Origin of the sequence: Domibacillus enclensis, from assembly GCF_900156125.1 — a bacterium.
Classification (GTDB): Bacteria; Bacillota; Bacilli; order Bacillales; family Domibacillaceae; genus Domibacillus; species Domibacillus enclensis.
This window is the reverse complement of sequence record NZ_FTLX01000002.1, coordinates 228943-286613: the sequence shown is the minus strand read 5'-3', so window position 1 is coordinate 286613 and position 57671 is coordinate 228943. Positions and strand designations below refer to the sequence as shown.

The window sequence follows — 57671 nt, the reverse complement described above, 5'->3', positions numbered from 1 at the left end:
AAAACCGGTTAAACGGTCGGCTTCCTCTTGAATAATGGCCGCGTATTTTTCTTTGTCCTGCTCTGATAAGCCAGGACGGTTTAAAATGTCCGAATAGCCTTTGATATACGTGAGCGGTGTGCGCAGTTCATGGGATATGCTGCTGAGAAATTCATTTCGTGCCCGTTTCAGCCGGTCAAGATCATCAGATAGCTTTGTAATTGAAGCCGCCAGCTCCCCGAGTTCATCGTTCCGGTCAACGACCAGGTCCACTTGATGATGCCCAAGGCTGAGCTTCTCCGTCGCTTCCTTCATTCGAATAAGCGGCATCGTAATGAACCGCGACAAGCTCATGATGGTAGCCACTGTTAAAAGAGCCGCTATCACTCCCGCCCAGACAAACTGCCGCTGAATATGGCTGACCATGCGTTCAATAGCTTCTGTATCCGAAAACATAAAAACGTGGCCGAGATGCTCGCCGTCGTTCATGACCGGGCTGTCTGATGCGATATACTCCTTTTCATCCCACTTCGTCTCCACCACCTGCCCGCCGGCCGGCATCGACTGAAAATCGGTGTTTTGAATGACCGCCGCCATTTCCGGCTGGATCGGGTCCGAATGAATCAGCACGCCGCCCGTTTCATCCGTCACAATCACACTGAAGCTCGACGCTCCCTCCATCATGCTGACGTGATTCATCGTTTCTTCTTGAAAGCTTTCTGCCAGCACCGCACTGTGCGTTTCTCCCCGCGCAAGCAAATTATCCATCACTTCATCCACCCGGTCATCGACGAGCGTCACGTAAAGCGTGTAAAACAGCAGCGCTTCAATGAGCAGGATGGAAATAAAAAATAAAAGCCCTATTTTAAATGATAATTTCGTAAACATAGAACACCTCTTTTTTCTCCGATCACGTTGACCCTTATTATAGATGGGAAAAACGGATTTTTCGTGCAGAAAATGAAAAAGTGCACGGTTTCTGCAAAAAAGCCGGGTATTATAAGAGCAACAACATCAACAAGAAAGGATGATTTTGAATGAAAAAGAAGATGGGAGCCGCTTTATTTGCCTCCTTGCTGCTTGCAGGGTGCGGGGCTGCAGAGGAAGAACCGGCTGTTGAAACGGAACAGGAAGAGAGCGCTCATTCCGGCCATGACATGGATCATTCCGGCAGCGGCGACGTTCCAGAAGGGCTGGAGGAAGCAGCGAATCCAGCATTCCCGGTTGGCTCCACTGCGATCATCCAGGAAGGGCATATGGACGGCATGAAAGGCGCTGAAGCCACAATCGCCGGCGCGTATGACACAACCGTTTACACCGTTTCCTACACACCGACAACCGGCGGAGATCCTGTTGAAGACCATAAATGGGTGATTCACGAAGAAATCGGGGGATCAGGCGAAGAACCGTTTGTCGCAGGCGATGCCGTTACGCTGAGTGCCGACCACATGGAAGGCATGGACGGCGCTGAAGCAATGATCGATTCCGCTGTGGACACAACCGTTTACATGATCGACTTCACAACGACGGATGGACAGGAAGTCACCAACCATAAGTGGGTAACAGAAGAAGAGCTTTCCACGCCATAAAAAAAGCTTCCCGGCTGACCGGGAAGCTTTTTTGGAACGCAGAAACACAAATGCGCCCCCTTTTTATGAGCAAAATAAAGGCTATTGTGTTTTCTAGAAAAGAGTTGAATAAAAGAAACCCGGTGCAGATAGTGGTGGAAGTGACCGGTAACCGTCAACATCTGACCGATAAAATGCTTTATCCGGTCAGACTGGCGTGTTTATCAGTCACTTCTTTTATTTTATCAGTCAAAATGGAAAAACGATTGTTCAACTTACTTTTCGGATCAGATCCATTCCACTTTTAACTTTCGGAAGATGCTTTCCTCCCACCAGGGCGGCTGGCGCAGGACGGAGACACGGGAGGGATCAGCGGGGCAGGTGAGATCCACTTTTGAAGCGTCAGCGACAAAAGTTAGCTCACCGCCCGCCCCTCCGAACGCGAAGTCCTGCAGAAGCCGCCCCTACTATGTTGGCGCAAGCACGATGGTTTTGAAAAAGCGGATAACATCACCTGCTGTTCATTGATAAAATCTTTTTCAACAAGCTAACGCTGATACCGCCGTTAGCCGCAACCACCTACACCGACACCTTGTCCACTGCAGAATGATGCCGGTACAATGGGAAGAAGTCCTCCGGGGCGTGAATGCCTTTTGTCAGCTGCTCATACTGTTCCGGTAAATGCACCTTTTTCCCGATATAAAAATCAAGCAGCGGATTTTTGGTGAAATTCCGCTTGAACCGGAGCAGGTCATCATCCTGCCGGTAGCCGCCGCCGAGGTGCATCGATTTATAGCCGAGCTTGCCGAACCAGACCGCTGCATGCCAGACGAGCAAATTGGATGGAGCCAGGTGGAGAAACTCTTTTTTCGAGCCGGTTAAATGGTAGGAAACGTAGTCGTTGTAATGCATAAACATACACGATGCGATCACTTCTCCCTCATACCGGACAGCAAAGGTGGTCATATTCTCTTCCAGCAGCTCCATCGTATCGCGGAAAAATCCATCCTTAAAGAAATAGTACGAATCCGCCTGGTTTTTTTCCATCGTTTTCGCGTAGTTTTCCGCAAACCAGTCCAGGTGGCAAAGTCCTTCCTGCGTCACGGTCAGCCCCTGCTTCATCGCATACTTCACCCGGTTTCGCCCTTTATTCCGCAGGCTGTCCATAAAAGCTGCCTCGTCCTCCTGAAGCGTGAGGCTCACTGTATTTCGATTAAAGCTGGATGACACGCCTGTGTAGTCCCGGTCATTGCGGATCAGCGGATGAAACCGGACAAATTCGGTGACAATGTTTTGAGCTTGGCAATATTCAGTAAACAGCTGCTGAAAAAGGGCGAACTGTTTTTTCCGTTCCTGTTCATCGGCAATGTTGCAGAGCGGCCCCCCGTAACCGTAAGGCGTGATAATATCATACAGCGGGTCCTGTGCGCTTATTCCCAGGCGGGAGCTGTTAATTTCCCGAAGCAAATACGGGTAAATGATGCAGGCTTCTCCATTTTCATACACAAAAAGCTGTGCCTTGCCTTCCCCATTGTTTTCATAAATATGACAATAATCAGCTGTAAAATAAATATCTGCTTGAGGGAATTTCTCCATATACGCCCGCCACTCATCTTTTTCCGCGATGCTCAGTACTTTAAAAACCATTCCTTCACCTCATTGTCATGAATTTAATGAATCCGCTTTTCCATCCTGACGCTGTCACTTGCCTTTTTCCATCCATCCGGTGCCGCCTCCTGGCCTGGCCAAATCATAAAAAGGGCACGCTTCGAGTCAATCTGTGCAAGAATGTTATCGTAAGCCGGATGGTGATCCTTTGCTGCGACGCGAAAATAAGTTTCTTTTAACCGATTGACTGATAACGGTCCTTGGGCTGTTTCCACGAAAAATTGAGAAAACCCGAATGCGTGATGATGAGCATCTGCTTTTTGTTTTTCTTTTATAAAAAAGGGCTCTGCCTCGCTCCCGTTTCCCCTATTCGGACTGGTCAGCCACCCAATGCGTCCTGTTTCCCGGTAGCCGGACAACTTGTATTTTTGCAAGGCACGTTCGTTCCATAAAAAGCAGTCCAGCCCAACCGTTGCTGCTCCTAATGCTTTTGCCAGCTGTTCTGTATGGGCAAGAAGCGCTTCTCCCACTTTCCGGCCCCGCGCTTCGCTTTTTACGCAAAAATTGTTAATAAACAGCTCGTCCGGCAGCCGCCGCAATTCAATGAAACCGAGCAGCTCGGGTCCATCATATGCCCCAATCAGCTTCACCGGCCCCCCTGTTTCCAACTGATTCCGTACAAAACCAGTGTAGCCGGGGCTTGAAAAAATGGTTAACGAATACGCCAGCGGATGAGCTGCGCCGAGCCACTCCTTTGTCCATTCTGAAACGAAAGAAATATCCTTTTTTTTCACAGGCATCATCACCACACCCGTTTTCTGCATGTCTCTCACCCCATTTCATGTCAGTCGCGGTTCACGGCTTCATTGAAACAACTTCCTTAGCCGCCACAGGACGTAATTCTGGTGGTCGAAGCGGTGTCCATCCACCGTCACCAGCCAGCTGCCGTCACTCAGCTTCAAGTGATCAATATGGTGCATGCCATCCTCCCGCCAGTCCCCTTCCACGCCGCTTCCTTCTAAAATCACGCCAAGTTCTTTTTCAAGATAAGATGTGTCCGTTAAAGACAGAATCTCAAATACCTTGACGGAATGGCCATAATACGGTCCATCATCCTGTACATACCGGTAAAGCCGGCCGTCATCTGCTACCACACCGCCTGCTGGCCTCGAATTGCTCCTGTCGTTTGTGATCAGCGGACTTTTCACGTGCGGGACCCATTCGCCGTCCAGCGCCTCTGCGTGAAACAAATGAAGCGTTTCATTATCAAGCCCTGCCGCAAACATCCACCACTTGTTTTGGTGCTTAAAAAGAGTCGCATCTGTATAAGGACCGCTTACCAGCTTTTTCACACGCTCCCACTTATGCGGGAAGGAAGTCGCTTTATACAAATAAACGCCGCCTGCTTCGACCGACTCAGGAATCATGTAATACTCATTGCCTTCTTTTATAATGTGCGGATACGAAAGGTGAAAGTCTTCATCAAGCACAATTTGCTCGTAGGTCCACTTCTCGCCGTCCTTGCTTGTCGCAAGGCCAATATCTCCCTGGCCTGACTCTTCATTCAGCACTTCAAAAAACAAATAATAGTTCTCCGCATCATTGAATAAAAAAGGGTCAGCTACAAATGAGGCCTTTACATCCGTTACATCCTCCGGCTTCAGCGCTGGAACCGCCAGATCCAGCGCTTTTCCCGATAGGGTGACAGGCTCGTCTGTTTTCAAAACGTGAATCGACCAGATCGCCGGCGAGTACTTTTTGTTATAAGCAAAACCCGCCATCAGACTGGACACCATCAGCACACTGCTGGCGACAATAATTGTTTTTTTCCTCAGCATAAAGGCACATCAGCTCCATCCTTCACGGTCAATTCTTCAAAAACAATCCGCTTTTTCAGCTCCGTTAAAAAGGCTTCACATTTTACTTCAGCTTCTCTCGCATCTGCACCGGTAATCGTGACGTGGCCGTAATGATTCCGCCCGGATGTCAGCTTCGAGATTTTTTCGCCCGGCTGAATGTGCAGATCGAAATCCACAGGGGCGTATGCCTGGATAAGATCTTCATACGATTCGATATGATCCACAATGCAATCCTCTGAGAAGTTCAGCATTTCCGCTGCGACCGGCTGCTTCCAATCCGGCTTCGGACAAACGACCGCTTCGCCAGCTGCCAGCTGAACAGTCAGTTTAACAAGGTCAATGCCGGCATAGGCCTCCACAAGCTCTGGTACCCGGGTAGCAGGTATTCTCGCGCCAATTTCAATTAAATAAGGAACGCCCTTTTCATCAATAATAAAGTCGATGTTGCTCGGTCCATTATCGAGGCCCAGGCTTTTAAACGCTTTTGCTGTTTCTGTTTGAATAATGGCGACCTGCTCATCTGTTAAAAAAGAAGGAAACGAATGGCCCACAGGAATCATGTTCGTCACTTTATCATTATGGACAAAACAGTATTCCATCCGGCCATTCACACAAAACCCAACAGCGCCGACTTCTAATCCTTCGATAAACGCTTCGACTATTACCCGTCCGCTCCGGCTGCTGTCCAGCGCCTTTAAAACCGCCTCCCGCAGCTGCCTGCTGGCGGTTATTTTTGTAATCCCCCGGCTGCCGGACCCGTCAGACGGCTTGACAATATAAGCGCACGGACCGTCCCCCCAAAGACGAGTGGCAAGAGCAGTCAGGCTCGTTTCCTTCGTCACTTCGTAAAAACCCGGCGAAGAAACGTGATGCGCTGCGTACCGTTTTCGCATCTGGTATTTATCGGTCATCAGCTCCGTCAGCCCTTTTCCCTGCATCGGCAGCCCGAGCTTTTCATTCACATAACAGCTTGTGGGAACCGCCACATCATTCGACATCGTCATCGAGCCGACGACATTGTAATGGCGTGCCACCTGCTCAACAGCGGCGAAATCAACGGTATCCACCTGTTCAAAAAAGTCCGCATACAACGCGCCGACGCAAGCAGGGTCCCGGTCAACAACCACTACGTTCATCCCGAGCTCCTTTGCCTTGATAATTCCTGCCAGCTGACCAGCGCCGCCTCCAAGAACCATGAAATTCTTTTTCATGCTTATCCTCTCCCCTGATGTATGATGGCCGTTCTATGACCCTATTTTGCGGTATTCTGGGAAAAAATCGGCTTGCTCTCCTTGCATCTGTCCGGGAAGCCCGGAAGCAAGCTGCTCGTAAATCGTTTCCAGATGAACTTTTTTGCCAACCTTGTACTGTCGAATGCTTTTGGAAAACTGCTGCTTGTAGGCAAACAATGAATCTCCTTTTTCCTTGCCGCCGCCATGATCCATTACGAGAAATCCCTCTTCCTTTGCCCAGAGGATCGACTCATAGCGCAAATTGCAGTTCGGGCAAAGCGGCAGGTGCTCTTTTAACGAGGCACTTAAATGAATCGTCGCAAACCCGGCTGTTTTCAGGACGAGATTGGTCGAGATCACCTTGCCGTTGTGCCGGGCAAAGGCGAGCATGACGTAAGGCGCCAGCTGCTGAACATACTCCTGAAAAAAAGAAAGCGGGAAGTAATAAAACGAGGACGCCTGCTTTTTGTCCATCGTTTCGGTGTAGATGCTGTAAAACGTGAAGATATCGTCCTTTGTGATGTTTTCTCCGTTTATAAACTGCACCTGCACACCATTTTTTTTGCTTTTTTTAATTCTTCTTTTTTTGCTGGAAGCCGTGTTTGCCCAAATGTCTTCCTCCGACAGCAGCAAATCGTTGTACACGATATCTCCGGCAACCGTAACGGGCATATGAGCATCGAGTGCACCGTCATTGTCCTGATACGGATGAAACCGGATAAACTCGCTGACTATCCCTTCTGACCGGCAGTAGCGGCCGAACGCTTCACGAAACCGGCCGACAAAATCCGCATCATCCGAGAGCCATTGAACGGAATACAGCGGTCCGCCGTAGCCATACGGCGTGACAATATCAAAATACGTATCTCCTTCTACCTTTTCCGGAATCGTCCGAAGCAAGTAAGGATACACAACATACTGCTCCGGGCTCTCTCTGTACACAAACAGCCGGGCGCTTCCTTCTCCGCGCTGCTCATATAACGCCAGATAATCTGCTAAAAAAAACACATCGAACACTTCACATGCCTTCACAAGCTCGTCCCACTTTTCCTTGTGCCTGCTGTCCAATAGCTGATAGGCCGTTGTTTCACCGATCATGGCAATGCCTCCCTCCCCGTGCTGTTATGCTTTTTTATTCAGCGGGGTTTCTGCTGCTTCAGGGTGGTGCACATGCTCCCGCTGCATAATCTTATAGATCGTCAGAATGAATATTTTCATATCAAGTCCGAGGCTGTAATTGTCTACATAATCGACATCGTAGTGAATTTTTTCTTCCCAGCTTAACGAATTGCGGCCCATCACCTGCGCGTATCCTGTCATGCCTGGCAAAAACTGAAAGCGGACCTTTTGTTCATCTGTATACTCGTCTGCTGGATACGGATAGTAGGTCAGCGGCGGGCGCGGTCCGATAAAGCTCATCTCACCCTTTAAAATGTTAAACAGCTGTGGCAGCTCGTCCAGGCTGGTCATGCGTAAAAGCTTGCCCACTTTTGTGATACGGTCGTCGTTCTCATCCTGAAAAATGCCGCGTCCTTTCGTTTCCGCCCCGACGATCATCGTTCTGAATTTGTAAATGTGAAAAGCTTTTCCGTTTTTGCCGAGCCGTTCCTGTTTGAATAAAACCGGTCCTTTTGAATCCAGCTTGATCGCCAGGCTAATCGATAACAGTACCCCAGACAGTACGACTAATGCCAGCAGTGCAAACAGCACATCCATTACACGTTTGATCCCGAGCTGCAACATCATCCGATCTCCTCCTGTTTGTATACATAGGGTACGTGCTGTGTCGCCCGTTTATAAACCCGCTCCATCTCCTTTAAGATGAAAAACGTATCGTACTGGCGGGACAACTCCCGGCTCTGGCCGCCCATTTCCTTCAGCATATGAGGCCGGTTAATCATCCGGTCAAATGCCCAAACCGTTTCTTCCACGTGACCGAGCCCGACCACATATCCATTTTGTCCATGGACCACTAAATCCCGATTTCCCCTCACATCGGTTGTGACGATCGGCTTTCCGGCAGCGAGACCCTCCATTAACGCTCGCGGCAGCCCTTCCTGCCTGGACAGCAGCGTGACGACATCCGAGGCTTCAATCAGCTCCGGCACATCTTTTCGGAAGCCGAGAAATCGGATCACATCTGACAGTCCGTAAGCAGCTGTCATCTGTCTCAGTTTTTCTTCTCCTTCTCCATTGCCGACGAGTAAACACCTCACCGGCCGGTTCGTTTTCAGCTGGTGCAGCGCTTCGATCAGCTGCACCTGGTTTTTCCGGTCGCTCAGCTCCGCTACACAAACGATGACAAACTCCTTTTCGCCAATGCCGAGCCGGGCTCTCGTTTCCTTTTTCCGCTGGTCATTTTCACCGAGAAATCCGCTTCGGTCGACGCCAACCCCTTTCACAAACAGCACCTCCTGCTTAACCGGAAACCGCCTGGCCCGCTTGAAATCCTCTTCATTCATCGTCAGCAGGTAATCGGTGTACTTCGCCATGATTCGCTCCACCGGGTAAAAGGTGAGCCAGTTGATCAGCGGGGCCCCTTCGAAAAAGTGAAAGCCGTGCGCTGTGTATAAAACAGCCGGTACGTTGCTTCGTTTAGCAGCAATGCGGCCGAGTACACTGGCGACTGGTGTATGAACATGAACGACCTGAAAGCCTTCCTGCTGAAAGCTTGCGGTCAGCTGCTTAAGCGCCCGGATGTTATCAAGCTGGAAGGGCGAGCGCTGAAACGTAACATCGTGACAGAGGACGCCGATTCGTTCCACCTCTTCTTTTCCGTTATCCGGGAGACCATAAGCGTGAACGTCAAAGCCTTGCAGCTGAAACCATTTCATATAGGGAAGATGAAACGCCGCCAGATGCCGGTAAACAGATGCAACAAACGCCACTTTCGGCCGAGCTCCTGATTGATCCACCTTGTTTTCCTCCTTATACCGCTTGAATTTGCCGCTCGAGCACTTTTCTGTAGAGCGAATCCCATTTTTCCGCGATCCGGTCCATTTCAAAAGCCGCCTGTACATACTCTTTTCCGGCCTGTCCCATCTGCTTCCGGCTTTCCGGTTCCATCCGGATCAGGCAAAGCATGCCTTCTGCCAGCGCATAATGGCTTTTCGGCTGGACGATAAAGCCCGTCTTGCCGGTGACCACCACTTCCTTGTTGCCGCCTACATTCGTGCAAACAATCGGCAAACCGACGGAGGAGGCTTCCTGCAGCACAAGGGGCATTCCTTCCCAGTCTGACGACATGACGTACGCATCAGCCGCGCTCATCAAGTCCGGAATGTCCGTCCGGTAGCCGAGAAAACGGGTTCGGTGCGCAATACCGAGATCAGCAGCCATTTCCTTTGTTTCCTCCAGAAGCGGTCCGGTTCCAGCCAGCAGCAGCACCGTATCCGGGTGATGACGAAGAACATTCCCGAATGATTTCAACAGATTCGGATAATTTTTCTGTTCATCGAACCGGCCAACGGCAAGCCAGGCAAACGTAGAATCCGCGAGTCCGAGCTCGCTGCGAATCGTTTCGCGTGCACCTGTCGTTTCCTTATACAGCTTTGTATTCACTCCATTGGGCAGGAACAGCAGCTGATCCGGCCGGGCGGTTCCCGTTTGCAGAAAGTGCTCGCGGGCGGTTTCACTAATAATCGTCATGGAATCGGTCAGCCGGTTTGTCATCTGAAGCATCCGCTCCCGGTTCCGCCCGCCAATGTTAATGTTATGAATCGTATTCACCAGCTTGATCTCAGGGTGCAGCACCTTCATGAGCCGCCCGAGCAAATTGGCATGATACATGTGCGAATGAATCAGCTCGATCTTTTCCTTTTTCACAATCTGGTTCAGTCTGGCGATCGCCGCCACACTCGGCCGTCCGCGCTTCATGTCCAGCGAATAAACCGGAATCTCGTCTGCTTTCAGCTTTTCTCCCACCTGTCCGGGCGGCAGCAGCGACACGACCACCGGATGGTAGATTGATTGTTTATGACGGAGCGCTTTGATCATCTGGTAGACTTGCATTTCCGCTCCGCCCGTATTTAACCCTGTGATTAAAAATAAAATCGGGACCACAATGAATCACTCCTTTACAAGATGGATGGGCCTGATTGTTGATAGAACCGGGCGCACCTGCCACTTGGCCGATTCAAGCGCAATTAATCCGAAAAGCAGCCAGGTCGGCTTGCGCATTTCCCACGTTAAAAACATCGTCGCGAGCAGCCAGACAGCCAGTAAGCTGATAAACAGAGCAGCCTCCAAATACGTTGTTTTCGAGGCAGTATAAAGAAATAACACGATCATGCCGAGAAACAGCAGCAGCCCGATCACACCCGTTTCCGCCAAAACAGCAAGCAACGTATTATGGCTTAAATCACGCGTATCAATCATCACTTCCATGGCTCTCGGGTAAGCGCCGGCCCCAATGCCGAGCAGCGGCTGTTCTTCAATCATGTCAAGACCGGCCATCCAGAACTCTCTGCGTCCGTTTAAATCTCCGGCTCCAACATCCTCCCCGATCGTCGCAATCCGCTCCAGTGAATCCGCCGGCACCGACTGAATACCATATGTAACACCTACAGCTAACATGCAGACAAGAAGAATTTTCATTTTGTTCGTTAAATGGCCAAAGGTGGCAGCGACGTATAACAAGCCCACCATGCCAACAACAAAGGCCGTCCGGGAAGCCGTTAAGCTGATCGTCCACATCGCCATCGCCAGGTAGGCGGCATTGAACAAGCGGAACAGCCAGTTTTTCTGCTTCATAAACAAATACCAGGCAATCGGAATGCCGAGCGCCAGCATGACGCCAAGGTCGTTCGGGTCAAACCCTTCCGCTGAATACCGTCCGTAGGTCACTTGATCGGACGATAAAAAATTGGAAACCGTGCTTCCAACAGCCACCCAGGCACCAAGTACGTACGCCTGCAGCACGATGTTCATTTGTGCATTTGTCCGGACCAGCTCCCAGATCAGCCAGACCATGACAAACAGCTGGGCATAGGTTTTAATTCGGATCAGCGTCAATTCAGCATCGACCGTCCAGATCATGCTCAGCCCGCTCCAGACAATAAACGCAAGCAGTGCGTAATGAATCGGTGCAAGCTCGCGGAACGTGCCGTTTCTGATCACGAGAACCGCCGTCAGCAAAAAGGCGAGAATGCCAATCGGCCGGACGATCGTGCCAAGCCCTGGCAGCACCACGGCGTTCTCCCATGGAATCGCAAAGATGGTTAATAATAAGAATAAAAACGGAATATGCTTCACCGATCTCACCACCACTCTATAAAATATCTAAATACTGGCGGGACACGTTCGTTTTCCAGAAGGGCTCGTACGCTTCGCTGCTGCTTCCGGCCTCCGGAATATCAAGCCGTTCCTTCATGGCCTGAAACAGCGCCTCACTGTCTTCAATGGCGACAAGCGATCCATGGCGGCCGTTGTCGAGAATTTCCCGCGGACCGCTCGGACAGTCAGTGGAGACTACTTCTGTTCCACACGCCAGTGCTTCGATTAAAACAGTCGGCAGCCCTTCACAGGAGGAGGACAGGACAAACAAGCGGGCCCTTTTCATGTAGGCGTACGGGTTGTCCACAAAGCCGGGCAGCTGGACATGTTCCGTCAGACCGAGCTTTTTAATAAGCACCTCCAGCTCTTCCCGCTTTTCTCCTTCACCTAAAATCATCAGCCGCGCTTCATGATGTTCTTTCAAACGGGCAAATGCCTGGATCAAATTCGGGAAGTCCTTCTCAGATGTCAGCCGTCCGACTGCGAGCAAAACAGGCGGCTCTCCGCTTACGAACCACGGATGATCGACCGGCTCATTGGCTCGCTGAATAAGCGAATCATCGACGACCGGGTTGTAAATTACCTGCACCTGCTCCTCTGGAAGCTGCAAATGCTCGATCACGTCATCCGCGACCCCCTGTGACACGGCCACTACTTTATCCGCCCGTTTAAAGCTCCATTTCATCAACGGCGGAATCCAGCGCATGACCATCCGTGTTTTCGTCACCTTCGAGAACTGAGTCAGGTTGCTGTGAATGCTGACAACCGTTTTCGCTTTTACATTCGCGAGCGCAACAGCCGCAATCGCCATAATGTTCGTATGATTCAGCGCCGACAGCACCGAGTTTGGCTGATGCTCCTTTAAATACCGAATAAGCGGAAACAGGCTGTACAGCACCCTTGATGCGTTTAAATCAACAATGTGCACATTGGCCGGCACCTGATCCAGATACTCCCCTTTTGCTTTTGCCAGAACAAGATCCACGCTATGGCCCTGATCGGCAAATTCAGAAGCAAGACTCAGCATGACCCGCTCGGCTCCCCCTCCGACTAATGATGGAAGAAATAACGCCACTTTTTTGGTCTCCATCCCCTTCACCCCTTTACTTTTAGCTTTAGCTGATTAATGTTTACAGTGTCCCGAATCCCTTGAACGTTTAAGCCCCATGAGCACGCGGCATAAACAGCCGTACCGATCAGCACCTGCAGCACGAGAGCCGCGATTCCGTGAAAGTGATGGACAGGGTACAGAGACGCGATCATCAGGGCGGTCGCTGCCATCACCTTCAGCACTTCTTTTCCTGGCAGCGGCAGCGCGAAGCAGGCTTTGCCCAGCTGCCAGCTCAGTACAGATGAAACGAGGTAAGCAGCGCCTGTCGCAGCCAGCGCCCCCTGTATGCCATAAAGAGGAATCCACCAGAGATTCAGCACAATATTCAAGAGAGCGCCTGATGCCACCGGTACGATCTGCTTGCTCGTCTGCTTGCTCAGCTGAAAAGCCAGATCCAGATAAAACACCTTCATCCCTTGTATAAATGAGACGAGGGCAATCCAGGGAATCACGAGTGCTGCAGCATCGCGGTAGGCTTCTCCGAAAAACAAGCGGGCGATGTTTTCACTGAGCAGGATCATTCCCCCGGCAGCCGGGAGTGCAATCGCGATCAAAAACACGACGTTTTGCTCCATCCGGCTTTTTACTTCAGCCATACGCCCTTTTTCCATCGCATGAATAATGAGCGGGTACGCCGCTAAATTCACAATGGTCATCATTAAAATCATCGTCTGCTGAGCAAAGTCATACGTCACTGCGTACAGCCCGGCAGCTTCGGTTCCGTTCAGCCAGCCGAGAAGCAGCCGGTCCGAGCTGTCGACAATAAAGCCCATCGTAAGCGTTAATGTCAGCGGCAGCCCGTAAGCAAGCAGCTGGCGCAAAATGCTCCAATCCACCAGCCGAAAATGAAGACCGCGCCACACCTTAGGCATCACAATGGCCAGCGGAATGACCGATGCTGTGATCGATCCGATGATCAATGCTTCTTCCCCCGCATGGAAGCCGGTGATTACAGCAAGCGAAACGACAAGCGTCAGGGCCGCCTTGCTGAAGTAAAACCAGCCGTAGCTTTTCGGTGATAAATCCGCCCGGAAAATCTCCAGGTTTAAATCGAAAAACCCATTCACCCATAGCAGGCAGAGACCAAGCAGCCAAATACCGGCATAGCCGCTGTCGAACAGTCCGGCAAGTGCGGCACCAGTGACGAGAAGCCCCGACCCGGCTGTGTAAACGATAAACGCTGCCAGCACCGTGCTCAAAAACGCGTTCCGCTCTCCTTCACTGTAGGATGGATAATAGCGGAGCACACCGAGCCGAAGCCAGCTTAACAGCAAGGAATTCACGAGTGCGGCCGCCGCGAGAATCATCGCGTATTTCCCATATTCCTCCGGTGTCAGCAGCCGGCTGTAAAGAAAAATCGCTAGAAAATTGATGATGCCCGGCAGGCCTCTAGCGATAAAATACGTTAAAAAGTGACCAACCACACGGCACCACCTGTTTCTTTGATGATAAGGAGCAGGCTGTTACGCCATTCGTTCCTGCCAGCGGCTTTTTTTCGCTTCTGTTTCTACAAGAGCCGTCAAGTAGTGGAGCAGCGGCTCTCTCAACTCTGGCTTTTGAAGTGCAAATTCGATGGTCGTCTGCACAAAGCCCATCTTTTCCCCAACATCGTAGCGGTTTCCGTCAAATTCGTAAGCAAACACCTGCTCAAAGGCTTGCAGACTGGCAATGGCATCCGTCAGCTGAACCTCGCCGCCAACCCCGCGCTCCTGTCCTTCCAGCAAATCGAATATTTTCGGCGTTAAAATGTAGCGTCCCATAATCGCCAGGTCAGAAGGCGCTTCTTCCACAGCCGGCTTTTCCACAAGCTCCGTTACTTCGTGAAGGCGCGGACCGCACGATTCAGCTGCCGCAATCCCGTACCGGCTTACTTCCTCCATCGGCACCTTTTTCACGCCGATCACCGACGACTGAGTTTGCTCGTATACATCCATCATTTGCTTCATGCACGGTACATCCGCCTGCACAATGTCATCGCCGAGCAGCACCGCAAACGGCTCGTTTCCAATAAAGTGACGGGCGCACCAGACCGCGTGGCCGAGGCCTTTCGGTTCCTTCTGGCGAATGTAGTGGATATCGACCATCTTGGAGATATGGCGGATTTCCTCCAGCAGCGCGAACTTTTCCTTTTCCAGCAAATGCTCTTCAAGCTCCCCGTGCCGGTCAAAGTGATCTTCAATCGCCCGCTTGCCCTTGCCGGTCACAATAATGATTTCATCAATGCCGGATGCAATGGCTTCTTCTACGATGTATTGAATGGTCGGCTTATCCACAATCGGCAGCATTTCTTTCGGCATGGCCTTTGTTGCCGGCAAAAACCGTGTCCCAAGACCGGCCGCTGGAATAATCGCTTTTCTGATGTTAGACATCCAATCCCTCTTCTCTTTTTTAGTGGACTGCTCGTTACTTGCTGAAAAGTTTGCTGTTGAATACCGGTCCCTTTTGCGCTTGCGGCTGTGCCGGCTGGATTTGCGGCTTTTTAAACCATTCCAGCAGTGAAGCCACCACAACGGAAATGACGAGTCCAGCCAGGAAGGCAGCGATCATATTGAGCATCGGCTTTGGATTCACCGGCGTCACCACGTCTCCTTCACCGCCCGTTTTCAACACCGACAGCTGATTTTCGCCGTAAATTTTGCTGATTTCCTGATTCAGCACCTTTGAAATCTCATTCACGATGTTGACGGCCTCATTCGGATTGCTGGCATTTGCTTTAATTTCAATAACGAGTGATTCACCTACACGGTCAATTGCGACTTTTTCGCTCATCTGGCTGTACGAATCCCGCAGCCCTAAATTGTCCACTACTTTATCCAGCACCTGAGGGCTCTGGGCGATCACCATAAAGGTTTCAAACAGCTTAAAGGATGTTTCCATTTGGTAGAAGGACGTTGCGGCATCCCCTGTGTCCGTGGCGGTTTCCGCGTTTATTTCATTGACAAGCACCTTGGCTGTTGCTTCATATTCCGGTGATAAAACGAAAAAGCTGATCAAGCCTGCACTCGCTGTGAAAAACAGCGTAATCGCTGTAATAACCGCCCATCTTCTTGCCAGAATCCGCAGAAACTCATTTACACTTTTTTGCTGCACATTCATCACGCTCCCGCCTTTCATCTGCTCATTTTATGTTCAGCCGCTTGACTTCAAATACTCGTTTTTGCCATAGCCGTTCGGATTCCGGACCTGCCAGCGCCAGGCGTCCCGGCACATGTCCTGAAGACTTCTGACCGCCTCCCAGTTCAATTCTCTTTTCGCTTTTTCAGCATCCGCATAACAGACAGCCGCATCTCCCTGCCGTCTTGCCTGCATGCGGTACGGAACCGACTGCCCGGTTGCTTCCTCGAAGGTCCGGATCACCTCCAGCACGCTGTACCCGCGCCCTGTTCCCAGGTTGTACGCAAAACAGCCGGGCTCGTCTGTTTTCTTCAACGCCTGGATGTGCCCGGCAGCAAGATCTACGACGTGAATGTAATCGCGCACCCCAGTTCCATCAGGCGTTGGATAATCCTGGCCGAACACATGCAGCACCGGCCTTTTTTTAACAGCCACCTGCGTGACATACGGCATTAAATTGTTCGGCTGTCCGGCAGGATCTTCCCCAATGAAGCCGCTCGGATGGGCACCGATCGGATTAAAATAGCGAAGGATAACAAAGCGCCAGTCCGGATTAGCCCGGTAATGATCCTCCAGCATTTCTTCAATCATGAGCTTTGTCCGCCCATACGGGTTCACCGCCTGCCGGTTCGCATTTTCCCGGATCGGCATGTCGCTGCTTGCTCCGTACACGGTGGCGGAAGAACTGAACACCAGCTTCCGGACCGCGTATTTCTCCATCACCTGCAGCAGGTGCAGCGTGCTGATGAGGTTCGTGTAATAGTACCAGTTGGGCTTTTCAACTGATTCCCCTACCGCCTTTAATCCCGCAAAATGAACGACCGCTTCAATTGGGTGCCTGGCGAAAACCTGCTCGAGCAGCGGACGGTTCACTAAATCTCCTTCATAAAAGGCGACCGTTTTGCCCGTCATTTTTTGGACCCGATGAATGACCTCCAGGCTGCTGTTGGATAAATTGTCAATGACGACGACATCATGCCCGGCTTCCAAAAGCTCCACACATGTATGACTGCCGATGTAGCCGGCACCGCCTGTTACCAGAATGGCCATAGACACCCTCCTTATTTGTTAAAGCGAAGCTTGTACTGCGTTTGAATGACACCGATGACCCGGTCCTGTTCCTCGGCCGTCATGCCTGATCCAGACGGAAGACAGAGGCCGCTTGCAAACAGCCGGTCTGAAATGCTTTCCTCCTCGCGATGAGAAAAGTACTGGCAGCCTTTAAACAAAGGCTGTGTATGCAGCGGCTTCCATACGTGCCGCGCTTCAATGTTTTCTTTCTCCAGTGCGACGATCAGTGCGCTCACCCGCAGGCCGGTCACGAATTCATCCACGGTGAGCGTCGACAGCCACCTGTTGGACTTGCTGCCGGTAATTTCTTCCGCAAACCGGATGCCTTCAATAGCCCCCAGCGATTCTTTATAACGAACAAAGTGAGCACGTTTTGCCTCAACCCGCTCATCTAGCACCGCGAGCTGCGCAATGCCGATTCCGGCGAGCACGTTGCTCATCCGGTAGTTGTAGCCGGTTTCCTGATGCTGATAATGCGGAACAGGATCGCGTGCCTGCGCCGCCAGATTGCGGGCGTGGGACAGCTTGTCTGTATCGTTGGAGATCAGCATGCCGCCGCCTGACGTCGTAATGATTTTATTGCCGTTAAAGGAATAAATGCCGAAGTCCCCCATGCTGCCGCTTTTTTGTCCGCCGTATTCCGAGCCAAGAGACTCCGCCGCATCCTCCACAATGGCCACACCGTAATGCCTGCAAATCGAAACGAGCTCATGCATTTTGGCACTTTGTCCGTACAAATGAACGATAATGACCGCTTTCGGCAGCCGGTTGTTTTTCTGCGCTTCATGAAGGGCCCGCTCCAGCGCACGCGGCGACATGTTCCATGAATCCTCGTCCGAATCAATAAACACCGGCTCCGCGCCGAGGTACACAATCGGGTTTGCACTCGCCACAAAAGTCAACGTGGAGCAAAACACCGCATCTCCTTTTTGGACCCCTAACAAAAGCAGTGCCAGATGAATCGCTGCCGTCCCTGAGTTCACGGCGACACTTCCTTTTGTCCCGGCGTACGCCGCCATTCTGCGCTCAAATTCATCCACATTCGGTCCAAGCGGTGCAATCCAGTTTGTTTCAAAGGCTTCCTGCACATAGTGCTGTTCCTGACCGCTCATGTGCGGCGGTGATAAATAAATCCGCTTTTCGCTTGTTGAAATAAGAGCCATTTCCCTCACACTCCATGTTCATTTTCGTTTTACTGGATGGCCGCAATTAAGTTCGGCTGGTTTTTCATCCGGTGATGAGCGATATCAAGCAGCAGGGCAGACAGCGCGCTTCCTTCGAGCAGCGCGAATTGAACCAGCAAGTACTCCACCCACCTCATATCCTGGGCCGTTGATTTTCCAATATAAATTTTCGGGTAAATTTGTTCCTCGTGAATTTCATTGGCATTCAGCAGCTCCTCATACAGCTTTTCCCCCGGTCTCATGCCGGTGTAGCGAATGCCGATTTCATCCAGTGTGTAGCCGGACAGCTGGATTAAATTTTTGGCCAGATCCACAATTTTCACCGGCTCTCCCATATCCAGAACGAAAATTTCGCCGCCTTTGGCAAGAGCACCCGCTTGAATAACGAGCCGCGATGCTTCTGGAATTGTCATAAAGTACCGCTCCATATCCGGGTGTGTAATCGTCACCGGCCCCCCGCGCTCGATCTGGCTTTTAAAAAGCGGAATCACACTTCCACGGCTGCCGAGCACGTTCCCGAACCGAACCGCTACGAAGTTTGTGCGGCTGATCCGGTCCATGTGCTGGACGATCATTTCTGCCACCCGCTTTGTTGCGCCCATCACACTCGTTGGCTTAACGGCTTTATCGGACGACACCATCACGAAATTTTCAACCTCGAACTCCGCCGCAGCCTCAGCCACATTTTTCGTGCCGATGACGTTGTTTTTCACCGCTTCATGCGGGTTCACCTCCATCAGCGGTACGTGCTTGTGAGCGGCCGCATGATAAATAACAGAAGGCCTGTACTGATTCACGACCTGGAAGATGCGGTCACGATCCTGCACGTCAGCGATAACCGGGATAAGGTCAAAGTCGCTTCCCACCTTTTCCCGAAGCTCCATCTCGATTGTGTATATGCTGTTTTCACCGTGTCCGAGCAGCAGAAGCAAGGACGGCTTAAACTGGCACAGCTGGCGGCAGATTTCTGAACCGATTGATCCTCCTGCTCCCGTCACCAGCACTACCTTTCCAGTGACCGATTCGGCAATGTCATCTGTATTCAGCGTGACCGGCTCCCGTGCCAGCAGCTCCTCAGGCCGTATATCCTCAAGCTTCGGCAGCGGACCCTTGTCCAAAATCAGCTGCTCGATTCTCGGTAAAATCTGTGTTTTGATGTCTGTCCGCTGACAAATGGCGTAAATGCGGTCCAGCTCTTTTTTGCCGAGGGATGGAATGGCAATCACGATATGGTTAATGTGATGCGCCTTTGCCACCTGTTCAATGTCATCTATACGGCCAACAATCGGAATACCCAGCAGTTGAAGCCCGTTTTTGCGCTGGTCGTCATCGACGAAAGCAGCTGGAACCAGATTCGTGTGCCGGTCCCGGAGCAGCTGCCGAACGACCAGCGTCCCCGCTGAGCCAGCCCCGACAATGAGCGTCCGCTTTTTCCGCTTGCTTTTCACCAGCTCGACATCCCGAATTAATCGTTCTGAAAAACGCAGCGTTCCCATGAACAGAAGCAGGAGCAGCCACGAAACGATCGTCAGCCGAATGGCCGCCGTGTCCCCGAACAGCCAATGAACAGTCGTTGTAAGGGCGGCTGCCAGCGTGATCGTCTTTATGAGCGCCATCATTTCCCCGGTGCTTGCGTACGACCAGGCTTTTTTTGATAACCTATAATAGAAAGCAAACGCGTGATATCCGGCCAGCAGCAGCAGCGTTGTTCCCACCGCACTGCCAGGCTGTCCATTGACAAGCTGCATTCCTGCAAAAACAGCGGCACAGACAAGGAACGTATCCACCAGCGACATCATGATCATTCTTTTTCGATAGTTCATAGCTGTCCTCCCCCACCTTCAATATTGGCCATTTCCATAAGTCCAGGTGCTTTCTGTTCTTTATAAAAAACACTTTTGTTCTTTATAAAGAATATTATAGTGACCCGCCCATCATTTGTAAACCATAATCTCGCTTTTTCTCTCCCATCTTTTTTCGTTCTGTTTTGTTCTTTATAAAGAACGATTTGTAAAATGAGTATACCATACAGTTTTCAAAGCTATAATAGTTCTTTAGACTTATTTGTTCTTTATCAAGAACAATATATGCTAATAGAGAAGGTTTACTTCCCTTTTTTCAATATCTTATTTTATTTTTGTGCGTTATAATGAATATTAATTGACGAGTAAAGGAGCGCGAGAAGATGATAGGGGTTAAACTCAAATATTTACGTATTCAAAAGGGATATTCCATTACACAGTTAGCCAAAAAAGCGCAAATCTCAAAATCCTACTTATCGTATTTAGAAAAAAATCCAGAAACCAACCCTTCTCTTCACATCATTTCAAAAATTGCCGCCGCGCTGGACACCTCTCCGAATTATTTTATTGACCAGGAGCAGGAAGAAGGAAAGGAAGAGATCAATCAGGAATGGATGGATTTGTTGAAAAATGGCTTGGAGGAAGGGATTACAAAAGAGGATTTTGAAGAATTTCAAAAGTACCTGGCCTTTATCAAGTACAAAAAATCACATTGAAAAAGCCCGGCTCTTAAAAGCCGGGCAAAGGGAGTTTATTTTTTGCTTTCAATTAATATATTCGCTGTTTTCCCCATAAACATCGGGGCAGCGTATGTCTTCCCGTACTGAGAAATGGTAATCACATCATTGTGAACTGTCGCCACTTGCTGGTTTAACACCTTCCAGGTTACATAAGGAGTAACATCTACCTTCTGTCCTCCGGTCAGAACTGCTGTCACAGCGATCCTTTTCGTTGTTCCCGGCTTTCCGGCTACTTTCCTCGTGCTGACCGTTAAGCTTCGTACGGTTGAATCAACAGCTACTTTCGCTGTTTTTCCTCCATATGAAGCAGCTACAGCTGTTTTTCCATACTTCTGTATCGTGATGCTGCCTTGCTGAACGGTGGCGATCGCTTCATTCTCCGATTTCCACTGTGCCAATGCCGTTACATCCGCTTTGCTTCCATTTGCTCGTACAGCTGTCAGCTTAATCGCTTTCGTCTCCGTCGGTTTACCGGTGACAGCTGTTTGGCTGGCAGCAGCTGATCGAACGGTCGAATCCAAAGAAATTTTCACTGTTTTGCCATTGTCCGCTGCCTGAAGCACCGCTTTGCCAAATTGGTGGACAGTCACAGCACCGGCTTCAACAGTCGCGACATCGGGATTGCTTGATGTCCAGACGGCGTCTTTTGTCCGGTCTGCTTTTTGTCCATCTTTATATAAAGCTGTGACCGCGATGACAGGCGCTTCACCCGGAAGTGCGTAAACGGCTGACACGCTCGCGGACAATTTAGAGATGACCAGAGAAGCCTGGACCGTTTGTGCCGCTCTGGCAGAAGGCGCCTGTATCAATCCGGCTCCATACCACGAATCTCTTCCAGCAGTCCCTAAATCTTTACTTGTGTTCGCCAGCATCATACGAAGAAGCGCAGGATCGGCAGATGGATTACTTTGCTTCATTAACGCCAGCTGACCAGAGACATAGGGTGCAGCCATTGATGTTCCGCTCATTCTAGCGTATCCGTTATTTAAATACGTCGCTACAATGCTTTGCCCCGGCGCTGCGATTTCCACTGTGCTCCCGGTCGAGGAAAAAGACGCACGCTTTAAAGAAGAATCTACCGCGCCCACTGCAATCACAGATGAGTATCGTGCGGGATAATCTACCGTATCCCCGGTGCCTCCTGCTGTGCCGTCATTCCCGGCTGCCGCCACGACCAAAACGCCGTTCGCGTACGCTTTATCCACAATAGATTGAAAAGCCGTTGAATGCGTTTGTGTTCCAAGACTGACATTAATAATGTTCATTTTATTCGTAATCGCCCAGTCAATCCCCGCTAAAATGCTGGATAAATGACCGGAGCCGTCTTTATTTAGTGATTTTACCGCATACAAGTCCGCTTCCGGCGCAGCGCCCTTTGTTCCAAACCCATTATCCTCTGCTCCAATGATGCCGGCCACGTGCGTTCCGTGTCCATTATCATCCTCGTAAGAAGACGTATACGGCACAAAGGATTTTCCTCCCGCTACCGCCAAGTCGGCATGCGGTGCAATACCGGTATCCACAACGGCGATTTTAACACCCTTTCCTGTAAGCCCGGCATTCCAGGAAGCAGGAATATTGGCTGCTCCAATCCCCCAGTCGAGCGATTGTACGGAAGTGTGAACAAGAATATCCTTTTCGACTCGCAAAACATCCGGGTCCTGCTTAAGCTCTTGAACTTCGTGAGCAGGAAGGGTGACAGCCGCAATCGGCAGCTGCTTAAACGACTGGTCTATTTCTCCATCGGCCTTCGCAATAGCGGTTTTATCAACTTTTTCATCAAATATGACAATGACTTTCTGTTCCTGCTCCTGCGCGGCGAGCGCTCCCATTGGGCTAATGGAAGCAGCAGCAAGAACAGCCGTGAACAACTTAGCTGCAGATTTCTTCATGATGAACATCCTCCAAGGTAACTGGCTGGCATACCGTTCGGGTTAGCCCCTGTAGTTTTGCGTCTCTGCATTTCCACAGATTTGCCTTTTCAATTTTCGGTATCTATGTACCTACTTATTTATCGGAGAAAATCAGAAAAGTTAAAGAATCATTCAATTATTTTTTTCAAATAAATACCAATATTTTCATAAAATTAAATTCGCATCCAGTTGAGGGGGGCTCTTCCGTTATTTGCTCAAGACACGGTTAACGGACTGATAGATCATTTCTGCTCCCCTTGGTGTCAAGTGGGTGCCGGAAGAATCAATTAACCCTGACTGAATGAGCTTTCCGTCTGCAGCGCCTCCCGCAAACTTGGTCATATTCTGATAGTTGTCAATAAGCGTAACCTTTTTTTCCTTTGCCACTTTACGAACGATTGCGTTATACGAATCATGCCATAAGCGAGCGCCTTTATATCTTATATATAAGTTCTCGTCGTAGCGCTTATAATAAAGCCCCTGTACGACCGGCGGTGTCGTCATCAAAATGACACGCACCTTTTTCGCTTTCAGTGTGTCGGTGAAATACCGGATGTTTTGTTCAAACTGCGCCTTTGATACACGCGACTGCCCGTTAGCCCGAATGACCGCATCATTTGTGCCGAACATAATCGTCACCGCATCCGGCCGTTTGCTGACTACATCCTTTTGAAACCGGGCCCGTCCCATCACAGACGTATCGCCCCCTATTCCTCCATTTACCGCACCATATGTCTGCTGCAGCTTTGTCACCCATTTATCAGACTGGGCGTAGGCAGGGTTCTGCTTCCAGTTCGTGCCTTGCGTATTGCTGTCGCCGAACGCCACCACGATCGTGGACTTCGTCGTTTTCAGCTGGCTGGACGGCACATATGCTTTTTTATTTTTAAAACGGATCTCCGACCAGCCGCCTGCCGCCGTTCCATACACGGATAAAACCGTATACTTCGGCAGCGAACCGATTATTTTTGCCCTCGGGGTTGCGTTATCCCGTACCGTTACGGAAGAAGCAATTACTTTAGCCGAAATGGGATCTGCCGCTTTAGCCGTACCGCCATTTGCTCCGGCAAACACAACCAGCAGCAGGATAAATAAAATACATTTTTTCAACACAACATCCTCCACTTGCTATTAAAATAAAACCATACCATTATACCATAATTATGGAATTTACAGCAAAATAAAAACTGGCTTATCCTTTAAAAAAGGCAAGCCAGACAATCCTTTATATTAATGACCGAGCCGCTGTTCAAAGCGGTTCGTTTTGCGCTTTAATTCTTCAGTTTCCCTGAACAGCAAATCAATATCCGCTTTTGTATCCTGCGCATGCTGGCGAAAATCACGACGAATATTCGTCATATTTTCCGTCATGAGCGTAAAACTGTGCTTGATCATCCCTTTTAATTCTTCCTGGCCATTCTCTAAATTGGCTAATCGGCCGTCTACCTGGTCAAACTTCTCATCCATCTGATTAAAGCGTTCGTCTACCTGGATAAACTTCTCGTCTACTCGATTAAAGCGTCCGTCTATCTGGATAAACTTCTCGTCTACTCGATTAAAGCGTTCGTCTACCTGGATGAACTTCTCGTCTACTTGATTAAAGCGTTCGTCTACCTGGTCAAATCGCTGGTTGACCTCCTGCTTAAAATCCTTCATATCCGTCTTGATTCCACGGACCTCTGTTAGAAGCTCCTGCAATAACTGTTTTTCCTCCATCCTGAACACCCTTTCCTGTCATTTATACCGTCGGCTGCTGTCAGCATTTATCAAAGCCAGGGTGTCAGTATGATCCGTTCCACTCCAATTTTAAAAACGATTGGCTTTAATGAAGCTATTATAGCACATTTCTCTAAACAAGAACATATATTCTTTCAGAAAGGCGGCCATGACCGGAAAAACACCAAATAGACCGGAATGCACAAGCCTACGACCGGATTCCCTCTTTTCCGGTCATAGCTCGTTCGATTCCGGTCCATCTGACAATAATCCGGTCCATCCTTGCGCGAAATCGTGCTGCACATTCAGTACCGGCAGTCAGCTAATTGGCGCGATTCAAGAAGATGCTGAAATCGGCGCGGGTAATGTTTGCAGACGGTCTAAATGTGCCGTCTGGGAAGCCCTGGGTAATCCCGGCAGCAGCAAGTGCATTCACCGAGCTGTAAGCAAACGTCCCTGCGTAATTATCCAAAAAGATGTTTTTTTCCGCTGCCGGAAGCTTAAAGGCCCGGTGCAGCACAGCCGCCATTTCCGCCCGAGTAAGCTGCGCCTGCGGATCAAACGTGCCGTCCGTCCGCCCGAACATAACACCCGCCTCGGTCACAGCGGCGATGCTTCCGTATGATCTGTATGTTTCCGGCACATCGGTGAAGCCTGGATTTTTCACTTCATCCACAGGCAGCTTCAGTGCCCGCTGCAGCATAATTGCGGCCTGCACCCGCGTCAGCGTGGCTTGTGGCTGAAATGTTCCGTCCGGATAGCCGCTAATAATGTCCTGGCTCACGAGCGAAGCAATATCATCGGCTGCCCGGAAGTCGTTCGGCACGTCGCTAAACAGTCGTACCTCTTCCTTGACGGCAATCGGCAGCTTTACCTCAGCCGCTCCTTTTTTCACCGAAATAAAGCCGCTGCCTGCTTTCGAAGCCGTAAAAACCGTGCCGGCTACTGTGCCTAAATCAGACGAAATCGCCACATTGTCAAGCGTTACTGGATTTCCATACTCATCTAAAATCGACGAAATCCTCACCGTGGCCGATTCGCCAATCTCAAGGGGTCCGCTCGTTGAAAGCGACGCATTGATCGTTGTCGGCACCCCTTTTGGAGCTGTTGTAATGGCCATTAAAAAAGTAGAAACCGGCCGTTCGCCCCACGGATCAGACGGCTTGTTTTGAATTGTTGCCGTGAAGTCTCCCGGCTCACGTGCCAGCATCGTTGTTGACCCGCCGCCGTCCATATTCAGCGCCCGGTCATAGCCGAGTGATTGAATATACGACGCAAACTCGGACAAGCTCATGCCGGTGCTATAGCCCGGCTGACGTCCATCAACTGTAATAAAAGCAACCTTATCGCCTGTTTTGTCAATGGCTACAGCGGTGCGCGGCGCTTTTTCACGCGCTTTAGCACTGTTCGGATTCATGCTCAGCGCGACCTTGCCATCCTTCACCAGCATCGGTCCGCTGCCAATCATAAAATCGGCTCCCTGCCATTTTTCATCCACATTCACAGACACGGAAACCGAATCGCCAAGCTTCATCTGGCGGAGCGCTTCTGCTTCTGTGCCATGTGCGGATAAAACAAAACCATCCTTTGGAATCACTGCCCCTGCTGCTTGCCCGTACGGACGGAACCCGACAACCTTGCCGGTTAACGACTCCCCGAAACGAAGAGAGGGGTCCTCCACTCCTGCCACCAGCACTTCATATCCATACGCATTCGTTGTCGTCACACCGGATGAGAAATTCGGCGTGTACACCATCGTTGAATTCGGATGGCGCTGTCCGTTATGTCCAGCCATCGTTCTTTTCGCCCCATTGTGCGAATATGTAAAGTCCGTAGAATAGTGATCAATTTGCCCTTTGCCCGCCTTGTTCATGCCAAAGGCGATCATCTCGCTGACAAATTCATCCTTGCTTGCTTCCACCATGCCGCCGTTCACTAAATATTGATCGATCGCAACAAAATACAGCGGCATCGGCTCCCGGTTAAAAAACGAACCGTTGATCGCTCCGATCACCTCATGCCCTTCCTCGCTCGCAGCCAGTGCCTGCTTGGACGTTTGCACCAGCTTATTTAACGGGTCCGGCACACCGGCTTCGACCTTTGTATACGGATCTTTCGTATCAATCTCCATTACCCTGACCGACTGCGGCACCGTGCCTTCTTCGACGATTTCGGTGTAGGTCACCCCATTTGAAACCGCAAATTCCTCTGTCACTGCTGCCTGCGCAAGTGACGGAAAAACGAGCATTAATGCCAGCAGCCAGATGTGTATCCTTTTCATGGAAAGCCTCCCTGCTTTTTGAAACTAGTATAGCACAGGGAGAATAAAAGAATAATAGACCGTTGGGGGTGTTTAAAATATAAGCAAAAAACCGCTCTGCCTGCAGGGCGGCTTTTCCACCGTGTTTCAAAACCCAAAGGAAAAAATTCAACATATACAATACACAATCGTCAGCCTATTTTCTTTCTCGGATTATTTCCAACCTTTACAAAATAGTCACCTTCATCCAGCGTCTTGAAAAACTTGATGCCCACCCATTTTAATGGTGTCCAAATTTCTTTCATACTGTATAACGGCATATTTCTTCCTCCTCTATCAAATTGTACGAAATCGTATTCGACAACTGGCTGGCATAGGAGTCCTTCCCTTAGCCCCTTTAGTTTTGCGTCATCGTTTTTCAACGATTTTGCCTTTTCGCACAATATCGGAGTACTCTTCTATTATAAAGAGCTGGCGCTTCTAAATTAAGTAAAATCGTCCGACAAATTCATACAAAAACAGCGTCCCCTGGCAAGGAGACGCTGTGTTCATTTTTTTATAGAATTACTCTTGTTCATCGTTTCGGAGCTAATTCAGCTCCCTGCCGAATCGCTTCCATTAAGCTTTGTTCATCCGCTTTTCCTGTTCCGGCAATATCGAATGCGGTGCCGTGGTCGACGCTCGTCCGAATAATCGGGAGCCCGACGGTAATGTTCACACCCGCTTCAAGCCCGAGCACTTTGATCGGGGCATGGCCCTGGTCGTGATACATCGCCACAACTAAATCAAAGTCACCGCGAACTGCCCGGTAAAAAAGCGTATCCGCCGGCATCGGACCAAACACCTGGATGCCTTCTTCCTGCGCTTTTTGAACGGCGGGTTCAATTTTAGCAGCTTCTTCCCCATCTCCAAACAGCCCATTTTCCCCTGCGTGCGGATTAATGCCGCATACGGCGATTTTTGGCGAACGGATGCCGGCTTTCTTTAAGGTTTGATCGGCGAGCTGAATCACATTGTAGACGCGCTCCGGTGTAATGAGCTCCACCGCCTTGACCAGCCCGACATGAGTCGTCACGTGAATCACCCGCAGCTTTGGCGCCGTCAGCATCATCGCATATTCTTCTGTGTCCGTCAGCGCAGCCAATATTTCCGTATGCCCCGGATAGTTGTGCCCCGCTAAATGCAAGGCTTCCTTATTCAGCGGCGCCGTACAAATCGCATCAATCTTCGCTTCATTGGCCAGCTCAATCGCTTTTTTCAAAAAAAGAAACGCGGCGTTGCCGGCTTCTTCGGACACAGCTCCTACAGGCAAATCCTCCTGCAGCAACGCTAAATCCAGCACATCAACCGTTCCTTTTTCAAACGCCGCCTCCCCTACTTCGGAAATGGAGCGAATTGTCAGGTCCGACTGTGCAAACGCCAGTGCCCGTTTCATAATCTGTCCATCTCCAACAACAAGCGGACGGCATTGATCGTACACAGCCTGGTGCCCGAGCGCTTTCACAATAATTTCCGGTCCGACACCTGCTGCATCTCCCATCGTAATAGCGATAATTGGTTTCATTTCATCTGTCCTTTCAATATAGCTACTGCCTGGCAAAGAGAGTCCGGGCCGCCAAAGGCACCCGCCTTTGTGACAGCTGTCAGCTGAGGCAACCCAAGCATTCGGGCAAGCGGAATGCCCGGCTCAATCTCGCGGATCAAGTCCATTCCTTCTGCACCCATTTGCAGCGCAACCGCTTTGGCCGTATCACCGCCGGTCAGGATCACCCTTTTGATTCCGCACGCATGAATCACCTGCGCCGCCACCTGTCCAATCGCTTCTTCAATCCGCTCAGGAAGTTGATGTTCGGCTTCCACCGTTTCCCCAACGGCCAAAACGGCATCCTGTCCATTCGCAATGTTTCGCTTGAGCTCGTCCACACATCGAGCAATTTCCTTTTTCCGTTCAGCCGGATGGAGCAGCTGGTCTGGCTGAAGAGCAGTCTCAGCCGCGCCGCATTTCTGTTTAACCTGCTGCACCTGTGTTTTCGTCAGCGCCGACCGGCTTCCGCATACGAGAAGCACAGGTCCTGCTGGCTTTAACACATGACCGGGCTTTGTGTTCACCCGTTGATTCGGGACGAGCTGCTCGGCCAGTCCAGCTGAACCGGCCCACAGCAAAGGTGCGGCCCAATCGGAAAACCCGTCCGTTATCCGAACTAAATCAGCCGGTGTCTCTGCATCACAGACAAACAGCCCGCAGCCTTCTTCCATTAACCGAAAAACGTGCGCTCGAAACGCTTCCCTGCTGCCGCGAACAACAGCGAGATCAATTAATCCCGCTTTTCGCCTGGACTGCCCGGACAGCAGCCTGACAAGATCCGATTCTGTCACAGGCGTTTTAGGATCGCGGCCCATTTCTGTCTCCGCGATTTTCACACCGTTCCAGTAATGCACGCCCTGTTTTGTCACCCGGTTTAACGCCGGCAGCGCTGGAGCGACAACCGCCTGCTCCAGCTTCAGCTGATCCATAATGGCGTCCAGCTCTGAGCCAATATTGCCCCGAAGAGTGGAGTCCATTTTTTTATACACAAGGTCAAATGACGCGGTCTTCATGTGCGCCATTTGCCGGCTAACAGCTTCGTATGCTCCATCCGGTGCCATCGCCCGGCTTGCTGTATCCAGCACTACCGCATCTATCTTTTGGTTCTGAAAACGGGAAGGATCAAACAGTACAACCGACCTGATCCCTCCATTCGCAAACTGAATGCCGGCATCACATGCACCTGTCAAATCGTCTGCTATCATCAGGATCGAGCGCATCTTACTCATCCACATACGGGATGGTCAGCGGACCGAGCGGCAGCACAGCGACCGACATGCCTTCCCTGTATTTTTCACGAAGACGGCGGAGTGTTTCGCTCATATCGTGCACCGGTGTCAGCATCGCGCCGGTCACCTGCTCATCAGAAAGCGTTGAATATACGTGCACATCCGCCCACACTTGCGTAACCGCCTGTTTTTGCACCTGCCACTGGTCAAACATTTTAAAGTCAGGATCATTGATCATATCCAGCAGATGCTGAGGCGAATCCGCCATCTCGAAAATTTTCGAATAGTTGCCGTGGTCCGGCAGCCCGTCCGCACATTCAGACGCAATGACAATCGTGCCGCCTTTTTTGACAATTTTGTGCGCGGCGCTCATCCCCTTCACGGCCTGATATAAATTTTGATCAAGCGGATAGCCTGCATTGGAGGTAACCACCACATCGAAGCGTTTCTCACACCGGCTCATCGCATGTTCCTTCACGAATTCACAGCCCCTGTCGTGCGCTTCATACAATTCGCCGGCAAAAACAGCTGTGATGGCCTTGTCGCCATTCAGCGTCACATTCAGCATAAAGTCCGGCTTGCACATCGCGTTAATTTCACGCGTCATTTGCTGTACCGGATTATCCCCCATATTGCCCCACGTCGAGCGGGCATCGCCAATCATGCGTGCATTATGAAACGTCATAATCGTTTCAATGCCGGCAATGCCTGGCATGATCCCTTTAGGACCACCTGAAAAGCCAGCGAAAAAATGCGGCTCAATAAAGCCCGTCACAATGCGAATGTCCGCTTCCACATAGTCTTTATTCAAATAAACATCACACCCAAACCGGCTTTCCCCAATCTTCACAAGCGCGTCCTCGTTGTGGCATTGATTGTTCACAATTCGAATGTTGTCGACCACCCATTCCCCAAGCATGCCGATAAACTCTTCTCTCGTTTGATCACGGTGCGTCCCTGTGCCATTAATAATGACAAAATTTTCGAGCGGCACGTGATTCAGCTCTTCAATAAGAGCCGGCACCAGCTTATGATTCGGCGTCGGCCTCGTAATATCACTGATCACAATCGCCACCGTTTGATCCTCCGCCACCATGTCCTTCAGCGGTGCGCATCCTATTGGCTTACGCAGCGCCTGCAGCAAAGCTTCATGCTCATCCGGAACCCCCGGCAAATGCGCTGGCTCCACCACATACGAATCGTCCGGCACCTGAATCGTTAATCCTTGCTTTCCATATAAAAGAGTTGCCTCCAACCTGTCCACATCCTTTAAAACACTCGATTTTTGGCGCAATTATGTTGAATAAGGCGCAATAAATCCGGTTATGGCGCAATTATTTCTGATACGGCGCAATTCCACTTTAATTGCGCCGTCCTCCGTAGAATTGCGCCAACATCGCCGGAATTGCGCCGTATTTCCTGTAATTGCGCCGTAACCATCAGCTAGCTAGCTGTACATCAATTCGCCAGTGACTCTGCCTGCTTCTCCTCTGCTTTTGAATCCGTTTCCATTTTCAAGTCTTCCCGTTTGCCGTTAATTCCTTTTTTACGCTGGTAGCGGTCGACCATAATCACCGCGACCGGACAAAGAATCGCCGTCGTCAATGTCGCGATGGAGATTTGGGCGGTAGCAATGTTGGCAATGTTTTGAAAGGCCGCCGCATCCGCCTGTGTCATCATCCCCGCACCAGCCGATACCGAAGCAGCCGCTGCAACAGCTGCTGGTGTGGCGGCCGCGTTTCCGGCAGTGGATGCCTCAGCCACAGGCGCAATATAGCTTTTTTCTTTAAACAGCTTAAACACCAAAATCCCCACACTGCCTGTTAAGAACACTGTCAACAAGCCAATGGTCAAACCTGCTGCCACAACAGAAGGGTTAAAGAAATTCGCCAGGTTCATACCGGCGCCAAGTGCAAAGGCGAAAAACGGGACGGGCAAAATCTCACCCGGTCGTAAAAACTCGCGAATGTCTTTATCTAAGTTTCCAAGCAGCATGCCAATCCCGATCGGCAGCAGCACCGCAACAAACGAAATCACCGGAAAGCTCGAACCGAGAAGGCCCAATGACATCAAGGTGAAAAAGGGTCCGTCGTTCAATGACAGAATCGCCACGCCGCCGACATCCGACCGGTTGCCGTACTGCCCGGTCAAAGCCGCATACATCCCGCCGTTTCCATTCGTCATCGCCGCAATAATTGCCAGCGTCGAAAGACCGAGAATGCCGCTCATCGGATCAAAGAAATAGCCGAACGCCAGACCGACCGCAAGACCCGTTAAATATTTCGAGGAAATGAGCAAAACACCTTTTTTCAAGGCCCGGCCGCCAACGCGCAAATTCATCTGGCTCCCTGCACAAAACAGGAACAGCGCAATTAACACAAGCGCCCCGTCCTTAAACAGCTCCTGCGAAAAGCCGCCAATCCTCAGAAATTCATAGTAGCCTTCTTCTGTCTCCGGCACCCCAAGCCCTTTGAGCATATTCATCAGACCCGGAATATGCATTTGGTCAATCGTATTCAATAACGCCCCTAACAGAAGCGGGACCACCATTAATCCACCCGGTACACGTTCAACTGCCTGCTTAATTTTCATCTCAGAAAACCCCCTTTTGTTTTCGTACCCCTTTATGAAAATAAGACCTGACGACTTGTTCTGCACTCCACTGAAGCAGCCCTTCCGCATCCCGTATCGCTTCCTCAAGTGACATCGGACGGTTCATGATGCTGTTCACACTGACAACGCCATGCTCATACAGCGCCTCGGCTCCATCCCCTACAGAGCCGGCGATGATGATCGTTGGCACTCCCTCCTTTTTCGCCGCCTGAGCAATGCCCATCGCTGTTTTCCCCGAAGCGGTCTGCGCATCGACCCGTCCTTCTCCCGTCAGCACAAGATCGGCTCCCTGCAAATGGGCTGAAAACTGCTGGTAAGAAAGGACAATGTCAACGCCTCGTTCCATCCGGCTCGGAAAAAAAGCTTGAAAGGCGCCGCCAAGCCCACCTGCCGCACCGGCACCCGGGCGATGATGCAGCTTGATGCCCGTCGCCTCCGCTGCTTTATCCGCAAAATGATGCAGCTGCCCATCCAGCTCCTGCACCATACGAAAGTCCGCTCCTTTTTGCGGCCCGAATACGTATGAAGCACCATCCGGTCCAACAAGCGGATTTTCCACATCGGACGCAATGACAAATGTACTTGCGGCAATACGCGGATCAAAGGAAGAAAGGTCGATCCGCTGAATGTTTTTCAATTCACCGCCGCCAAATGAAATATCCTCTCCGTGTTCATCCAAAAGACGCATGCCAAGCGCCTGCAGCATGCCCGCGCCGCCATCATTTGTCGCTGAGCCGCCAATCGCGAGAATAAATGTCGTATAGCCATCATCGAGCGCCCGTTTGACCAGCTCGCCTGTTCCATACGTTGTTGCCTTGAGCGGGTTCAGGTCCGCTTTTGGAATCAGCTCCAGTCCCGAGGCCGACGCCATCTCAATAATGCACGTTCCGGAATCTTCAAGAATGCCATATTCAGCTTCTACCGGAGCGCCAAGCGGCCCCGTGACCGTCACGGCTTTTTTCCTGCCGTTATTCGACGAAACGAGCGTATCAAGCGTCCCTTCTCCTCCATCAGCGGAAGGAACCATCACGACCTCCGCCTCCGGAAATGCCGCCTCGATCCCTCTGCGCATCGCATCGGCCGCCTGTACCGCGCTCAAGCTTCCTTTAAAAGAATCGGGTGCTGCAATAATTTTCATTCCTTCCCCTCCCTTCTCAATCAAATTCTTTTTTGTAAGCGATTTCAATATCTATTATAAGAAATCTTGACACCGTCTGTCTTTAGATATACTATATGAAAAATTCAATCTATTTTGTCTTATTTTCAGTTAAATCAACTAAAAGGAGCCGGATTCATGCTAACGAAGACACTTGCCGGAGAGATTGTGAGGGAAACGTCGCTCCGGCTCAGCCGGAACGTAAATATTATGAATAACGAAGGGGTCATTATCGCGTCCTGTGATGAATCGCGGATTGATACGGTGCATGAGGGAGCTAGACAGGTCATTGAAACCGGCCAGCCGTTTTTGATTCATGAAAAAGAAAGCGGAATTTTCGAAGGCTCACAGCCCGGCATCAATCTGCCGATCGTGTTTCAAGAAAGCATTGTCGGCGTCATCGGCGTGACAGGCGATCCCGGAGAAATGAATGATATCGGCGGCCTCGTGAAAATGACGACTGAGCTGATGATGAAGCAGGAATATCTCGCCTCGCAAAGCGAATGGACCCAGCGGACAAAGGAAATGATTATCGAGGAGCTGCTTCAAAAAGAGCCTTCGTACGATCACATATACAGAGGGCTGGATTTACTGAATGTCGAGCTGCAGTCACCGCTTCGACTGGCTCTGATTCAGCTTGCCCCGGACCGGACAGCCCCGAATCAAGCCGTTATTCAAGCAATTGAAAGCCCGTTAAAGCGCGGGACCGGGTTTTCCGGCTTTACGCATACACACCGTCTTGCCTTGCTGACATCGACCGAAAGCGAGCCGCAATTCCTTGACGTTCTCCGGCAGATTCAATCAGCGTGCAAGCATCTGCACCTGAACAACCGCATCGTTTACAGCAATGCCTTCACGGAACTGGACGAATGCAAGCAGGCGTATGCCGACTGCGACCTGTCCCTCGCTATCAGTGATGAACAGTTAACGCTCGTTTCCTTCGCCAATGTCGAATCGAGAGCACTGATCCACCAGCTGGACAAAGCCGCCGCCCGTCGTTTTGCCGAACGGGTGCTGACAGACGCTGTTCAAAAACAAGCCGACACATTAACCGCCTTTTTCCTGAACAGCCTGAACATCCAAAAAACAGCCGATGACCTTTTTATCCACCGCAACACGCTGCTGTACCGTCTTGATAAAATAAAAGAAAGCGCCGGCTATGATCCGAAAAACTTTCATGATGCGGTGACGCTGCAAATGGCGCTGTGGGTTCACAGCTTAACAGGCGAAGGACGTTCGGGACTTCCCCCTAAGGCATAGCTCCTTTTTAAGACAATCAGCTTAACGAATCCAAAAACGCCTTTAAATCCGAAAACGGTCTGGAAAACACATCTTTCTCTCCTATTTCATCTTCGTGTGTTTCCACGACAGTAGACAGCTTTTGATAAAGCCGATGCACCCGAACATCATGCCGGTATGCGTGAAACTGCACTTCTTTTATGAGTGGATTATCCTCAGCTGCGGAACGTAAAAATTCCCGAAAGCCCTGAACAAATGAACGAGTATTCCGGAATTTTTCTTTTATAAGCGCACTATCAATAAACAGGACGTCCCGATCGTTAAAGTCGTGTTCGCGCGTACCGTATGTATAATTCAAGGCGCCGAGCAGTTCACCATCCCGATGGTAAAACAGCACCGTTTCCGTTTCAGCAAGCAGCACTGATAAGCTGCCGACCGCCTCCATCACCGTAAAGCCGCCGGCAAATGAGGACCGGTTTTCAAAAAAGAACAGCACAAACGCTTCCAGCTGTCCTTCCGTTTGGCAAGGAATCATTTTCATCGTTCATCTTCTCCTTTAAACGTGTTTGCCCAATCCCCTTTTTCAAAAATCGGCACCATCGTTCCATCCCATCTTTCACCTGTCACAAATAACGTTTCGGAACCAATCATCAAATCGTAATGAACACCGCTTGAATTAATCCCCGCCTCCTCGCGCTCCTGTGCAGTCAATTCCTGTCCAGCAGCCAGTGCTGAGCTGTACGCATGCCCGAGCGCAATGTGGCAGGACGCATTTTCATCCAATAAAGGCTGATAAAAAAGCCGGCCACTCCTTGCCACTGGGGAATGAACCGGAACAAGAGCCACTTCACCGGCGAAACGAGCTCCTTCATCAAACTGAAGCATCCGACGCAGTTCATCCGCTCCATCCATGGATTCGATTTCTACAACCTCTCCGTTTTTGAAGGTCAGCGAAAAGTCCGTTACCACGTTTCCTTCAAAAGTAAATGGCTTTGTGCCTTTAAAAAAACCGTTCACTCCCCTTTTCAGCGGCGTCGTGTACAGTTCCTCTGTCGGAAGGTTTCCTGTAAAGAAAACCCCCTGTTTGTTTTCCAGCCGTCCGCTCAGCCAGCGGTGGGAGACCGGCAGCTCAACAGCCAGGTCAATACCAGGACCCTTATAATGTAAAAATCGAAAGCTTTCTTTATTCAGCTGCGCCGCTTTTTCAGCTAATGCTTTCATGCGTTTCTCCCATACAGTCAGAGGATTCTCCTGGTTCAATCCAAGTACGTCAAAAAGGGTCTCCCACAGCCTTTCCACCCTTTTGTCCTCCGCTATTTCCGGAAACACTTTATCCGCCCACGGCTTTGTTGCAACCGCCATAACCGTCCAGCTCGCCTCATTGTTCATTAAACGGTTTGTCACGTCCGCCGTTGCCGCATAAAGTGCATCTGATCCCAAATCGAGCCGGTTTGGCGCAATACCGTCCATATCCTCCAGAAAAGGGGATAATACGTATAAAAAAGCCGCATTCTGATCGAGCAGTTGATTGTACACACGGACCATCCAATCCGGTCGTTTTGCCAGCTCTTCCTCAGGCGCCATTTCGTACCAGATGCGCGTCCCTGTTTCGTCCTGCCAGTCCACATGAACATATGAGGCGCCTGCCTGATAAGCAAATCGCATCACCCGGTGCACAAAATCCGCCGCTGTGATCGAGGACTGGATAAAAAGAGTCTGCCCGCTCTGCAGATTCACGCCGGTCCGCACGACAAGTTCTGCATATGCATCAAGCTTTCTTTCCATTGAATTCAACTCTACTCCCCCCTTTTTACGCAAAAAAACTGGCCGAAGCCAGCTTCTCCTTATCTTCCAAAACCGCTTCCTTTATCCGGTTTGCTAATAATCGGTCTAGGTGGAATCATCTTTTCACCTCCTCTCCTTCAAATGCCACGTATAAAGAATATTCCGAAAAATAAAAACAACTTTATAGCAGTGAACATTTTCATATGTCTATTATACTTTATTTTTCATTCCCTTTAAATCCCTTTCTTTCTCCTAAAAAGTATGAGCATTTCCTAATTCTAGCTGCTCCAACGCAAAAAAACCGCTTATCCCCCAAGCGGTCCTGCTTAATCTTCCATTCATCAACCTCTTAATCCATGCCGTATTCGTAAATATACAAGCCTCTTCCCAGTTTTTGAACACGGGTAAACTCGGGTTCAAGCGCACTCATAAAAGCACTCATGTTTGAAATCTTCTTCCCGGTTTCCTGTTCCACAAACCGCTGGATTTCAACGGCACGAACAGGCACCTTCCGTTCTTTTAAATAAGCAACCGCCAGCTCCCGCACTCCGCCGGCACTTGCATTTAAACGTCTTGTTTTCGTAGGCAGCTCCGGTTTTCGTCCGACCGAATTCTCCAGATCCTCCAGCCTTTTCAGAAGAGCCTCCCGTTCCGCTTTTAATTCATTTAGTAACCGTCTTTCCGTTTCCTTCACCTGGCGCAGCCGAATTTCAATTGCTTTTTTTTCATCAAACACATCGTTCACAACGTCCTATTCCCTCCCAAGACAATTTCCGCTAAATTATCTGTTTTTCTCATGAAATACTATACGATATTCCATATTATACTACATATTAATACCCGTATCACTATTAAAATACTAAAAAATAATAAAATATCTATTATATTGTACCCGTGCCAAAAGAATTATAAACTTTTTTCCATTTAATTAAATGATACATTTATATAAGAGTTACGTGTTAAACCATTGTAAAAACCCATGCTTTTACCAGTCAGGTTGATCACAACCATCTACCTATGATCTGGTTTGATATGGAACAACCAAACTATACAGCATCTTCCTTTTTATAGAATATAAAAAAGAAACATATCCGTGTGATATGTTTCTTTCAGTATGTTGTATTTTATGAAGCAAAACCGTGCAGTTCCTCCTCCGTCCGTGCAACTTTCTGCAAAACCGTGCAACTCCGTCCCGTCCGTGCAACTTTCCACAAAACCGTGCAAACCGCCTCCGTCCGTGCAGCTTTCCTCAAAACTGTGCAACTCCGCCCCGTCCGTGCAACTTTCCACAAAACCGTGCAACCCCGCCCCGCCCGTGCAACTTTCTGCAAAACCGTGCAACTCCGCCCCGTCCGTGCGGCTTTCCTCAAAACTGTGCAACCCACCCCCGCCTGTGCAACTTTCCATAAAACTGTGCAACCCCACCTCCGCCCGTGCAACAAACAAGTTCGAAAAAAGAACCCAACCACCATCTGTATTTGGCGTTTTTCTTTATTCAAACACTATTCAGCCTCATCTTAAATACTCCGCTAAAATGCATCCTCCAATCCACGAAAAAGCTTGGGACAAAAGATTTTGGATAGAAGAAAAAGCCAAACGAACATCGTCTGGCTTTCTTATGAACTCTTCTTGATGGTAAATCGGTCAGTGACTGCGCTTGCGCAAACAATAGTTCGAGCAGCTTCTGCAGAACTTCGCGTTCGGATTCAAAGGCTAATCTCATTGCTATACCTCAGCCTCTTCTGTTTTGCTTTTATTGAACCCATTCATTTCCTTGCTCATCAATCGTGTAGCTATGTGTCGTTGCGCCTTCTTCGACTTGCCCAAATGCCCAGTGGCTTGTCGGGACATCCTTAAATGACGGCTTCTCCACACCGTTAAGCGGCCCTCTTTCAAACAAGCGGTTCAGCATGACCACTGCCTGCGCACGGGTGATTGGCTGTTCCGGCCGGAAGGGTCCGTTGCCAAAGCCGCTGATAATACCGACCGATGCCGCGTGCTGAATTGCCTCCGCTGCCCAGTAATCCTTCTCTACATCAGGGAAGGAAAGAGAGGTGCCCGTTTCACAAAGCGCGGAATCCGAGCTGCTGCCACACATGTTTTGCACAAAACGGCTCGTTATCGCCGCGACCTGTCCGCGTGTGACCGCTTGATCCGGGCGAAACGTGCCATCCGAGAAGCCAAGGATGATGCCGGCTTCACGTGCCATTTCGATTTCTTTGACAGCAAAGGACTGCTTCGTATCGGTATACGATATTTTGCCGTTATACGTCATCTCCAGATTGCGGACGATCATTGCCGCGATCTGAGCACGGGTAACCGTTTCATCAGGACGGAAGGTTCCATCTTTAAAGCCATGAATATAGGCTTCGTGTGTGCCTTCTTGCATTGCTGCTTCCATTGAAAGAATCGTAAATGTCGAAAAGTGATTGACGCTGAATTGAATCGCTTTTTGGCCATTTTTCCATTCTACGACGGTTCCGCTCACAACTTCCTTCGTTCCATTGCTGTGCTCGATAAACACGGATAAGTTTTCCAGCTCTTCCTCTGTTGCTTCAACAGGAAGCGGAAGTGTCAGTGTGACCGGCCGATTCTGCATATTCGTTTCAATCGTCATAGGGCGGCCTAAAACAGACACGACCGCTCCTCCAGTTGCTTCATCCTGCCTGGCCCGCTCTTCAATTTCCTGCTGCGCCGCTTCTTCTTTTACCGGGACAACACGGAAATACAGATTTTGATCAAATGCGGCAATGGAAGCCGATGGCACTAAAATACGTGCATTTACCGTATCCATCTCCAGACTGGAGCCTGCCGTTTTTAATGTGTCGAGAGCCGCTGACGGTACGTTCACTGTTGTTTCTGCTACTTTATCTTCTGAATCCGGAATAACAATTCGAGCTATTCCTGCCCGTTCCCCTTGTTTTTGGACAAATTCTGACGCTTTTTCAGCGGTAAACGTCACACTGTCTGTTATTTTTCCATCCGGGTTTGTTGTTCGTTTTACCGGCGTCTGCACAAGCGGCTTGCCGTCCGAAATGATATCTACCACAATGTCCTCCGATGGCGGAAGCGGCACGGCATTCGAAGACCAACGTGCGTACAAGGAAGTATCTGCTGTGACAGGTGCCTCAAAATCATATGCCGAGCGAAGCTGCTCATCTGTATACCAGCCGACAAACGAATAGCCCGGACGCGTCGGATTCGACGGCTTCTCTGCTTTTTCTTGATAAACAACGGTCGCCGGTTCGACATCAGAACCCCGGTTTGCATGGAAAGTCACCACATACGAATTGATGGTCCACTTCGCCTTCAACACGGTATCCTCTGTCATTACATTTTCCTCAAATGACCATTCATTTTCCCACTCTTCATCCGTAAACCAACCACCAAACGTATAGCCCGTTTTCACAGGATCGGTCGGCTTCGCGGCATGAGTATTGTAGACAACAGTTTGAGCCGCTTCTTCAGATCCGCCGTTCGGCTCAAATTCGAGCGAATAGCTGTTGATCTGCCAGTCAGCCATTAACGTCATATGTCCTTTTACAATATTCCCCTCAAAATCCCACACTGAGCCTTCAAATAGCCATCCTTTAAACGTATGGCCCACTTTTGTCGGATCAGCCGGCTGAGTAATTTTCTCGTCATAATCCACTGTTAAATCTGAAACAGCCGAGCCGCCGTCTGTGTCAAACTGAATCGTCTGCGAGTTTGCGGTCCATTTCGCATGAAGCGTCACATCGCCGGTCATCAGATCCTGATCAAAATTCCATGCTGCTTCACCTTTGTGCCAACCGGCAAATGTGTAACCTGTCCGTTCCGGTGCAGCCGGCGCTGTGATCAGCTGATCGTACAAAACAGTCGCTGACTCTACGGACGAACCACCGCTGGATTCAAACGTGACTTCGTACGGAATGGCTTCCCATTTAGCATAAAGCGTCGTGTCTTTCACAACCGCCATTTCTTCAAAGTTCCACTTGTTTTCAAACGACTGCTCCGTGAACCAGCCGCTGAATGTGTAGCCCGTTTTCTCTGGAACAGCTGGCTTTGCGCCCTTTTCATTGTAAATAACGTTCTGGTTCTCAACAGCCGAGCCTTCATTTGAGTTAAAGGAAAGTGTGTATTCGTTAATTTCCCACTTCGCTGTCAGGGTCATATCCCCTTTTACAACGCCCTTGTCAAAATCCCATGCCGAGCCTTCAAACTGCCATCCTTTAAACGTATGGCCCGCTTTTGTCGGAGCATCCGGCTGAGTAATTTTCGCGTCATAATCCACTGTTAAATCTGAAACGGCCGAGCCGCCGTCTGTGTCAAACTGAATCGTCTGCGGGTTTGCGGTCCATTTCGCATAAAGTGTAGTCTCGTCCATCACGGAATCCGACACGAAGTTCCACTCATCGGTTAACGTACTATCTTCAAACCAGCCGCTAAACGTATAGCCTGTTTTTTCCGGGTTTTGAGGCTTCACAGCTTGATCCTCATACAGCACCGTTTGATACTCGACCGATGTGCCGCCTGCCGCATCAAAATATACATTGTACTCATTGCGCTTCCACTGGGCATAAAGTGTGACGTGTTTGCTGCTGATCAGCATTTCATCGTCTTCCTTATAAGCTGTTCCGCTTCCGTCAGCCACCGTATTCCAGCCGGTAAAAGCATGGCCGTTTTTTGTTAAATCACTATTGGCCAGAACCGATGCTTTTTGAGCCGTTTGATACTTTCCTGCATCAGATGGCGCCGTTCCACTCGTGGCGCCATTCCCATCATAAAGGACTTTATACAGGTCATATACATTCAGTGCAACCGTTGAGCTGGATGCTGTTTGATCAGAAGCAACCGCGTTAATCGTTAGTGTTCGTGTGCCGCCAGCACCTGCCCGATTGTTTTCAAACGTCACCTTCTGAATGACCTGCTGAATAATGGCATCCGTTGCTTCATGCTGGCCCGAAATGACTCGGATGTTATCAAGGTAGAGAGAGGCACCAAGCGCTTTTCCGCCGGTGGCATCATATGACCCTGCGACAAAGCGGAATTTATACGTTCCATCTTCCGGCACTTCACCTGAAGATGTCTTCCAGTTTTGCGTTCTTCCACGTCCGTATAAAATCTCTGTATACTTTTCCGTTTCCACATTATATAAGAATCCATATACTTCGTAGTCATCTCCGCCATTCGCTGCTCGCCAGTCCAGGGAAATTTGATCTCCCTGCTTCGCTGTAAACGAATCACTCCACGCCTCTGGTCCGAAAGCAGACTGGTATACCATCTGACCTGTTCCATTTACTGGATTGACAGAATCAAGCCTTCCAGAGAACCAAAGACGCAACACATTAGACGTTCCATTTTTTTCTATAGCTGAATTAAACGTTGTGTATGTCGAATTTAGTGACCCTTCCATTGCTTCATACGCCTGTGATCCAGTCCGATAAGCTTTATCAGATTGAAAACTATAGTCCTGTCCGGTCACCGTAAAAGGAGCCAAACTACCCGAGCTAATGACCGGCCTCCCCTGCGTTTTCACTGCTAAATCCCCTAGAAGGACAGCATTCTTATTCACCGTCCAGCCCGGTACTTGATCCGTACCAGCCGTACTTTCTTCAAAGCTCCCATTCGCTAAGGGAGAAGCAAAATCAATGACCAGACTTTTGCCGGTCTGTCCATTTTGCGTGTCGTTCACTGAACCAATTTGAACCGCTTCCGTGCCAGTTCCGATATATACTTTGGACCCTACAACCGAGATCTTGTCTGCCTCTATACTCGCCTGCTCATCACTAGCCATAGACAACGTATCACCCGCATCTGCATTCCCGATGCTAAAGGATACGTGGCTTCCGGTATACGTTTTTCCACTTGAAAAAGCAGCATCCGGCGCCACTGCAACAGCTGGCTCCCCAACCACATACTCAACCGCTGGTGTCGTCGATGCAGAAGCAGATGGCACCAAGGACAAAACAAGTGCTAAAGAAGCAGCAAGGGAGAACCCCCTCGATAACTTTCGATTCATATCTCAATTCCTCTCTATCCGTCTTTTATCCTAATTAAATCATAATAAATAAATCTTTACTATATTATTTTTAACTATTTCAGAATAGTAAGATAATTAAAAACACTGTATAATAACCATCCTAATGGATAATCCACCAAAATGATTACCAAAATACATTTATACCCATAAAATAAAAGGCTGTTGTTCGATGAAATCTATTTCTGATCACAAAAAAACAGGAAGCCGATTCGCTCCCTGTTCATCTTGCTTGCCATTACCTGTAGTCAATACGTAAAAAGCATCGCCGCCAGCTGATACCCGGCACCAATGGTCCAGAACAAAACGTGATCGCCGCGCTGGATTCGGCCCGATTCGACTCCCTCATGCAGCGCAATAAACGGGCTGCTCGTGCCGGTGTAGCCGAACCGGTCGCCAACGTACACAATTTGATCGTCCTGAAGCTGAAAGTGATCTTGGATCTTCACGATGTTCCCGAGCGAAAACTGTGACAAACAAAACGCTTTGATGTCGCGGCTGGTCAGATTATTTCTCGTTAACAGCGTCTCAATCAGCTCGTATGTAGGCGGCATGGCGATATGGCCGTCAAACGGCAGCCATTGAATATATGCGCTGTCTGACTGACCGCGGACAGCATGCGACAACCCTTTTTCCGGATACATAATTTTATCCCGGTTGACCGAATCGGTGAAATAGTGTGCATCGATAAAGCCGGTTTCTCCTTCTGTCGCCTCCAGCAAAACAGCGGCGGCCGCGTCTCCGTAATTGGCGTAGGTAATTGCTTCAGCCGGATTCGCAATTAACGAGTTGTAGTCTGAACCAACAATCAACGCTCTGCCAATGGCTGGATTCGCCTGCATCGTCCGAACAGCCTGCTCCACCGCCAGTGTCATGCCCGCGCAGTTTGCGTTTGAATCCATCACCATGGCGTGGCTCGGTGCCCCAATCGCATCGTGTAAAAAAAGCGCATTCGATGGAAACGTGGTTTCAGGCACCTGTGTAGAAAACACAATCATATCGATGTCTTGTCCGTTCACACCGGCTTTTTGAAGCACCCGCTTCGATGCTTCAATCCCCATCGTCAGGCCGTTTTCGTGATCGTTGTCAATAATATAACGGCTTTTCCGCCCCATCTGCTCCAAAAAACGCCCAATGTCCTTTCCTTGCTTTTGAAAGTGGTCGACATAAAAGGCATTGTCTTTTGACTGCTCCGGATGATAAAGATCAACCGCTTTAATCTGAATCATCGGCTTCTTTCCGCTGCTCAAGCAACTTCCACTACTTCCGAATTTGTCAGACCCGCGCCTCTGGCAATGCGGTTCAGCTGCATTTTCAATACCGTGTTTTTGCTGATTTGAAAAATGACCTTATTGAATCCTGACTCTTTGTACATGTTAAAAGAAGCCTCTAATTTCGGCGCCATCTTCGCCTCAACGACCTTCATCGTCGTGCAGTCGACTTCTAACGTATACGCGCTCGTATCAATGGAAGACATGTTCTTCAAGTAATCGTTGACGAAGTTTTTCACATCTTCATCGGTAAACGATTCACCGACCATCATTTCCACTACCTTCTTGATCCGATTCACCTTAATGCTGTATTTTGCGTTTGACATCTCTTCATTCTCCATTTCTAGTTGTAGTATCCGGCAAACAGCAAAAGCCCCGCAATCCACAGACGGCGGGGGTGAAATAAACAGACGTTGATCTATTGTTTATTTGCAACCCGACGATCATAGCTTTGCAGCCTTAGACTCGTGGCTTTGCGTCCCTCTTTTTCAAGAAGTTTGCCAATTTAGGTAAAACACAACTTTTATACTACCACTAAAGAACTGAATTGCAAAGGATGAAGAAATATCTTTTTACAAAAAATAGCTGGGAGCTGCTCACCGCCCAGCTGGACGCTCCTGCGCTTTATCCGCTTCACTCGCGTTTTTCCGTGCTTCTTCCCGGTTTTGCTTGAGTTCCTCGATATCTTTTACTTGAAGACGTGCCGCGCCGCTGGACGCTTTTGTGCTTACGCGCTGTTCCGTCGTTGCCCGTGTGTGGCGGGCCTTCTCGATCGCTTCCTCATACTGCGGCAGCCATTTCGCCTGTGCCACAAGCAGCTCGTCGACCATTTGCCAAATTTCGATCGGATTGCACACCGCCCCAACGAGCGGGTCCATCATCATCGCCTGGCGCAGCAGCTGATCATCCCCATGAACCGCCGCTTCCACCGACAGCCTTTGGACGGAAATGCTCACGTTGCACACGGCCGCACAGCCGAGCGGCAATTCGCCAACGACCGGGATGCTGATGCCATTCCGGTCCACATATCCTGGCGCTTCAATTACAGCATCATCCGGCAAATTCGAAATTACCCCGTTGTTCACGACATTAAAATGCCCTCTGTACACTCGGCCGGTTTCCAATCCTTCTATAATGTAAGATCCGTGCTCCTGTCCACGCTCATCCGGTCCATACACCATCGCCGGCTCTTTCATCCAGTTTGGGAAATCTTCTTTAAACCAGTCGCGGCCTTCTGTACAGACGCGCAAATACCCTCCCGTTTCACCATTGATCCACGAACCGAGATCAATCCACTCCTTAATTTCCTCAGGCCGCTTCCGGTACCACGGGACGTATTCGCTTAAATGACCGTTCGATTCCGTACTGTAATAGCCAAAGCGGCGCAGCATATCGATGCGTACTTTTTCTGTTTGGCTGTACTCGGGATGCTGCTCAAACGCTTCCAGCAATTTCCCTGTCATGTCTTCCCCGTCGTGCTGTACACGAATGTACCACGTCTGGTGGTTGATGCCCGCACAGACGATATCCACTTCCTTCTTTTGGAGCCCGAGCACCTCTGCGATTTGCTTATGGCCGCCCTGAACTCCGTGACACAGCCCGACTGTTTTCACACCGCCGTATTGATTGCACGCCCACGTCAGCATCGCCATCGGATTCGCGTAATTCAGCAGCAGACAATCCGCCTGTGCCACTTCCCGAATGTCCTGGCAAATGCGCAGCATCTCCGCAATTCCACGCTGTCCATACATAATTCCCCCGGCACTGAGTGTATCCCCGACACACTGATCCACTCCGTACTTCAGTGGAATGTCAATATCCTGCTGAAACGCTTCCAATCCACCGATCCGCACAACATTAAAAATATATTTCGCCCCGGCGAGCGCCTCCCGACGATTTGTAGTCGATTGAATCCGAATACGAAGCCCGTTTTCATCCACATCCCGCTGGCAAAGAGCCGTCACCATCTCCAAATTCCGCTCATCAATATCCGTAAACGCCACTTCTACCTCTTTAAATTCCGGAACTGACAACACATCCCGCAGCAGCGCCCGCGTAAAGCCAATGCTCCCTGCACCAATAAATGCTAGCTTAAATGACATTATTTTTTCCCCCAATCAGTAATAAGTACATCCCCAAAATTGATAGCGCATACATTTTCATCTAAAGAAAAAACAGTGCTCTATTGCTCTCTTTCTTATGATTGGTTCTTATCATAAAGCATATTAAACGGCTCGTATACGACAGCTTATTGCCCATTCATGTAATATATTGCTCTCTTATTGTTAATCAAACGTAAAATGGTTAAAGGCTATGGTGCTTTTCGATCTGCGGAATTCACCGGGCGAATCCCCCACCCACTGGCGAAATACTTTAATGAAATAACTTCCATTGGCATAGCCGACCGCCTGGGCAATGTCGTCAATGGTTCTGTCCGTTTCCGACAGAAGCGTAATCGAGGTGCGAATCCGGATTTTGGATAAATACTCAATCGGTGTAGAGCCTGTCGTCTTCAAAAAAAGGCGTGAAAAATAATACTTGGACAATCCGACAGCTGCCGCGATTTCATCAAGGCTTTGAATGGTCATGAACTGGTCCTCCATATAAGCAACAGCCTGCTGAACCTTGTCGTCCCACAACAGCCGATTCTTTTTCGCCACTTCGTTATACCTGTATAATTCCATCATAAATTGATACACCAAATAAGAGCCTTTAAAGCCATCCTGAATGTGATCCTTCCGCGCTAAATGAATCATCGTCTGCAGCAAAACAACCGGCGCGCTTTCAGGAGGCAGCTCCACCACACGGCCCATCCGCTCCACGAGTCCGTTCCATTCCACCGACAGATTTTGCGGGCGAAACAAAATAAAAACAAACTCCCATTCTTCGCTTTCATCCGGCAGCTCGTACAAATGCTCACTCGGTATTTCCGCCAGAAACGCCCGTCCAGCCGTCATGTCATGCGACTCTCCACCAAACCAAAAACGCCCCTTGCCAGACAACGTATACTGAAAAAGCAGCAGCGGTCCGTCCCCCCGCTTCATTCCGTCCCACTTATATTCCTCAGCCTGCATAACCCGCTGATGCCCTACGGCAAAAAGCTCATGAAACGACTGATTTAACGTCTGCGAAAAACGGAAGCCATATGCCTCGTTAATTTTCACTATTTTTATCCCCTTTCACATACGGCAGAATCTCCTGTGCAACGAAAGAAACTCCCTTTAATAGAAGACTAAAGGGAGCTTTATCAGCAATCATTCCGCCCAAATCATCCGATCCACGATTATTTCCTCATTCGGCCGGCTCAGCGCTTCTTCCATTTTAATCGACACGTACGTATCCTGCAGCGCTTCACGCAAGGAGTAAAACGACTCGCCCGTTTGCACGTAATGACCCATGCGAACGAGGCAATCGGCAATCGCAATCTCGTCATCGTTCAGCCTGCCTGTCGGAAACGGGCTTTTGTACACATACCGCTCACCCAGCATAATGCCCTGATGCGCCCACTCCTGATTGTTGTACACACCGAGATCGATCCGCTGCAGCTCCTGTGTCACCGGCGTCCCGTCTTCTGCGAGATAACGAACCGTCAAGTCATCAATCTCACCGCGCGTTCCCTGCACATTCAGCTGGCGCGTCCGGATGTAAGAATGATACTGCACCCCGGAAAAATCAAAAAAGGCCGTTTTTCCGTTTTCAAATTCAAACGTCAGCCGGTCGCGGTCACGTGTCATCACCTCGCCGTCCACCACAAAGCCGCCGCGATCCGCTGTTTCCGTCACCCGAAATGAAAAGCGCTTGCCTTGTATCACACATCGCTCATACGGCACGTTCAACATCTTGCGGATCATGCTCACGGCATGGTACCCGTGCAACGCCGAAATCGACATATTTTCCACCTCGCCAAGCCTGCCTTCTTCCATCACTTGAAGCCATGCGGCATACAGCGGCTGGAGAAAATACTGCTCCGCCACTTGAATATTCGCCCCACTCGCCTGGCTGCTTTCCCACAGCTCCTCAAGATCCGCCACCGTTTTCCCGGGCGGCGTTTCACACAGCACCGGCACCTTCCGTTCAAACAATCTCACCAAGTAATCGGTTACAAAATCCCGGTTGATCGACAGCACAACAAAATCCGGTCGGTCTTCCAACAGCTCATCCAGCGTCTGCACAACCGGCACACTGAATTTTTTCGCAAAGGCCGCTCCTTTGTCCGAGTCACGAATCACCACCCCCGTCAACTCCAGCTGCTCCGGCAAAAGCTTCGCAATCCGTATGTAAAACTCCGCCCGCCATCCTGACCCAATTAAGCCAAACCGTTGTTTTTTCATCTCAAATCCTCCGTTTCTCTTTTTCACTCACTCTCCACCAGCACAACCGACAAATCATCGTGGCACTTCGCCCGTGGGAACCGGACGCCCTCTGCATCCGCCATCTCGATCTCTCTCACCTTCGCCACCGTAGCCTTGACCGATGCGTCATCCAGCTTGAGTTGCTCCGCTTCGACCCAGCCGAACAGCTCAAACAGCCGGGAATACCCGTCACTGACACACATTACACGCGTCCCGGGCTCTACCTTCATTTCCCCCGCATACCCGTGCGGAATACCGGCTCCGTCAATCGATCCGATCCAGTAGCCCTCTTCCGTATTCAGCTTTTGGCGAATTGCCTGGAGCAGCACCGGCTTGTCCGCCACAGCTTCTTTCCGAACGCGCTGGCTCATCATCTCCAGCCGGTCATCGGTCATCCACAAAACCCCGTCCGGCAGTGCGGCCAGCACACCCGCATCGCCGAGCACATAATACTCAAGCCGCCCGCCCGAAAGCCGAACCATCGCCACCGTGAACGTCGGGAGCGCATAAGCAGCGACATTACGAAGCCCCGGATACAGCCCAAGCGCCTCCTGCTCAACGTGCGCAAGTGTCCGGGACAAAATTTCTTCAAGCGACTCCTCATCGCGAATAAAATGTGGCAGCCACTTGTGCAGCGTCTCCACCAGCCACACAACATCATTGTCCTCCGACAAATACGTTTCCTGAAACAGCGGTGTCGCCCCGTCAATGACCCAGGCCACATTCCGGTATGATCCCACCCGGTCTTCATTGTAACGGGCGGTTCCTTTTTCACTGTAGGTGATTCGTGTTTTCATCTATGTCCGGCTCCTCTCCTCATCGGCTTACTCTCCCAAATTATACCGTCTTTTTTCATCACATGTAAAATATGCCTTCGCAGAGCTGTATATAAGAAGCTGGATGACAAGAGGGAGCAAACAGCAAAAAAAACCGAACAATCCTGCGAAAATCGCAGTCATTCGGCTTAGCTTTTATTGGTCAGAAATGCATCGAATGCGGTGTCCTGACGGCTGTATTTTGATGACTAACGGCTGGATAATCGATAATCCGGCCGTTGTCTCCAGTAATCCAGCCATTATTTTCGACTATCCGGCCGTTGTTCCCAGTAATCCGGCCGTCGTTTAGTTGGCTAACGCTTTCAGAATAGCTAACGCTTTTTCTTTGTCCTCGGAATAGTTTGGTATAAAGGCTGCCAGTGGTTTCTCTGTACCTGCAGAAATCGGAATGGCGTAAACGTGGACATTGCCTGTATCCGGATCTTCTCTTTTGAAGGCATCCACCGACGAGTCATCCGCAGCCACGTCCGTTAATTTTGTGAACGCGACAGGGTCAATCAGATTCGCTACCTCTTCCTGAGGCACTAAAAAGAGGTCCCCGGTTTTCCCCGCTAATTCAACCATTAATTTCTCGTGATGAAACGGGTAAAACGCCAATTGAACGGTTTCTGCTTCTTCAGGAATGACGGAACGGATGTCGCGCTCTGCGTCAGCGGACAGCTCTGAAAAAAAGAGGATGTTTACTTTGTCGTCTTCCTGGCTGCACCCGCTCGCTGTGATCCATACGAAGGCGAGCAGGAGGAAAAGCCTGTAATTTCTCATAGTCGTCATCCTCACGTTGAAAAGATGAATAATCAAGAGCGGCGCACGGATTTATTTTTCGACTCGTTCTTTTCTTGCTACATCCACAACCTCCCAAAAGGACGGCTTCGGCTGAAGGTGTTCGTCAAACAGCAGCGGCCAGTTTTTTCTCCCTTTTACAGGGAAGTCGTCGAGCCATGTGTAATTATCCGCTACTCCCCAGAATGTTACGGAGTCAATGACGGCTGCGTACTCGGTCATCAGGTCAAAAAAGCTTCTGTAGCGCTCTGTCAGCTTGTCCGTCATCTCTTCTGTTGGCGCGGTTAAATCAGCTCGTTTGTCTTCAAATGAAAAAGCGGATACGTCCATTTCGGTAATGTGGAGTTTTAAGCCTAACGATGCATAACGCTCGATTGCTTGCTTGATGTGGTCAAGAGAAGGCTCGCTTAAATTCCAGTGAGCCTGCAAGCCGATGCCGTGAATCGGAATGCCTCTTTCCACTAATCCTTTCGCTACTGAATAAATCTTTTCTCTTTTTTCAGGATGGGACTCGTTGTAATCGTTGTAAAATAACCGCGCGTCCGGATCGGCCATATGCGCGTATTCAAACGCTTTATCAATGAAATCGTCTCCTATTATGCTTCTCCACTTCGATTCTCTCAATAAATCGGTTCCGCTGTCCGAGACGGCTTCATTCACCACATCCCAGCTGCCAATCTTCCCTTTGTATCTCTCCATCACAGTAAAGATATGCTGTTTCATGCGTTCCAACAAAAGCTGTCTATCCGCTTCTTCTCCATTGCTTTGCTGAAAAACCCAATCGGGCGTTTGATTATGCCAAACGAGCGTATGGCCTCTGACCTGCTTGTTATTCTGCTGAGCAATAGCGATCAGCTCATCCGCATGCGTAAAGGTAAAATGCCCTTCTTCCGGCTGCAGCCGTTCAAACTTCATTACATTTTCCGCTGTTAAGCTGTTAAAGTGCTTTAAAATAAACGCTTCTTGATCATGCAGTGTCATCGGATTCACCGCAGCGCCAATACGAAAATGCTTCTTATACACATCTGATAAGGAAGGGATGTTTTGCTGAATTCCTTGCTTCGTCATCTTATTCGCTCCTTTTGTTTTATCTTGATAAACGGACAATCAATGCTCCCTATTTGACCGCGCCGAGAGTCATCCCTTTGACAAAATACTTTTGCAGGAAAGGATAAATACAGATGATTGGCAGACTGGCCACAATGGTCATGGTCGCTTGAATGGATTTCGGCGTCACCGTATTGGCGGCATGCTCCCCGCTTGCCTGAGCAGAGTTCCAGTCTCCATTGGACGTGGCCGTATTCTGAAGCACCTTCATTAACTCGTATTGCAGTGTCGTGAGACTTTCATTGCTGGAGTTGTATAAAAACACATCAAACCATTGATTCCATTGACCGACTGCAACAAACAACGACACCGTAGCCAGTACCGGCAAGGACAGCGGCAAAACAATTTGAAAGAAAACCCTGAAGTCTCCGGCACCGTCAATGCGCGCTTGTTCAAAAATGCTTTTCGGAATGCCTTCGATAAACGAACGCATAATAATCAAATTAAAGGCACTGATGATCCCCGGTATAATATACACCCAAAATGTCCCGATCAGCTGCAAGTCTCTCATTAAGAGATACGTTGGAATTAAGCCGCCATTAAAATACATGGTCATTATAAAAATGATCGTCACCGAGCGCTTAAAAACAAACTTTTCCTGCGCAATCGCATACGCGACCATCGCTGTACACAAGATGCTGATCAGCGTGCCAATGACCGTTCTGGCGACGGAAACGAAGATGCCCTGCATAATCGACGCCTGGCTGAACACATACTCATAGTTGCGCCACGTAAACTCGCGGGGCCATAAGTAAATGCCGCCTTTCACAGAATCTGTCGCAGCGTTTAACGAAAGAGCGATTTGATTCAAAAAAGGGTACAGCATGACGATACTTAATAAAATCATAAAGGTAACGTTAAACGTATCAAACAGGACGTCTTCCTTTGTCCTCATTAAGTTCTTCTTTCTTTTTTTCGCCAGTATCACTTCAACCACACCTCCTAGTATAAACCGCCTTGACCCATTTTCTTGGAGAATGAATTGGCTGCTATCAGGAAGATTAAGCTAATAACAGTTTTGAATATTCCCGCTGCTGTGGCCAAAGAAAAGTTAAACATCGAAATACCATAATTAATGACAAACACATCGATGTTCTCTGAATACTCTATGTTCTGTCCATTTCCGAGCAAATATTGGGCTTCAAAACCCGCTTCGATAATATAGCCCATGTTCATAATCAAAAGAACGACAATGACTGGCTTCATCCCGGGTATTGTAATGTACTTAATCCGCTGCAGCCGGGAAGCTCCGTCAATTTTGGCCGCTTCATACTGCTCCATATCAATCATAGAGATAGCGGCTAAATAAATAATGGTGTTCCAGCCGACATTCTTCCATATATCAGACGCCGCCAGGATGCCCCAAAAATACTCACCGACCCCCAGCCAAAGAATTTTGTCGTCTATAATGTTCAATCCGATCAACAATTCATTGATGATGCCATCCATGGACAACAGGGACGAAATCAGCGCCGCCGCAACAACCCACGAAAGAAAGTGGGGCAGGTAGCTGATCGTTTGAACCACTCGCTTAAACTTCACATTGGTCAATTCGTTGATCAAAACCGCCAGCCCAATGGCTGTAACAAAGCCCAGAACTAAATTAATCAGGCTTTGCGCCAGCGTATTTCGTAACACGCCCAAAAAGCGGTCGTCTGTAAATAAAAAAGCAAAATGCTTAAACCCTACCCATTCCTGCTCTGAAAAAGAACGTGCCGGCTTAAAATCCTGAAACGCCATCGTCCATCCCCACACAGGCAAATATTTAAAAACAAAAACCCAGATCACAAACGGAACCGTCATTAACAGCAACGCTTTCTGGCTTTTACACGTCGCAATAAATGACTTGACTCTTCCTGTCTGGCTCTCAGGAAACGCTTGAGACGTCACTGCATTTGCTTTTGTTTTCATCCGCGCATTAATACCTCCTCTTCAGTGATCCCCCGCACACTTCCACCGGATGATGAAAAGATCGAAGGCTGAAACACCATTCAGCCTTCTCCCATTCGCACTACTTACTCCATCAGCGAAGCTTCTTTTTTCACGGAATCCTCAATAACTTGTTCGTATGCTTTGTACGGAAGCTTTTCAAATTCCTGCTTGAAGCTATTCCATTGCGCGTCAAATTTTGCCGGGTCTGCCAGGATGATATCCGGATAAGACTGCTTGATTAAGTCACGCGATTGCTGATCATACAGCTGGGCTTCTGACCCTGTTTCGATGACAGCATCCCAGAACGGAAACCATGGCGCCGGGTCTGGCTCAGTAAACAAATCGGTAAATACTTCAATGTTATACGCTTCCAAAAATTCCTTATCGACTTCATCATAAGAAAGCTGAGCGACTTCCGGCTGCACCTCTGGATCAACCGAATTCCCGTCATCAAACGTTCCGCTCATGATCGGCCAGTACCAGCCAAGTGCGGTAAATCCGAATTCATCTGCGAATTCTTTATTGCTCACCTGCTCAATTTGTTCTTCTGTACGGTAAAAGCGGCCTTCTTCATTCACCTCGTACGTTTCCCCTTCGATTCCCCATGTAATGAGCTTTTGAGAATCGACCTTCGCTATGTGATCCAAAAATTTGATGATTTTCACTTGATCTTCTTCATCCGTGCCTGCCGTCAGCCCCGTACCAGGAGACGTTACGTACGATTCCGGGTTTAAGTACTGATCTTTAATCCCTTCTTCAAACACGATCGGGAAACCCATGAAGTCATTGTATGGATCGTCGTCCTGCTCAAGTGTGTCCAAAGCAGCCGCTGATTCCCACTGCGGTCCGAACCATCCGACCACTCGCCCGGAAGATATTTTCGCTAAATACTCGTCATAGTTTTGTGTGAACGACTCTTTGTCCAATAAACCCTTGCTGTTTAATTCATTTAATTTTTGAAGCCAGTTTTTCGTTATATCCTGGTTGTGATGAACCGATACGTCCAGTGTTTCGTTGTCGACCATAATGCCTTCCTGTTCACCGGATAAAAACGCTGGTGGATCAAACAGCTGGCCGACATGCCAGTCGTACTGCAGGATCGTGTATGGAATCGTATCGGCCCCGTTAATCGTCGGGTGCGCTTTTGCATATTTTTCAATAATGTCGAAGTATTCATCAATCGTTTTAGGCTGTGGATAGCCCTGCTCCTTTAATGCGTCCCGTCTAATGAAAAACGCGGACTGCCCAATGTTCGGCGGCTTAATGTAGCCGTTTGAAACGCCGGACGGAAGAATATAAATGTTTCCATCCTCCTGCTTCATCTTTTCCCATATTGGATCATATAGCTTTCTTAAATTCGGTGCATGTTCCTCGATCAAATCGTTGAGCGGCAAAAACCCGCCTGCATCAATTACATCATTTGTTGCATTTTGAGCGTTCAGCAGCTCCGGGTATTCTCCGCTGGCGATCATCGTGCCGATTTTTTGATTGCTGTCGCCGACAATATGTTCAATGTCAAAGTTCACACCTGTTTCTTCCTCAAACATTTTCCCGATTTTGGTCTCAGCGGTATTCACATCTTTTCCGGTAGAGGATGCATTAAAAAACGTGTAGGTGGATACGCCCTCTTCCCCACCTTCTCCTTTTTCACCATTTGAACAAGCAGCGACGAAACATAACATGGCAAGTAGACCAAAAGCAAAGAATATCGTTTTTCGTTTCAACAATTTGACTCCCCCCTGATTTTGTTTAGTAGCATGACCCCAATATTGAAAGCCCTTTCATTGTAACGTACATCCTTTTTTTTGATGACCATACAAAATATAGTTTTTACTTTGTAAACTATAGCTGTTATATCAACCGACATGAAAAAACGCCCCCGGATGCAGGGGCATTTCATCGTGTTGAAAAACAAACGTGTCAATTTTCTAGAGCGAGAAACAGTCTGACTTTCTAAAAAAGCAGAGGGTCAGGTGAGATCCACTTTTGGAGCGTCGTGCTCCAAAAGTGGATCTCACCGCCCGCCCCTCCGAACGCGAAGTCCTGCAGAAGCCACCCCGACCGTATTGGCGCAAGCACAGTGGCTTTATGTTACCTGCTTTTCATTGACACAATCTTTTTTCAACAGCCGCTTATTCCTTTTCTTTATACGGAAAAAGAATACTCACCTTCGTCCCCACTCCGCTTTCGCTCGTAATGTTAAACTCAAAATCGTCTCCATAGTGAAGCTTCAAGCGATAATAGACGTTTTTGATCCCAACATGCTCGCCCATATCTTCCGCTTCCTCCAATGACCGCAGCAGTTGCTCATACTCAGCCGTATCCATCCCCCGTCCTGTATCCGTTATTTCACACAGCAGGCGGTCGTGGACTTTTTTAATGACGATTTTGATCAAGCCTTTTCCTTTTATCGACTCGATCCCGTGGATGCTCGCATTTTCAACAAACGGAATGAGCGACATATTCGGAATCAGACAATGTAGCGCTTCGGGCTCTGCCTCTATTTGATACTGCATTTTATCATCAAACCGGTAATATTGGATTTCCAGGAAACAGTTAATTAAATACAGCTCCTCCTCCACCTTCACCCAATCTTTTCCCCAAATAAACGATTTCCTGAGCATGCTGGCAATATTTTGAATAATTTTCGCTGTTTCATTTTCGTTTTTCAACATGCTCCTCATTCGAATCGTTTCCAGTACATTAAATAAAAAATGGGGATTGATTTGACTTTGCAGGGCGCTGAGCTGAGCTTGCTTTCGTTTCAGCTCCAGATCCTTTTTTTGAATATCCGCTACGTACACTTCCTTGATCAGCTTTTTGATTTTAAACGCCATTCGGTTAAAGGCCTGCGTCAGTTCACCAATTTCGTCCCGGTACTGCGCCCCTTCGATCAGCTCAAAATGCTGATCCTCGACACCCCTCATATGCTTTAAAATCCGCAAGATCCGCGTGTGAAGCGAGCTTGTCATATAAATGATAAACAGAGAAGGAAAAACCAGATTAATAAGCGCCAGGTATAGAATGAAATTACGCGAGCTTTCCACTTCCTCCATCAGTACGTGCTCCTGCGCCACGCCCACCACTTTCCAGTTGTTTAAATATTGCAGATGAAACGTTTCTTCAAAAACGATGTGATCGCTGTCGTTGTCAGCCGGTGAATACGGAAAACGGCCTGCGGACCAGTCAATATGTTCATTTGTTGTGTACTCAATCGTCCCCTCCCCATTCAGCAAATACAGATCGCCTTGAAACGTCACGTCGTGAAACAAGTTGCGCATTAACCCGTGATCCAGCTTTATTTCCATGATCTTTTTCGTCGAATTAATCGTATGATAATGATCCATTTCCCTTATTAAGCTGAACGTATCCAGCTTCCCCGTTTCGCCCCGCTGACGGGTTAAAACCGGATAAGAATGCCGCATAAGCTCCGTGCTTTCGTACCAATCAGCGCTCCTCACAGATGAATCAATTTTCTTCACACCGCCTGCGTATAAAACCGTTTCATTGTCCGTGTACAAGGTAAGCGAGCGAACGGGAGAGTAAAGGGGCACTTCCTTGCTGATATTGTCGTAATAATCATGATAAGCGTGAATAAATTCGGTCGTGGAGCGGTATTTCGTTTCCAGCAGCGTGTACAGTTCGTAATCGGTATACATCATAGACGAAATGCCGACCGCATCATTGATCGCCATTAAAAAATCATCGGATATCTTTTCAACGGAAAGAGACAGGTCGCTCATTTTTTGTGTTTTCACATTGTTCGTTGTCACGTTGTAAAAAACGATATGCGTCAGCGTGATCGGAATAAACACCGCGCAAATATAAATAATTAACAGCTTATTGCGCAATCCGATATTATTAAACGAAGGCAGCTTCATATAGTCTCCATCATGAGGACCGGTTTTTCCGGTATTGAGTCGGTGTCATGCCCGCCACTTTTTCAAACTTCGTCACAAAATAATCCGCATTCGAAAAGCCTACACTTTCCGCCACCTGGAAAATACGCAGGTCTGTTTGCCGCAGCTTCTTTTTTGCTTCATTGATCCGGACCTGCAGCACATAGTCCTTAAAATACAAGCCGTACGTCTTTTTAAACAGCTGGCCCATGTACACAGGGTTTAAGAAAAAGGTATTGGCTATTTTCTTGAGCGTTAGATCCTCCTGATAGTGAGTGTCAACGTACCGCTTAATTCTGCGCATAGTGACCGTGCCGCTTTCCTGGTTTAACTGGCTGAGCAGTGCCGCTGCCTCCAATAAAAAAGCCAAAAACATCTCCTTTGTCACGTGAAGCGAGCAGGGAATGTGATCCCAATCCAGCACTTTTTGCAACGATTCGAGTTTTTTCTCGTCGCCATCCATTGACTGAACCGTGCGGACCACTTCGTGAATCACCCGGTTAATCGATGTTTTCACCGCATCCTTGGCAAAGGCTTTCGTTTGAAATTGCTCGAACATCGTCTCCACCGTTTCCTGTATGTCTGCCGTCCGGTTCTCTTCAATTTGCTCAAGTAGCGTCTGATACAGCGCCTGGTCAAGCTCCGTGTAATGAACCGTTTCGTTTTTCGTATCCCCGAACACAATCGACACGTCCGGTTCCTCCAAATATTTGAACTGAAGCGCTTTAACAGCGGTTTGGTAAGAGGCTTTTATCTCCGATACGTCCTGAACCATTTTCCCGATATAGACAGCGACGTCCGTTTTCAACTGGCGCGCTGCATGCTGTTTCACGTCATTGGAAAAGTGGCAAATCCTTTTCTTATACGCCGAAACGTCCTTCATGCTCACCAGCAACCCTAGCTGATTGCTGCCGTGCTCGCGAAACAGCACAGTGAAGTCCGACTTGTCCTCTTTAATCACATGGCTGACCGCGTCACGCATGTTCGTTGTATGAACAAAGTCATTATTCGCCTCAATGATGACATACACAAAGCCCTTCGTTCGGGTCACATCCATGTTCATGAGATGTTCACTGAAGCGCTCTTTGTTCGGTTCCGCTGTGATTAACTCATTGAACGCAGCCGCCGCGAGCGCCTTTTCTCTGTTTCTCTTCACCTGCAACTTTTTCGTTTGTTCCTCCGCCACCTTTTTCAGCGTTTTCTCGATTTCGTCTTTGTCCACTGGCTTTAAAATAAAATCGTGCACACCGTACTTCACCGCTTTTTGGGCATATTTAAAATCACTGTATCCCGTAATAATGACAAAATTAGACGTGGCGTTTTTCAACTCCAGCGTATGCTTAATGAGCTCCAGGCCATCGAGCACGGGCATCTTAATATCCGTAATCACCAATTCCGGCTGGCAATCCCGAATATACAGCAGCGCATCTTCACCGT

48 protein-coding genes and 3 riboswitches (2 of these 51 only partly in view) are annotated in these 57671 nt (G+C 49.3%); of the genes, 4 read left to right on the top strand and 44 right to left on the bottom strand.

From position 1 onward, the window contains the following. A protein-coding gene (locus BW952_RS05270; protein ID WP_045849087.1) for a sensor histidine kinase crosses the window boundary here: on the bottom strand, window positions 1-867 show its 5' portion. Its footprint begins 540 nt before the window's first position; the window shows 867 of its 1407 coding nt (coding positions 1-867); the start codon lies at window positions 865-867; its stop codon lies beyond the left edge, outside the window. Window positions 868-1016: 149 nt separating this feature from the next. Between BW952_RS05270 and BW952_RS05265 the strand changes: the two genes are divergently transcribed. Continuing rightward, window positions 1017-1568, top strand: a complete 552-nt coding sequence (locus BW952_RS05265) for a YdhK family protein (RefSeq protein ID WP_045849088.1) — start codon at window positions 1017-1019, stop codon at window positions 1566-1568. Then, window positions 1535-1855 (top strand): hypothetical protein, encoded by a 321-nt coding sequence (locus tag BW952_RS19215; protein WP_139325417.1) that lies wholly within the window; start codon window positions 1535-1537, stop codon window positions 1853-1855. The genes BW952_RS05265 and BW952_RS19215 overlap by 34 nt, the downstream gene beginning before the upstream one ends. A 271-nt stretch (window positions 1856-2126) precedes the next feature. Here the strand turns inward: BW952_RS19215 and BW952_RS05260 are convergent, their stop codons facing one another. Genes BW952_RS05260 through BW952_RS05185 form a run of 16 tightly spaced genes read right to left on the bottom strand, consistent with a single transcriptional unit; the run spans window position 2127 to window position 19823 of the window. Continuing rightward, window positions 2127-3194 (bottom strand): lipid II:glycine glycyltransferase FemX, encoded by a 1068-nt coding sequence (locus BW952_RS05260; RefSeq protein ID WP_052698434.1) that lies wholly within the window; start codon window positions 3192-3194, stop codon window positions 2127-2129. A gap of 23 nt (window positions 3195-3217) precedes the next feature. Next, complete coding sequence (locus tag BW952_RS05255) at window positions 3218-3979, bottom strand: GNAT family N-acetyltransferase (RefSeq protein WP_045850734.1); 762 nt, start codon at window positions 3977-3979, stop codon at window positions 3218-3220. Between the two features lie 39 nt (window positions 3980-4018). Further along, entirely contained in the window at window positions 4019-4993 is a 975-nt protein-coding gene (locus BW952_RS05250) for a glucosamine inositolphosphorylceramide transferase family protein (protein ID WP_052698433.1), read from the bottom strand. Then, a complete protein-coding gene (locus BW952_RS05245) occupies window positions 4987-6225 on the bottom strand; it encodes an ATP-grasp domain-containing protein (RefSeq protein ID WP_045850733.1) in 1239 nt (412 codons plus the stop codon). Before BW952_RS05245 ends, BW952_RS05250 begins: the two co-directional genes overlap by 7 nt. 33 nt (window positions 6226-6258) lie before the next feature. Continuing rightward, window positions 6259-7344, bottom strand: coding sequence for a GNAT family N-acetyltransferase (locus BW952_RS05240; protein WP_045850732.1), 1086 nt, complete (start codon window positions 7342-7344; stop codon window positions 6259-6261). A gap of 24 nt (window positions 7345-7368) precedes the next feature. Next, window positions 7369-7992 (bottom strand): sugar transferase, encoded by a 624-nt coding sequence (locus BW952_RS05235; RefSeq protein WP_269430730.1) that lies wholly within the window; start codon window positions 7990-7992, stop codon window positions 7369-7371. After that, window positions 7989-9161 (bottom strand): glycosyltransferase family 4 protein, encoded by a 1173-nt coding sequence (locus BW952_RS19210; RefSeq protein ID WP_045850731.1) that lies wholly within the window; start codon window positions 9159-9161, stop codon window positions 7989-7991. Before BW952_RS19210 ends, BW952_RS05235 begins: the two co-directional genes overlap by 4 nt. Before the next feature lie 13 nt (window positions 9162-9174). Beyond that, on the bottom strand, window positions 9175-10308 hold the full coding sequence (locus BW952_RS05225; RefSeq protein WP_052698432.1) for a glycosyltransferase: 1134 nt from the start codon (window positions 10306-10308) through the stop codon (window positions 9175-9177). A gap of 6 nt (window positions 10309-10314) precedes the next feature. Then, window positions 10315-11499 carry an O-antigen ligase family protein gene (locus tag BW952_RS05220; RefSeq protein WP_045850729.1) on the bottom strand — a complete coding sequence of 395 codons (1185 nt, stop codon included), beginning with the start codon at window positions 11497-11499 and terminating at the stop codon, window positions 10315-10317. 16 nt (window positions 11500-11515) lie between these two features. Continuing rightward, window positions 11516-12610 carry a glycosyltransferase gene (locus tag BW952_RS05215; RefSeq protein WP_045850728.1) on the bottom strand — a complete coding sequence of 365 codons (1095 nt, stop codon included), beginning with the start codon at window positions 12608-12610 and terminating at the stop codon, window positions 11516-11518. A gap of 5 nt (window positions 12611-12615) precedes the next feature. Continuing rightward, a complete protein-coding gene (locus tag BW952_RS05210) occupies window positions 12616-14055 on the bottom strand; it encodes a lipopolysaccharide biosynthesis protein (protein ID WP_045850727.1) in 1440 nt (479 codons plus the stop codon). Window positions 14056-14094: 39 nt separating this feature from the next. Then, complete coding sequence (galU, locus tag BW952_RS05205) at window positions 14095-15000, bottom strand: UTP--glucose-1-phosphate uridylyltransferase GalU (protein WP_045850726.1); 906 nt, start codon at window positions 14998-15000, stop codon at window positions 14095-14097. A gap of 34 nt (window positions 15001-15034) precedes the next feature. Next, on the bottom strand, window positions 15035-15727 hold the full coding sequence (locus BW952_RS05200) for a YveK family protein (RefSeq protein WP_045850725.1): 693 nt from the start codon (window positions 15725-15727) through the stop codon (window positions 15035-15037). Between the two features lie 33 nt (window positions 15728-15760). After that, a complete protein-coding gene (galE, locus tag BW952_RS05195; protein ID WP_045850724.1) occupies window positions 15761-16795 on the bottom strand; it encodes a UDP-glucose 4-epimerase GalE in 1035 nt (344 codons plus the stop codon). Window positions 16796-16806: 11 nt separating this feature from the next. Beyond that, window positions 16807-17979, bottom strand: a complete 1173-nt coding sequence (locus BW952_RS05190) for an aminotransferase class I/II-fold pyridoxal phosphate-dependent enzyme (protein ID WP_045850723.1) — start codon at window positions 17977-17979, stop codon at window positions 16807-16809. Window positions 17980-18008: 29 nt separating this feature from the next. Beyond that, a complete protein-coding gene (locus BW952_RS05185; protein WP_045850722.1) occupies window positions 18009-19823 on the bottom strand; it encodes a polysaccharide biosynthesis protein in 1815 nt (604 codons plus the stop codon). Between the two features lie 362 nt (window positions 19824-20185). On the opposite strand from BW952_RS05185, the gene BW952_RS05180 reads away from it, so the two are divergent. Next, on the top strand, window positions 20186-20518 hold the full coding sequence (locus BW952_RS05180) for a helix-turn-helix domain-containing protein (protein ID WP_045850721.1): 333 nt from the start codon (window positions 20186-20188) through the stop codon (window positions 20516-20518). Between the two features lie 35 nt (window positions 20519-20553). Here the strand turns inward: BW952_RS05180 and BW952_RS05175 are convergent, their stop codons facing one another. The 10 genes from BW952_RS05175 to BW952_RS05135 all read right to left on the bottom strand — a co-directional run bounded on the left by BW952_RS05175 (window position 20554) and on the right by BW952_RS05135 (window position 32996). After that, entirely contained in the window at window positions 20554-22434 is a 1881-nt protein-coding gene (locus BW952_RS05175) for a S8 family peptidase (RefSeq protein WP_052698431.1), read from the bottom strand. A 13-nt stretch (window positions 22435-22447) separates the two neighbouring features. Further along, window positions 22448-22530, bottom strand: a riboswitch (cyclic di-GMP riboswitch). 132 nt (window positions 22531-22662) lie between these two features. After that, window positions 22663-23565: an SGNH/GDSL hydrolase family protein gene (locus tag BW952_RS05170; RefSeq protein WP_231581378.1), complete on the bottom strand. Its 903-nt coding sequence runs from the start codon at window positions 23563-23565 to the stop codon at window positions 22663-22665. A 120-nt stretch (window positions 23566-23685) separates the two neighbouring features. Then, entirely contained in the window at window positions 23686-24171 is a 486-nt protein-coding gene (locus tag BW952_RS05165) for a hypothetical protein (RefSeq protein WP_052698430.1), read from the bottom strand. A gap of 322 nt (window positions 24172-24493) precedes the next feature. After that, window positions 24494-26452, bottom strand: coding sequence for an S-layer homology domain-containing protein (locus BW952_RS05160; RefSeq protein ID WP_045850720.1), 1959 nt, complete (start codon window positions 26450-26452; stop codon window positions 24494-24496). Between the two features lie 170 nt (window positions 26453-26622). Beyond that, entirely contained in the window at window positions 26623-26751 is a 129-nt protein-coding gene (locus tag BW952_RS19780) for a hypothetical protein (RefSeq protein ID WP_269430729.1), read from the bottom strand. A 36-nt stretch (window positions 26752-26787) separates the two neighbouring features. Beyond that, a riboswitch (cyclic di-GMP riboswitch) is annotated at window positions 26788-26873 on the bottom strand. A gap of 132 nt (window positions 26874-27005) precedes the next feature. Continuing rightward, on the bottom strand, window positions 27006-27995 hold the full coding sequence (gene pdxA, locus BW952_RS05155) for a 4-hydroxythreonine-4-phosphate dehydrogenase PdxA (protein WP_045850719.1): 990 nt from the start codon (window positions 27993-27995) through the stop codon (window positions 27006-27008). Then, the gene (locus tag BW952_RS05150; protein ID WP_045850718.1) at window positions 27992-29236 is read right to left on the bottom strand and encodes a four-carbon acid sugar kinase family protein; all 1245 of its coding nucleotides are present in this window, start codon (window positions 29234-29236) and stop codon (window positions 27992-27994) included. Before BW952_RS05150 ends, pdxA begins: the two co-directional genes overlap by 4 nt. 1 nt (window position 29237) lies before the next feature. After that, a complete protein-coding gene (gene larA / locus BW952_RS05145; RefSeq protein WP_045850717.1) occupies window positions 29238-30500 on the bottom strand; it encodes a nickel-dependent lactate racemase in 1263 nt (420 codons plus the stop codon). A 203-nt stretch (window positions 30501-30703) separates the two neighbouring features. After that, on the bottom strand, window positions 30704-31837 hold the full coding sequence (locus BW952_RS05140) for a 2-keto-3-deoxygluconate permease (protein ID WP_045850716.1): 1134 nt from the start codon (window positions 31835-31837) through the stop codon (window positions 30704-30706). A gap of 1 nt (window position 31838) precedes the next feature. After that, window positions 31839-32996, bottom strand: coding sequence for a glycerate kinase family protein (locus BW952_RS05135; RefSeq protein WP_045850715.1), 1158 nt, complete (start codon window positions 32994-32996; stop codon window positions 31839-31841). 156 nt (window positions 32997-33152) lie between these two features. Between BW952_RS05135 and BW952_RS05130 the strand changes: the two genes are divergently transcribed. Further along, on the top strand, window positions 33153-34274 hold the full coding sequence (locus BW952_RS05130) for a CdaR family transcriptional regulator (RefSeq protein ID WP_045850714.1): 1122 nt from the start codon (window positions 33153-33155) through the stop codon (window positions 34272-34274). A gap of 16 nt (window positions 34275-34290) precedes the next feature. Here the strand turns inward: BW952_RS05130 and BW952_RS05125 are convergent, their stop codons facing one another. The 17 genes from BW952_RS05125 to BW952_RS05030 form a co-directional block, all read right to left on the bottom strand. After that, window positions 34291-34794, bottom strand: coding sequence for a hypothetical protein (locus BW952_RS05125; protein ID WP_045850713.1), 504 nt, complete (start codon window positions 34792-34794; stop codon window positions 34291-34293). Continuing rightward, a complete protein-coding gene (locus tag BW952_RS05120; protein WP_231581380.1) occupies window positions 34791-36038 on the bottom strand; it encodes an aminopeptidase in 1248 nt (415 codons plus the stop codon). The genes BW952_RS05125 and BW952_RS05120 overlap by 4 nt, the downstream gene beginning before the upstream one ends. A gap of 349 nt (window positions 36039-36387) precedes the next feature. Further along, window positions 36388-36783 (bottom strand): Rok-like winged helix domain-containing protein, encoded by a 396-nt coding sequence (locus tag BW952_RS05115; protein ID WP_045850711.1) that lies wholly within the window; start codon window positions 36781-36783, stop codon window positions 36388-36390. A 1008-nt stretch (window positions 36784-37791) separates the two neighbouring features. After that, the gene (locus BW952_RS05100; RefSeq protein ID WP_082084590.1) at window positions 37792-42039 is read right to left on the bottom strand and encodes an InlB B-repeat-containing protein; all 4248 of its coding nucleotides are present in this window, start codon (window positions 42037-42039) and stop codon (window positions 37792-37794) included. Between the two features lie 266 nt (window positions 42040-42305). Next, on the bottom strand, window positions 42306-43286 hold the full coding sequence (locus BW952_RS05095; RefSeq protein ID WP_045850737.1) for a ketoacyl-ACP synthase III: 981 nt from the start codon (window positions 43284-43286) through the stop codon (window positions 42306-42308). A gap of 17 nt (window positions 43287-43303) precedes the next feature. Next, on the bottom strand, window positions 43304-43654 hold the full coding sequence (locus tag BW952_RS05090; RefSeq protein WP_045850708.1) for a hypothetical protein: 351 nt from the start codon (window positions 43652-43654) through the stop codon (window positions 43304-43306). A gap of 101 nt (window positions 43655-43755) precedes the next feature. Beyond that, a riboswitch (cyclic di-GMP riboswitch) is annotated at window positions 43756-43840 on the bottom strand. Window positions 43841-43924: 84 nt separating this feature from the next. Beyond that, window positions 43925-45430, bottom strand: a complete 1506-nt coding sequence (gene melA, locus BW952_RS05085) for an alpha-glucosidase/alpha-galactosidase (RefSeq protein ID WP_045850707.1) — start codon at window positions 45428-45430, stop codon at window positions 43925-43927. Between the two features lie 183 nt (window positions 45431-45613). Continuing rightward, window positions 45614-46492, bottom strand: coding sequence for an AraC family transcriptional regulator (locus BW952_RS05080; protein WP_052698428.1), 879 nt, complete (start codon window positions 46490-46492; stop codon window positions 45614-45616). Between the two features lie 90 nt (window positions 46493-46582). Next, on the bottom strand, window positions 46583-47659 hold the full coding sequence (locus tag BW952_RS05075) for a Gfo/Idh/MocA family protein (protein ID WP_045850705.1): 1077 nt from the start codon (window positions 47657-47659) through the stop codon (window positions 46583-46585). A 23-nt stretch (window positions 47660-47682) separates the two neighbouring features. After that, window positions 47683-48477 carry a hypothetical protein gene (locus tag BW952_RS05070; protein ID WP_045850704.1) on the bottom strand — a complete coding sequence of 265 codons (795 nt, stop codon included), beginning with the start codon at window positions 48475-48477 and terminating at the stop codon, window positions 47683-47685. Window positions 48478-48801: 324 nt separating this feature from the next. Continuing rightward, window positions 48802-49278 (bottom strand): hypothetical protein, encoded by a 477-nt coding sequence (locus BW952_RS05060; protein WP_045850702.1) that lies wholly within the window; start codon window positions 49276-49278, stop codon window positions 48802-48804. Window positions 49279-49329: 51 nt separating this feature from the next. Further along, window positions 49330-50364: an endo-1,4-beta-xylanase gene (locus BW952_RS05055; RefSeq protein ID WP_045850701.1), complete on the bottom strand. Its 1035-nt coding sequence runs from the start codon at window positions 50362-50364 to the stop codon at window positions 49330-49332. Window positions 50365-50413: 49 nt separating this feature from the next. Next, the gene (locus BW952_RS05050; protein ID WP_045850736.1) at window positions 50414-51298 is read right to left on the bottom strand and encodes a carbohydrate ABC transporter permease; all 885 of its coding nucleotides are present in this window, start codon (window positions 51296-51298) and stop codon (window positions 50414-50416) included. Between the two features lie 47 nt (window positions 51299-51345). Continuing rightward, the gene (locus BW952_RS05045; RefSeq protein ID WP_231581379.1) at window positions 51346-52206 is read right to left on the bottom strand and encodes an ABC transporter permease; all 861 of its coding nucleotides are present in this window, start codon (window positions 52204-52206) and stop codon (window positions 51346-51348) included. A 212-nt stretch (window positions 52207-52418) separates the two neighbouring features. Further along, window positions 52419-54062, bottom strand: coding sequence for an extracellular solute-binding protein (locus tag BW952_RS05040; RefSeq protein ID WP_231581376.1), 1644 nt, complete (start codon window positions 54060-54062; stop codon window positions 52419-52421). A gap of 405 nt (window positions 54063-54467) precedes the next feature. Then, the gene (locus tag BW952_RS05035) at window positions 54468-56216 is read right to left on the bottom strand and encodes a sensor histidine kinase (RefSeq protein ID WP_045849392.1); all 1749 of its coding nucleotides are present in this window, start codon (window positions 56214-56216) and stop codon (window positions 54468-54470) included. 10 nt (window positions 56217-56226) lie between these two features. After that, window positions 56227-57671: the 3' portion of a response regulator transcription factor gene (locus tag BW952_RS05030; protein ID WP_045849391.1), read on the bottom strand. The gene runs 109 nt beyond the window's last position; only the last 1445 of its 1554 coding nucleotides appear in the window; the start codon falls outside the window, past its right edge; the stop codon is at window positions 56227-56229.

Coding starts and splice junctions, on each gene's coding strand:
- BW952_RS05265 (WP_045849088.1), top strand. CDS start 1,017: ATGAAAAAGAAGATGGGAGCCGCTTTATTTGCCTCCTTGCTGCTTGCA.
- BW952_RS05260 (WP_052698434.1), bottom strand. CDS start 3,194: ATGGTTTTTAAAGTACTGAGCATCGCGGAAAAAGATGAGTGGCGGGCG.
- BW952_RS05255 (WP_045850734.1), bottom strand. CDS start 3,979: ATGCAGAAAACGGGTGTGGTGATGATGCCTGTGAAAAAAAAGGATATT.
- BW952_RS05250 (WP_052698433.1), bottom strand. CDS start 4,993: ATGCTGAGGAAAAAAACAATTATTGTCGCCAGCAGTGTGCTGATGGTG.
- BW952_RS05245 (WP_045850733.1), bottom strand. CDS start 6,225: ATGAAAAAGAATTTCATGGTTCTTGGAGGCGGCGCTGGTCAGCTGGCA.
- BW952_RS05240 (WP_045850732.1), bottom strand. CDS start 7,344: ATGATCGGTGAAACAACGGCCTATCAGCTATTGGACAGCAGGCACAAG.
- BW952_RS05235 (WP_269430730.1), bottom strand. CDS start 7,992: ATGATGTTGCAGCTCGGGATCAAACGTGTAATGGATGTGCTGTTTGCA.
- BW952_RS05215 (WP_045850728.1), bottom strand. CDS start 12,610: ATGGAGACCAAAAAAGTGGCGTTATTTCTTCCATCATTAGTCGGAGGG.
- galU (WP_045850726.1), bottom strand. CDS start 15,000: ATGTCTAACATCAGAAAAGCGATTATTCCAGCGGCCGGTCTTGGGACA.
- BW952_RS05200 (WP_045850725.1), bottom strand. CDS start 15,727: ATGAATGTGCAGCAAAAAAGTGTAAATGAGTTTCTGCGGATTCTGGCA.
- galE (WP_045850724.1), bottom strand. CDS start 16,795: ATGGCCATTCTGGTAACAGGCGGTGCCGGCTACATCGGCAGTCATACA.
- BW952_RS05190 (WP_045850723.1), bottom strand. CDS start 17,979: ATGGCTCTTATTTCAACAAGCGAAAAGCGGATTTATTTATCACCGCCG.
- BW952_RS05185 (WP_045850722.1), bottom strand. CDS start 19,823: ATGAACTATCGAAAAAGAATGATCATGATGTCGCTGGTGGATACGTTC.
- BW952_RS05180 (WP_045850721.1), top strand. CDS start 20,186: ATGATAGGGGTTAAACTCAAATATTTACGTATTCAAAAGGGATATTCC.
- BW952_RS05175 (WP_052698431.1), bottom strand. CDS start 22,434: ATGAAGAAATCTGCAGCTAAGTTGTTCACGGCTGTTCTTGCTGCTGCT.
- BW952_RS05165 (WP_052698430.1), bottom strand. CDS start 24,171: ATGGAGGAAAAACAGTTATTGCAGGAGCTTCTAACAGAGGTCCGTGGA.
- BW952_RS05160 (WP_045850720.1), bottom strand. CDS start 26,452: ATGAAAAGGATACACATCTGGCTGCTGGCATTAATGCTCGTTTTTCCG.
- BW952_RS19780 (WP_269430729.1), bottom strand. CDS start 26,751: ATGCCGTTATACAGTATGAAAGAAATTTGGACACCATTAAAATGGGTG.
- pdxA (WP_045850719.1), bottom strand. CDS start 27,995: ATGAAACCAATTATCGCTATTACGATGGGAGATGCAGCAGGTGTCGGA.
- BW952_RS05150 (WP_045850718.1), bottom strand. CDS start 29,236: ATGCGCTCGATCCTGATGATAGCAGACGATTTGACAGGTGCATGTGAT.
- BW952_RS05140 (WP_045850716.1), bottom strand. CDS start 31,837: ATGAAAATTAAGCAGGCAGTTGAACGTGTACCGGGTGGATTAATGGTG.
- BW952_RS05135 (WP_045850715.1), bottom strand. CDS start 32,996: ATGAAAATTATTGCAGCACCCGATTCTTTTAAAGGAAGCTTGAGCGCG.
- BW952_RS05130 (WP_045850714.1), top strand. CDS start 33,153: ATGCTAACGAAGACACTTGCCGGAGAGATTGTGAGGGAAACGTCGCTC.
- BW952_RS05125 (WP_045850713.1), bottom strand. CDS start 34,794: ATGAAAATGATTCCTTGCCAAACGGAAGGACAGCTGGAAGCGTTTGTG.
- BW952_RS05120 (WP_231581380.1), bottom strand. CDS start 36,038: ATGGAAAGAAAGCTTGATGCATATGCAGAACTTGTCGTGCGGACCGGC.
- BW952_RS05100 (WP_082084590.1), bottom strand. CDS start 42,039: ATGAATCGAAAGTTATCGAGGGGGTTCTCCCTTGCTGCTTCTTTAGCA.
- BW952_RS05095 (WP_045850737.1), bottom strand. CDS start 43,286: ATGATTCAGATTAAAGCGGTTGATCTTTATCATCCGGAGCAGTCAAAA.
- BW952_RS05090 (WP_045850708.1), bottom strand. CDS start 43,654: ATGTCAAACGCAAAATACAGCATTAAGGTGAATCGGATCAAGAAGGTA.
- melA (WP_045850707.1), bottom strand. CDS start 45,430: ATGTCATTTAAGCTAGCATTTATTGGTGCAGGGAGCATTGGCTTTACG.
- BW952_RS05075 (WP_045850705.1), bottom strand. CDS start 47,659: ATGAAAAAACAACGGTTTGGCTTAATTGGGTCAGGATGGCGGGCGGAG.
- BW952_RS05070 (WP_045850704.1), bottom strand. CDS start 48,477: ATGAAAACACGAATCACCTACAGTGAAAAAGGAACCGCCCGTTACAAT.
- BW952_RS05060 (WP_045850702.1), bottom strand. CDS start 49,278: ATGAGAAATTACAGGCTTTTCCTCCTGCTCGCCTTCGTATGGATCACA.
- BW952_RS05055 (WP_045850701.1), bottom strand. CDS start 50,364: ATGACGAAGCAAGGAATTCAGCAAAACATCCCTTCCTTATCAGATGTG.
- BW952_RS05050 (WP_045850736.1), bottom strand. CDS start 51,298: ATGAGGACAAAGGAAGACGTCCTGTTTGATACGTTTAACGTTACCTTT.
- BW952_RS05045 (WP_231581379.1), bottom strand. CDS start 52,206: ATGACGGTTCCGTTTGTGATCTGGGTTTTTGTTTTTAAATATTTGCCT.
- BW952_RS05035 (WP_045849392.1), bottom strand. CDS start 56,216: ATGAAGCTGCCTTCGTTTAATAATATCGGATTGCGCAATAAGCTGTTA.